Source organism: Romboutsia sp. (assembly GCF_051659545.1).
Classification (GTDB): Bacteria; Bacillota; Clostridia; order Peptostreptococcales; family Peptostreptococcaceae; genus JBOFOR01.
Map to the genome: position 1 here is coordinate 1 of NZ_JBOFOR010000312.1, position 57,671 is coordinate 57,671.

Here is a 57,671-nt window from a genome sequence, read left to right on the forward strand (position 1 = left end):
AGCCCTAGATCAAAAACTAGGGCTATTTTTATATATAATAAAATATGAAAATAAATATGTTATAATTTACGTAACAAACAATTTGTCAAAGGAGATGAATAGATTTTGTTAATAGAAATAATACCTATAATAGATTTGAATATAATAGTATTAATTTTTTTAAGCGTTATACTATTATTATATAAGTCAAAATTCAATATGAAAGATAAATTAAATAAAGTATACTGTATAGTTATTATTACAACGATGATAATAATTTTTTTAGAGATATTAGATAAGATAGTATCTTTAAGCTTAAGTTCTAAGATAGTACCTATAGCTAAATTAATTAACATATGTGGGTTTGCCTTATCTCCAGTTGTTCCTTGTTTTTGGTTAATTTATATATTAGAAAGTTTTGATATAAAAGCAGATGTTAAATTAATTTTTATACCTATATTGTTGAATATAATTTTATGCGCAGCATCATATAATTACGGATATATATTTTCTATAAGTAGCATGAATGAATATAAAAGAGGAACGTTATTTTATATACCCTTAACTATTACATATTATTACCTTATTATAAGTGTTATCGTAGTTTATAAGAATAAAACTAAAGTTGATAAGAAAGAATACATAAACCTTATTTTATTTGAACTAATAGCTTTATCAGCAGGAATAATTCAAATAGTATTTAGTCAAGTTTTAGTAATATGGAGCTCTGTAGGTGTATCAATAATAATATATTATATCTACCTTCAAGAAAAATTACTTCGACAGGATAGTTTAACAGGAATATGGAATAGGTTTACCTTTGAGAGCTATGTTAATAATCTTATAAATAAAAATAAAGCATTTTCTCTTATACTTATAGATTTAGATGATTTTAAGTCTATAAATGATAGATATGGCCATGATGAAGGGGATATTGCTATCAAAAATATAGCAACATTCTTAAAAAACTATTTTAAAAAAGAAGGAATAGTAGCCCGTATGGGTGGAGATGAATTTGTTGTTATTTTAGAGGATATAGATAAATATGAATTAAAGTCTTTGATTAGCAATATAAATGATAGTTTAAATAAATACAATGAAAGCTTGAATAAAAAATATAGTCTAAAATTCAGTATCGGTTATGATGAATTTAATGATAATTACGATGACCTAGACACATTAATGAAAAGTGTTGATATATTTATGTATAGGAATAAAAATAGTAAGAAAATATAAATAATGTAATAAAATATGTATATTAATAAATTTAATGGAGATAATTATAATGTAAAACTAAATAGAAACAAAAGAATTACTCAATCTCCCCCATTTTAAAGACCTCTATCCCCCATAGAGGTCTTTAGTTTTTTGAAAATATAATAATATTTAAATTAGGTTGAAATTATACTATCTTGGGTAAAATATGTAAAATAATATAGAGTAAATTTTTAAGTACAGATACAATAGTTATGATATAATTAAAAGTATTAAGGAACTAATGTTCGAAAAGGAGTGAGATTGATGGACTTTAATTTAAAATCAGACTTTAAACCTACAGGAGACCAACCTCAAGCTATAAAATCAATAGTAAGTGCTATAAATAATGATGAAAAATGTTCTACTTTATTAGGTGTTACAGGCTCAGGAAAAACTTTTACAATGGCAAATATTATACAAGAAGTAAAGAGGCCTACATTAATACTTGCTCATAATAAAACACTAGCAGCACAACTTTATAGTGAATTTAAAGCGTTTTTTCCAGATAATGCAGTAGAATACTTTGTAAGTTATTATGATTATTACCAACCGGAGGCATATGTTGCCCACAGTGATACATACATAGAAAAAGATTCAAGTATAAATGATGAAATAGATAAATTAAGGCACTCTGCAACAGCATCTATTTTAGAAAGAGAAGATGTTATAATAATATCTTCAGTTTCATGTATATACGGTTTAGGAGATCCAAAAGATTATAAGGAACTTATGCTATCTTTAAGACCAGGGATGGAAAGAGATAGAGATGATATTATTAAACGTTTAATTGAGATACAGTATGAAAGAAATGATATCAACTTTACAAGAGGAACTTTTAGAGTTAGAGGAGATATATTAGAAATATTTCCAGCAAACAATGATGAAAAAGCAATACGAATAGAGTTTTTTGGAGATGAAATAGATCGAATAACTGAAATAGATTATGTAACAGGAAAAATAGCTGGAGTAAGAAATCATATAGTTATCTTCCCTGCATCTCACTATGCAACTACTCCTGAAAGAATAGAAAAAGCTATTGTAGAAATAGAAAAAGAGATTAAAGATAGAGTAGACTATTTCAAAGAAAATGATAAGCTATTAGAAGCACAAAGAATAGATCAAAGAACGAGATACGATATAGAAATGTTAAAGGAGATAGGTTTCTGTCAAGGAATAGAGAATTACTCAAGACATATAACAGGCAGAGAACCAGGAGAAAAACCATATACATTAATGGACTTCTTTCCTAAAGATTATTTAATAATAGTAGACGAATCTCATGTTACGATACCTCAAGTTAGAGGAATGTATGGTGGAGATAGATCGAGAAAAACATCTCTTATAGAAAATGGTTTTAGATTACCTTCTGCATATGACAATAGACCTTTAAACTTCCAAGAGTTTGAAGAAAATATAAACCAAATATTATTTGTAACAGCTACACCAGGTCCGTATGAAATAGAGCACTCTACAACAATAGCAGAGCAAATAATAAGACCTACAGGATTACTAGATCCAGTGGTGGAAGTTAGACCTATAAATAATCAAATAGATAATTTAGTAGGAGAAATAAATAAAGTTATAGAAAAAGGGGAAAGAGTATTAATAACGACTCTTACTAAAAAGATGAGTGAGGATTTAACTAATTACTTAAAAGAAATAGATATTAAAGTAAAATATCTGCACTCAGATATAGATACTCTAGAAAGAGTAGAAATAATAAGAGATTTACGATTAGGTAAAGTTGATGTATTAGTAGGTATAAACTTACTTAGAGAAGGATTAGATATACCTGAAGTTTCATTAGTGGCAATTTTAGATGCTGATAAGGAAGGTTTCCTACGTTCTGAAACAGCGTTAATACAGACTACAGGACGTGCAGCTAGAAACTCAGAAGGTAAGGTAATAATGTATGCTGATAAAATAACTAAATCTATGGAAAAAGCGATAGAAGAAACAAAAAGAAGAAGAGAAATACAAGATTTATATAATAAGGAAAATAATATAACTCCAACAACTATAAAGAAAAGTATTAGAGATGGTATAGAAGCTACTAAGGTAGCAGACGAAGAAGCTATTTATGGGATAAAAGATACCGATAATATAGAAGAAATAAAATCTAATATAGTAAGTTTACAATCAGAAATGATGGAAGCAGCACAAAACTTACAATTTGAAAGAGCTGCAGAACTTAGAGATAAGATAAAACAATTAGAAGAAAGGATAAATAATTAGATGGAAGATAAAATCATAATAAAAGGCGCCAAAGAACATAATTTGAAAAATATAGATATAGAACTTCCTAGAAATAAATTTATAGTATTTACAGGATTATCAGGTTCAGGAAAATCTTCTTTAGCTTTTGATACTATTTATGCAGAAGGACAAAGACGATACGTAGAAAGTCTATCGGCCTATGCGAGACAATTTTTAGGTCAAATGGAAAAACCAAACGTTGAGTATATCGAAGGATTATCTCCAGCAATATCTATAGATCAAAAAACAACTTCAAAAAATCCTCGTTCTACAGTGGGAACTGTAACAGAAATATATGATTATTTAAGATTATTATTTGCAAGAGCAGGAGAGGTATATTGCCCAACTTGCGGTAAAAAGATAAGTCAAATGACTATTCAAGAAATAGTAGATAAAATGATGGACTTTGAAGAACGTACAAAATTACAAATACTTTCACCTGTAGTTAGAGGTCAAAAAGGAACTCATAAAAAATTATTAGATAACATAAAAAAAGAAGGTTTTGTAAGAATTAGAGTAGATGGAGAAAATTATGAAGTTACTGATGATATAGATCTAAACAAAAATCAAAAACACAATATAGAAGTGGTAGTAGATAGAATTGTAATTAAAGATGGAATAGAAGGAAGACTAGCAGACTCTATAGAGACCGCAGTTAAACTATCGGATGGATTAGTTATAGCTCAAATAATTGATGCAGAAGAAATACTTTATTCTACTAAATTTGCTTGTCCAGAACATGGTATAGGTATAGAAGAGTTGTCTCCTAGAATGTTCTCTTTTAATGCTCCATTTGGAGCTTGTAATGTATGTAATGGATTAGGGGAAAGCAAAGAAGTAGATCCGGATTTAATTATACCTAATCCCGAACTATCTATAAAACAAGGTGCAATAGCTGCTTGGGGTTCTTCTAGTGGAAATGATGATACATATTATAGTAAAATGATACAAAGTTTAGCAAATTATTTTAAAGTATCTTTAGATACACCATTCAAAGATTTACCAGAAGACTTTGTTCAAGAGTTACTTTATGGTGAAAATAATGTAATGGTTCAATTTGTGTACGAATCTAAATTTGGAGGAAAAAGAGAATACAAAGCTCCTTTCGAAGGTGTAATAATAAATTTAGAGAGAAGATATAGAGAAACAAATTCAGATTATTCCAGAGATAAAATAGAAGAATACATGGCAGAAAGACCATGTCCTAAATGTAAGGGAGCAAGACTTAAGAAAGAAGTTTTATCAGTATTAGTAGATGGAAGAAACATAATGGATGTAACTGATTTTTCAGTTATTGAATTAATAGACTTTATTGAAAATATAAATTTAACACAAAAGCAAAAATTTATAGCTCATGAAATATTAAAAGAAATAAAAGGTAGAGCAACTTTCTTGAAGGACGTTGGGTTAGATTATTTAAATCTATCAAGAAAAGCAGGAACTTTATCAGGGGGAGAAGCACAACGTATAAGGCTTGCTACTCAAATAGGCTCAGCTCTTGTAGGAGTATTATATGTACTAGATGAGCCAAGTATTGGATTACATCAAAGAGATAATGACAGGCTTATAGCAACATTAAGACACTTAACTGATATAGGTAATACTCTTATAGTAGTAGAACATGATGAGGACACTATGAGAGAGGCAGACTACGTAGTTGACATAGGTCCAGGTGCAGGAATTCACGGAGGAGAAATAGTAGGTAAGGGAACTTTAGATGAAATACTAGCAAATCCAGATTCAATTACAGGACTATATTTAAGTGGCAAAAAACAAATACCTATTCCTCATGCTTCTAGAGAAGGAAATGGAGATTTTATAGAAATAGTTAAAGCAACTGAAAATAACTTAAAAAATATAAGTGTGAAATTGCCATTAGGTAAATTTACTTGTATAACAGGAGTTTCAGGTTCAGGAAAGAGTACTTTAATAAATGATATTTTATATAAAGGAATAGCTAGCAAAATTAATAGATCAAGAGTAAGGGCTGGAAAACATAAAGAAATCAAAGGTATCGAAAATATAGATAAGATAATTAATATAGACCAAAGTCCAATAGGTAGAACTCCTCGTTCAAATCCTGCCACGTATACAGGCATGTTTGATATGATAAGAGATTTATTTGCAGCTACAAATGAAGCCAAAGCTAGAGGCTATAAAAAGGGTAGATTTAGTTTCAATGTAAAAGGTGGAAGATGTGAAGCTTGTAAGGGTGATGGTATAATAAAAATAGAAATGCACTTCTTACCAGATGTTTATGTACCATGTGAAATCTGTAAAGGAGAAAGATACAATAGAGAAACTTTACAGGTTAAGTACAAAGATAAGAGTATATCTGATATTCTTGATATGAATGTAGAAGAAGCTTCTAAATTCTTTGAAAATATACCGAATATAAGCAAAAAGCTAGAAACTTTAATAGATGTTGGTCTTGGATATATTAAACTAGGACAACCATCAACTCAATTATCAGGTGGAGAAGCTCAAAGAATAAAGCTTGCTACAGAACTTAGCAAGAGAGCAACAGGAAAGACATTGTATATACTAGATGAACCTACAACAGGCCTTCATATGGCCGACGTAGACAAGCTAATACATGTACTTCAAAGATTAGCTGATACAGGGAATAGTGTAGTAGTAATAGAGCATAACCTAGATGTTATAAAAACATGTGATTATATAATAGATTTAGGACCAGAAGGTGGAGACAAAGGTGGAGAAATAGTAGCTACAGGAACTCCTAGAGAAGTATCTCAAGTAGAAGGTTCTTATACAGGTATGTTTTTAAATAAATATTTTAAATAAGATAAAAATATTAGCCAATACTGTAATTTTAATTACAGTATTGGCATTTTAATGTACTATTATATAGTAATTTCTTTAGTTGTTAATTCAATTTCATATTGATCTAACTCAGATTTAGAACCGTATATAAAATGACCTGGTCTGATTTCAACCCACTGTGGAGTTTCCCTAGAGTAATCATGCATTTTTGAATCATATTTAATACGTGTTCTTCCTTTTTCATAATCAGGGTCTGGAAGAGGTATAGCTGATAATAATGATTTTGTATAAGGATGAAGAGGATTTTCATATAGTTCATCAGCAGTAGCTAACTCTACTAATTTACCCTTATTCATAACACCTATTCTATCACTTATATACTTAACCATTGAAAGATCATGAGCTATAAATAAATAAGTAAGACCATTTTCAGTTTGCAGCTTTCTAAGAAGATTAACAACTTGTGCCTGTATAGAAACATCTAGAGCAGATATAGGTTCATCAGCAATTATAAACTTTGGCTCTATAGCTAAAGCACGTGCTATACCTATACGTTGTCTTTGTCCACCAGAGAATTCATGAGGATATCTACTTGCATGTTGTTCATTAAGCCCGACAGTTCTTAAAAGCTCATAAACTCTTTGAGTTCTATCTTCTTTAGTTTTGCAAAGACCATGTATATCTAATCCTTCAGCTATTATATCACTAACAGTCATACGAGGATTTAGACAAGCCATAGGGTCTTGGAATATCATTTGCATATTTTTGTTAACATAAGCTCTGTCTTCTTTGGTAAGTTTTTTAGCTGAAATATTCTTTCCATCAAAGGTAACTTCTCCATCAGTAGGGTCATAAAGACGGATGATAGTTCTACCAGTAGTAGACTTACCTGAACCAGATTCACCAACTAATCCGAAAGTTTCTCCTTCATAGATTTCAAAAGATATATCATCAACAGCCTTAACAATAGTTTTTCTATCTATTCTAAAATGTTGTTTAACATTTTTTACTTCTAGTAATACTTTTTTACTCATCTATAGCCACCGTCCTTCTCTCAACCTTGACAGGTCTTTCTACTTTTTTAGCAAGTGGATGTAGAAGCCAAGTAGCAGCATAATGGGTATCACTAACTTTAAACATAGGTGGATCAACTAAGTGGTCTATTTTTAATGCAAAATCACTACGAAGAGCAAATGCGTCTCCTTTAGGTGGATGCATTAAATCTGGAGGTGTTCCAGGTATATTATACAAATCATTATCTCCTATATCTAGGGTAGGCATAGAGCCTAATAGTCCCCAAGTATAAGGGTGTTGAGGGTCATAGAATATATCAGATGAAGTGCCGTATTCTATGATTTTACCAGCATACATAACAGCAACTCTATCAGCCATATTTGCCACAACTCCAAGGTCATGAGTTATAAATATAACAGCAACACCAGTTTTCTTTTGTAAATCTTTTATTAATTCTAATATTTGAGCTTGTATAGTAACATCAAGAGCTGTAGTTGGTTCATCTGCAATAAGCACCTTAGGATTACACGCTAAAGATATAGCAACAACTATACGCTGTCTCATACCACCTGAGAATTGATGAGGATATTGCTTAAATCTTTTCTCAGGCTCAGATATACCAACTAAATCTATAAGTTCTATGGCTTTTTTATTTGCTTCATCTTTACTAAGACCTTGATGTTTTACAATTCCTTCCATTATTTGTGTTCCCACAGTCATAGTAGGGTTAAGAGAGGTCATAGGATCTTGGAATATCATTGCAATATCCTTACCTCTTAGTTTTTCCATTTCTCTTTCTTCAAGCTTAGTCAAATCTTTACCTTCAAATAATATTTCTCCGCCTTTTATAATAGCATTTGAAGCTAATATTCTCATTATAGTCTTACAAGCAACTGATTTACCAGAACCTGACTCTCCAACTATAGCTAATGTTTCACCTTTATGTAAATCAAATGTAACTCCTCTAACGGCTTGTACTTGCCCCCCGAAAGTTCCGAAGTTAACACATAAATCTTTTACTTCAAGTAACTTTTCCAATTTATCTCATCTCCCTTACTAATTATTGATTACGCATTTTAGGGTCAACAGCATCTCTTAAACCATCTGCTAATAAGTTAAGGCTAAGTATTAAAATACAAAGAATTGTAGCAGGTATAAACATCATATAAGGATAGTTTTGTAATGCTTGGAACCCTTCATTTATTAACACTCCCAGTGATGCCATTGGTGGTTGTAAACCTAATCCAATGAAACTTAAAAATGCTTCATAGAATATTGCACTTGGTAAAGAGAACATTATCATTACTACTATTGGTCCTATTATGTTAGGGAATAGATGTTTAACGATAAGTCTTATATCTGAGGCACCTAAAGTTCTAGATGCTAATACGAATTCTTGATCTTTAAGTCTTAGTACATGAGAACGTACAACCCTTGCCATGCCAGTCCATCCAGATACAGCCATAGCCATAGATATAGACATTATACCTGGTTTAAAGACCAGCATGAATAAAGTAACTACAACTATAGAAGGTATACCTGTAATAACTTCAATAATACGCTGCATAACTAAGTCAACTTTGCCACCATAGTAAGCTGAAACACCACCGTAAGTAACACCTATAACTAAGTCAAAGAATGCTGCTAGTAATGCTATAAATAAAGATACTCTAGCTCCTACCCAAATACGTGTCCATATATCACGTCCTAATGAGTCAGTACCAAACCAATAATCTTCATCTATGTCTTTTTCAGTATAAATATCAACTCCGCTAGAATCTTTGCCATCCATAATTCCTAATGTAGAAACAATAGGCATTTTGGGTGGAACTTTAGAATGTCTAATACTTTGTTGTTTATAAGTATAATTAGAAAGCATTGGAGCAAAGATTGCCATTAATACAATAACAAATAATATACATAAACCAGTTACAGCCGCAGGATTTTTAAATAATCTTTTTCTAGCATCTTGCCAGAATGTTAAACTTGGTCTGCTAATAGCTTCTTTATCATCAGCTTCAGCAGGCATAGGCTTAAATAAATCTGCTGTTAATTCTACTTCTTGACCATCAATCATTATTTTATCAACCATTTTACTTACCTCCTGCTAAACGTATTCTAGGGTCAATGACACCGTATAAAATGTCAACTAGTAGTATTACCGCTATGTAGAATGCACTATAAACTATAGCGACACCTGAGATTACAAATAAATCATTTGTATTTATTGCACTAACTAACAAATCACCCATACCTGGAACAGCAAATACTCTTTCAACAACTAGAGAACCAGTTAATAGTGCAGCAGCAAGTGGACCTAAAATTGTAATAACAGGTATTAAAGCATTTCTTAAAGCATGCTTCATTATAACAGTAGCTTTACTTAATCCTTTAGCTTTTGCTGTAACTATATAATCAGCATTTAATACTTCAACTAATTCTGTTCTAGTGAAACGAGCAACACTTGATATAGTCCATACAGACATTGCAAGTGAAGGTAAAATAGTCCATACATATCTAAAATCAGAACCAAGTGGAACACCCCATGTTATAGGGACAAATTTAAATCTCATACCTAAGTATAATTGTAAAAGAGCCGCAATTACAAAGGCGGGAACGGATACTCCTAAAACAGCTATAATGGTGCATAAATAATCCCAAATAGTATTTCGGTTTAGTGCTGCTACAATACCGAGAACTAATCCTACTATACTACCAAATACTAAAGATTGAATACCTAACATAGAAGAAGGTCCTATACGACCGCCTATAATGTCTTCAACTTTTTGATTAGCATTCTTAAAAGAAGTACCTAACTCACCCTTAAATACACCAGTAAGATATTTTGCATACTGAACTGGAATCGGTTTATCCAGACCATAAGTAGCCTCTAATCTAGCTATTGCTTTTGGACCAAGTTTTTGATCATTAAATGGAGTTCCTGGAAGAAGTCTTACCAGGAAGAAAGTAACTGAAATAACAACAAATAACGTGATAAACATATACATAATACGCTTCATTACATAGCGAAACACGCCAATCCCCCCCTTTTTTTTTATATAATAATTAAATAAATATATATTTATTTAAGAAAGTAAAACTTTATAGATACATAAAACTTACAATAATAGATACAAATGAGATGAATGCCCCACAACACAATAAACTATTTGTTAAATAAAAATGATTAGTTCTGCATATATAATCATCTAATGTAAGATTTGTATCTTCTGTTAATACACCTCTTTTCTTTTGGATTTGTTGATTAATTTTATTAAAGGAGAATATAGTAACATTAAAGAATCCTCTCTCCCAAACAAAGCATAATGCCCCAAATAACAAATAAATCATTCCTATAAAAAATACGGAATTTATAAAGGAATACTGGCTAAAATCTCGAATTATAGTATAAAAAAGACTAATAATAAAATCAAATGCAAGAAATGTAAAAAAATGCTTCAAAATGTCACCACCTTTAAAATATTTTATTATTTAATTGTAAACCTAAAATCATTTAAATTCAATAAAAAAACATTAATTTGTAAAAAAAAAATTTCTTAACAAAAAAATCAGAAAATTAAAAAAAACAAATGATTTTTAATTGAAAATGTTATATAATAATTCTTAAACGTATGAGTAAAGTTATTCAGTAAAAAAAATGAGGGGGGATTTTTATGTTTTTAAGAAGAAAATTAACAGTAATGGCAACTATGGCATTAGTAAGTGCTACTTTATTAGCAGGATGTAGTAGTACAGAATCAAAAGGTGGAGGAGAAGCTACTGCAGGAGATGTTTTAGGAAACAAAAATGCAAGAGTAGCTATATCACAAGCTATAGATAAGGAAGCAATATGTGATGTTATATTAAACAATGGATCATTCCCAACTAATATATGGACTGCTAAATCATTAGCATTTGATAACGGTAAAGACTATGCAGATTTACTAGAAGGTGCAGGATATTCATACAATGAAGAAGCTGCAAAAGAAGCTTGGGCAAAAGCTAAAGAAGAAGTTGGATTTGATACAGTAACAATGGAAATGATAACTTATGATAGTGACTCAGGTAAAAAACTAGCTGAATTTGTTCAAAATGAATTAGCAGATTTAGAAGGTTTAACAATAAATGTAACTAATTTACCATTTGAACAAAAATTAGATAGAGAGACTAAGGGTGATTTTGACTTATCATTTGCAGGATGGGGAGCAGATTATCCAGACCCATTAACTTTCTTAGCAACTATGGAAACAGGAAAACAATATGCTAAGCAAGTAGGATATGATAGTGCAGATTATAACAAATTAATTCAAGATGCGATGAAACTTCCAGTAGCTGAAGCGTATGCTAAATATGCAGAAGCTGAAAAGATGATGCTAGGAGAAGCATACTTAGCTCCATTATATCAAAAAGCAGTAGCATATTTAGAAAAAGAATATGTTTCAGGTATAGTAAGTAACTCTTGGGGAGCTGACTACACTTATACATATGCTGATGTAAATAAGCCTGAAAAAGTTCTTAACTTACAAGAAGCTTCAGACATACCTACATTAGATGTAAGTAAAGGCACAGACCAAGTTTCATTCCAAACTCTTAACAGTACTATGGAAGGTTTAACAAGAATAGATGCAAAAGGTGGGGTTCAACCTGGAGTAGCAGAATCTTGGGAAGCTTCTGAAGATGGATTAACATGGACTTTCAAATTAAGAAAAGACTCTGTATGGTCAAATGGAAATCCTGTAACAGCTAAAGACTTTGAATACTCTTGGAAGAGAACATTAACTCCAGAGACTGCAGCTGAATATTCATATATAATGTATGATTTAGCTGGAGCTGAAGATTATAACGCAAAAGGTGGAGATGCTAATACAGTAGGAGTTAAAGCAATAGATGAGTATACTTTAGAAGTTAAATTAGTTAGACCTATAGCTTATTTTGCAGAATTAATGTCATTCCAACCATTCTACCCACAAAACCAAGCATTTGTTGAATCTTGTGGAGACAGTTATGGTACTGCAGCAGACAAACAGTTATACAATGGACCATTCACACTAAGTACTTGGAAGAAGGAAGATATATTCTCTATAACTAAAAATGATAAGTACTGGGATGCTGCAAATGTTAAATTAAACACTATAAACTATAAGATAGTTAAGGACACTGGAGCAGCAGTTAACTTATATGAAGCTGGAGAAATAGATAAGGTTGCATTAAGTGCTGAATATGTTGATAAATACAAGAATGACAAGAACTATAAGACTAAAGATTCTGCATCTACATTTATGTTACAAGTAAATGGTGGAAATAGACCTGCTAAATAATAAACAAATAAATAATTAAAATAATAAGCGTATAAATTAGAGGATATAAAATTCTTTTAATTTATACGCTTTTATTAATTTAAGCCTATTAATAAATGATAAATCATGTGAGTAATTGATATTTTTAGGGTATAATTTTAATAAGAAAAACTTGCTTAGCTCAATGCTTAGAATTTGGAGGGATAGATTTGTTTGATATACAAGAACATTTAAAAAAACTTCCAGCTCAGCCTGGAGTATATTTAATGAAGGATAAACACGACAAAGTAATATATGTAGGAAAAGCTATATCGTTAAAGAATAGAGTAAGACAGTATTTTCAATCGTCAAAGAATCACTCTTCAAAAGTTGTATCAATGGTAAAGAATATTTACAAGTTTGAATATATAATAACTGATTCTGAGTTAGAAGCTTTGATTTTAGAGTGTAATTTAATCAAGCAGTATAGACCCAAATATAATGTTTTATTAAGAGATGATAAGACTTATCCATACATAAAAATAACTACAAACGAGGACTATCCAAGAGTATTAAAAGTTAGAAGAGTAAATAAAGATAAAGCTAAGTACTTTGGTCCCTATACAAACACAGCAGCTGTAAATGATACCTTAGAAATAATAAGAAATACTTACCCAATAAGAAGTTGCAATGTTGATATAGAAAAAGCAATTAAAACTAATATGAGACCTTGCTTAAATATGCATATAAATAAGTGTGTGGGACCTTGCACGGGAAAAGTAAATAAAGAAGACTACAACAAAATGGTAGAGGAGATAATATTATTCTTATCAGGAAAAGAAGAAACTCTTATAGAAATACTAAAAGAAAAAATGAATAAATGTGCTGTAGATTTTAACTTTGAAGATGCAGCAATGTATAGAGATAAAATAAAAAGCTTAGAAGAAATGATGCAAAAGCAAAAAATAGATGCAAGTTCTTCAGAGTTAAATCAAGATGTAATAGCTATGGCTAGAGCACATGATGAAGCTTGTGTTCAAATATTCTTTGTTAGAAGCGGTAAGATAGTAGGTAGAGAACATTTTATACTAGAAGGTGTTATGGACAGTGAGAGAGCTTCTATATTAGGATCTTTTGTTAAACAATTCTATATGGAGCAAGAATACATACCAAAAGAATTGATAATAGAAGATGAAATAGAAGATGGTTTTATACTTGAGGAATGGCTAAGCTCCAAAAAAGGTCAGAAAGTTACTATAAGAGTTCCTCAAAAAGGTGAAAAGAAAAATCTTGTAGAAATGGTTAGAAAAAATGCTGTTGAATACTTAGAGAAGTTTTCTGATATGAACAAAAGAAAGTATGAAAAGAGTATAGGAGCATTAGAAGAATTAAAACAAATTTTAGGATTAGATAAAATACCAAAGAAAATAGAATCCTTTGATATATCAAATATACAAGGCGTAGATTCTATAGGTTCTATGGTTGTATTTACAAATGGAAAAAAAGATAAAAAAGAATACCGTCGATATAAAATAAAGACAGTAATCGGACCAAATGATTATGATTCTATGGCAGAAATAGTTGAAAGAAGATTGAAATATGGAGACTTTCCAGATTTAATGCTTTTAGATGGAGGAAAAGGTCAGGTAAGTTCAGTAAAAAAAGTGCTGGAGAAAAATGGTGTAGAAATTCCATTGTGGGGAATGTATAAAGACGATAAACATAGAACCAAAGGGCTTATTTCCCGGGAAAAAGAAATAGAGCTAGATAAAACTTCTAATTTGTATAGATTTGTAGCAAGTATTCAAGAAGAAGTTCATAATTACGCCATAACCTACCATAGAAGCCTGAGAAACAAAACTTTGACAAAATCTATATTAGATGATATACAAGGAATAGGAGAAAAAAGAAAAAAATCATTATTAGCACATTTTAAAGATATAGAAGCTATAAAAAATGCAACCTTTGAAGAATTGCTAGCAACGGAGGGTATGAATAAAGCTTCAGCGCAAAGTGTATATGATTTTTTTACGAATAAGTAACTTGTATTACATAGGTCGCTCAAGGGTTGAGAATTTTTAGGAAGGGATAAGTAGAGTATGAGTTTAGAAGATAGAGTATCGATAAAGGAAATAATAGAGAAATTAAATTTAGAAGTAGTCCATATGCCTGAAAATAAGGACTATTATGTATATACTCAAGATATAAATAGGCCTGGATTACAGTTTGCAGGATATTTTGAATATTTTGCTCATGATAGAATACAAATAGTAGGAAAAAGTGAGTATAACTACTTTAGCAACATGAACGATGAAACAAGGAGTAAAGTTTTAGATGAATTTTTCTCTTACGAAGTGCCTGCATTAATAGTATCTAGAGCTTTAGAAGTAAAGCCAGATGTTATAAAATATGCAAAAAAACATGAAAGAGTAGTATTAAGTACTACTAGAAATACTACAAGATTAGTTAATACCTTATCTAACTATTTAGATACAAAATTAGCTCCACATACCACAATACATGGGGTGTTAGTAGATGTATATGGAATTGGGGTATTAATAAAGGGAGAGAGCAGTATAGGTAAATCAGAAACTGCATTAGAACTAGTTCAAAGAGGGCATAGACTAGTTGCAGATGATGCAGTAGAGATAAGAAAAATAGATGAAAGCATTCTAACAGGTCAATCTCCAGAGTTACTTAGACACTTCCTTGAAATAAGAGGAATAGGCATAATTGATGTTAGAAGTTTATATGGAGTAGGAGCAGTTAAAAACTCTAAAGGTATAGATATAGTTGTTCATCTAGAATCATGGGATGAAAATAAATACTACGATAGATTAGGATTAGACAAAGAATATGAGGAAATTTTAGAATTAAAAGTAGAAAAATTAGTAGTACCTGTTAAGCCAGGAAGAAATACTGCTATGGTAATTGAGGTTGCAGCTATGAACTTTAGACAAAAAGGAATGGGATACGATGCAGCTCAAGAATTTACTAAAAAACTAGCTAAATTAATAGATACTAAATAAATAATTCTGGTAGATATAAGGTAACATTAAAATAAGTCTATAAAATTATCAATTCAAAAAGGATAGATTTTTTTTAAAAATCTATCCTTTTATTTTATTAGATTAACTAATATTTTTTATATTATTGAGCTGTAACTTCTTTGCCGCAAGCACAATCTTCACAAGTTTCATAAACAGAACTCTTATCGAAATAATGAGTATGAAGATATTTGTGAGCAGTTTCTCCGTATGGTTGACCTAAGAACTCATCATATAGAGCAACTATAGCAGGGTTCTTATGAGACTTACGAAGTTCTTTATTGTTATCTATATTATATAATCCAGCAGCTCTTTTCTTAACTATATCGTAGTCACCTTTATGATAAGGTTGACCTCCACCAGCTACACATCCACCAGGGCAAGCCATGATTTCTATTATATGATATTTAGAGTTACCAGCAGCAACTTCATCCATAACTTTTCTAGCGTTACCTAAACTACTTGCTATGCAAGCGTTTATTATTGTTCCATCTATATCTATACTAGCTTCTTTAATTCCTTCCATACCTCTTACTTGAGTAAAGTTAACATCAGCTAAATCTTTGTCAGTTACCCACTCGTAAGCTGTACGAAGAGCAGCTTCTAGAACTCCACCTGTAGCACCAAATATATCAGCAGCACCAGTAGATTCTCCTAAAGGACTATCAAAAGACTCATCCTGAAGAATAGCTAAATCTATACCAGCTTCCTTAATCATCTTAGCAAGTTCTCTAGTAGTTATAGCTATATCAACATCAAGAACTTCTTCCTGACCTAATTCACTTCTAGCAGCTTCATACTTCTTAGCAACACAAGGCATTACTGAAACTACAAGCATATCCTTAGGCTCCACATTTATTACCTTAGGTCCAAAGTAGTTTTTAGCTATAGCACCAAACATTTCTTGAGGTGACTTACAACTTGATGGAAGATTTAATAGTTGAGGATAATTTCCTTCAACAAAGTTTACCCATGCAGGACAACAACTTGTTAATATTGGAAGATTATGTCCTTCTTTAAGTCTGTGTAAGAACTCAGAAGCTTCTTCTAATATTGTAAGGTCAGCTGCATAGTTTGTATCAAATACATATTTAAATCCAAGAGCTTTTAGAGCAGCTACCATTTTTCCAGTAGATATAGAACCCGCTTCTAAACCGAATTCTTCTCCTAGAGCAACTCTTACTGCTGGAGCAACTTGAACTACTACAGTTTTTTCTTTTTGACTTAAAGCGTCCCATACCACAGGTACATTATTAACTTCTGTTAAAGCACCAGTTGGGCAAACTGCTATACACTGTCCGCAGAAAGTACATTCTGTTTCACATAAGTCAGTATTAAAGAAAGTACCAACTTCAGTATTAAATCCACGGCCTACTCCAGATAAAACGCCTACAGTTTGAACATCATTACACATAGTTTCACATCTTCTACATAATATACACTTGTCATGATCTTTAACTATAGACTTAGTAGAATTATCTGTTGGAGCAGTAGATTGAGCTCCTTTATATCTTATATTTCTTATACCTAATTCAGTAGCTATATCTTGTAATTCGCATTCTCCGCTCTTTTCACAAAGTAAGCAGTCTTGCGGATGGTCAGATAATAATAGTTCAACAACATTTTTACGAGCTTTTAAAGCTTGAGCTGTGTTAGTTTGAACATCCATACCTTCCTTAACAAGAGTACCACAAGCAGGAACTAATCCTCTACCAGCGCTTACCATACATACACGGCAAGATGCACATTGGTTAACCATGTTTATCTCATCCATATGTAGGTGACAAAGATTAGGTATTTTAACATTTGCTTCTTTAGCTGCATTTAATATAGTAGTACCTTTAGGCACTGCTACAGATTTACCATTTATAGTTAAGTTAACTAAACTCATCAATATCCCCCCTAAACCAAATTATTGTTTGATTATAGCATTCAACTTACAAGCGTCCATACAAGCACCACATTTTAGACACGTAGAAACATCTATTGCATGTTTTTCTTTTAGAGTACCAGTTATACACCCAGCAGGGCATACTTTAGTACACTTAGTACATCCCTTACATGCATCAGTTATAACGTAATCTAATAGAGATTGACATTTACCAGCAGGACATTTTTTATCAACAACGTGAGCTAAATACTCATCATAGAAGTTATTAAGAGTACTTAAAACTGGGTTAGGAGCACATTTTCCAAGTCCGCATAGAGAAGTAGTTTTTATAGTTGTAGCTAATTCTTTTAAGTCTGCTAAGTCTTGTACAGTTCCTTTTCCTTCAGTTATTTTTTCAAGCATTTCTAATAGTCTCTTGTTTCCTATACGGCAAGGAGTACATTTACCACAAGATTCTTCAACAGTAAACTCAAGGAAGAATTTACATATATTTACCATACAATCAGAATCATCAAGAACAAGCATACCACCAGAACCCATCATAGATCCTACAGAAGCTAATGATTTGAAATCTATAGCAGTATCTAGATTATTAGAAGCTAAACATCCACCAGATGGTCCACCAGTTTGAACAGCTTTGAACTCTCTTCCTTCAGGTATACCCCCACCTATTTCAAATACTATTTCTCTTAAAGTAGTTCCCATTGGAACTTCAACAAGTCCAACGTTGTTTATTTTTCCACCAAGAGCAAAAACTTTAGTTCCTGGAGAATCTTCAGTACCATACTCAGTAAACCAAGAAGCACCCTCATTGATTATTGCTGGTATGTTAGCAAAAGTTTCAACGTTATTTAAACAAGTAGGAGAATCCCAAAGACCACGTTTAGAAGCACTGAAAGTCTTCATTCTAGGTTCTCCACGTTTACCTTCTATAGAGTTTATTAAGGCAGTACCTTCACCACAAACGAAAGCTCCAGCACCGTATTTTAATTCTATATCAAAGTTAAATCCAGTTCCCATTATATCATTTCCAAGTAATCCAACTTCTTTAGCTTGATTTATAGCAGTTTTTAATCTTTCTATAGCTAGAGGATATTCAGCTCTTATATAAATATATCCAGTATCAGCACCTATAGCGTATCCGCATAGAGCCATAGCTTCTAATACGCTGTGAGGATCACCTTCAAGTATAGATCTATCCATAAATGCACCTGGGTCACCTTCATCGGCATTACATACAACATACTTATTTCCAGGAGGAGTTTGAGCAGTAGATTCCCATTTGATACCTGTAGGGAAACCAGCTCCACCTCTACCTCTTAATCCAGAAGCTTTAATTTCTTCTATAACTTTTTCTGGAGATGATTCAGTTAAGCATGAACCCAAAGCAACATAACCTTTACAACCTATGTATTCATTTATATTTTCAGGATTGATGTGACCACAGTTTCTAAGAGCAACACGAGACTGTTTTTTGTAGAAAGACATATCATCATGCTTTTCTACTTTTTTGTGATCAAGAGCAGGTTCTTCGAATAATAATCTTTCAATAACTGTATTATTAACAAGGTGTGATTGAACTATTTCTTCTGCGTCATCAGGTGTAACCGTAACATAGAAAACGTTATCAGGAAAAACTTTAGCTATAGGTCCTTTTGCACAGAATCCGAAGCAACCAGTTAAGTGTACTTCAGCATCAACGCCAGCTTTCTCTATTTCAGTTCTTAAGTTTTCAATTATTAGTAAACTGTCTGCCGATGTACATCCAGTACCTCCACAAACTAGAATTTCTCTTTTAGTAAGGTTATCCTTGCTATGATTTTCTCTCATATCAAGAGCAGGTTTGTACTCTGCAACTAAACCTTTTAATTCATCAAATGACTTTATCTTACTCATTATTCATCCCCCCCTTTAGCAACTTAATTCTAATTCTCTGTAATTATCTAGTATTTTGCTAACTCCATCAAGTTTAACCTGACCGTAAACTTTACTATTTACAACAACAACTGGAGCAAGTCCACAAGCACCTACACATCTTAGACCTTCAAGAGTAAATCTAAGATCTTCAGTAGTTTCTCCAGCTTTAATTCCAAGTTCTTTTTCAAATTGAGCAAGTATTTTATCAGCACCCTTAACGAAGCATACAGTACCTAAGCACACACTGATTTTAAATTCTCCTCTTGGCTCAGTTGTAAAATAAGAATAGAAACTAACAACTCCATAAACCTTAGAAGGTGATAAATCCAACTTCTTAGATATGTGAAGTTGTACTTCCTTAGGTAGATAACCAAAGATTCCTTGAGCATGGTGAAGTACTTGAATTAAAGCACCATGTGTAGTTGGAAGAGAATCGATGAAATTATCTAATTCATCAAATAACTGCTTATTGCGTGAAACAAAATCGCACATACAAATCCCCCTTTTAAATTAAAGTTAATATTTAAAAAATTAACTGGCTATAAAAATCCTTTTATAATTATATAATGATAAGGATGATAGTGAAAAAGGATTAAAATAAGACACAATGAGTTTTTGAGAATAGACAAAAGTTGATTAAAATTGTAGATTGGATTTAAATTGAATGACTAATTATATTATAGTATAAAAAAATATAAAAAAGTTACTAAAATATTAAAAATATTAAAAAAACTCATATGATATTTTTATATTTTGAAAAAAAAATTTATAATAAAAAAACAACCCGTATAAATAAAATTATATTTATGCGGATTATTTTTTATTATAATATAGGTGAAAGAAGTCTTGAAATAGACTCTTTAATTTTTGTACTAGTTGATCTAGAGTTATACATTTCAAGAGTAATTTCTTTAGATTTAATCATATCTTTTTCAAAGATAATTCTTTGCTGTCTCGAAATATCTGAAGCATAGATGAAAGCATTAACTTCAAAATTAAGCTCAAAGCTTCTAATATCCATATTAGCTGTACCAATAGAACAAATAGAGTCATCTATGACTATAGTTTTTGCGTGTAAAAATCCATTTTCATCGTAGTTGTAAAGCTTAGCGCCATATTTTAGTAATTCTCCTGCATATGATGATGAAGCCCAATATACAAATGGATGATCTGGCTTAGAGGGTACCATAATTCTAACGTCTACACCTGAAAAACAAGCTATTTTCAATGTTTCAGTAAGAGTTTTATCTAAGATAAAGTAGGGACTTTGTATATACACGTATTTTTTAGCTTTTTGTATCATTTTAATGTATCCAAATTTTATTTCATCTAAGTCAGTAATGTCAGGACCGCTAGAGACTATTTGAATACCAGTATTCGAAGATGATGTTGAACCTTCAGATTTAGATAAGCAATTTTCATTAAAGTAAATACTAAAATCTAAATCTTCTTTGGTAGTGTATCTCCAGTCCAAAAGAAACACTATATTAAGGTCCATTACACTATCGCCAATAAGTTTTAAATGAGTATCTCTCCAATTTCCAAATTTAGAATTTTTACCTAAATATTCATCTCCAACATTATTACCACCGATAAAACCAGTTTTACCATCAATAACAACTATTTTACGATGATTTCTATAGTTTAAGTTAAAGTTTATTAATTTCATAAAAGAAGGGAAGAATGCACCTACTTTTACTCCACCTTTTTTTAACTTTAAGATAGATTTATCAGTTAGTAATCTACTACCTACAGCATCATATAAAAGTCGAACTTCAACACCCTCTCTAGCTTTTTCTAAAAGAACATCAATTATTTTATTTCCAATATCATCATCTTTAAAGATATAAAATTGTATATTTATATAATATTTAGCCTTTTTAAGCTCAGATAAAAGGTTGCTAAAAAATTCTTCACCATTATCATAAATTTTAATATCGTTATTAGTAGTAAGATTTGCAAAGTTAGAATTAGCTAAAGAATAAATCATATCTCTATGATCCATTAAGTTTGGATCAAAACTATCTTTACATTGCAATTTATTATAAGTGCTTAAGATGTTATCTTTTATTATTTTATCCTCGGTTTCTTTTATTTTAAACATATTATCTTTTGAGATTCCACGACCAAAGGCTATGTACATCACAAATCCTAATGGAGGAACCGTGCTAAGTATAAGAATCCATGCTACCGTAGTTTCTATATTTCGCTTTTCTCTAAATATTAGGTTGATGATTACCAAGAAGTTAAAAATATATATTAATGTAACTAAAATTTCATACCAAGACTCTTTAAGAAAATTCATATAACTCTAATACCTCCTCATCTATATACGTTAATTATTCTGTACAGATTAATATATATATTATACTATAAATTTACAATTATAAGTAAATGGAAACACTAGAAAAAGATTAAGTTGTAGAACAAGATAAAAAATAGTTAAATAATACCTAGAGTTAGTATAAGAATAAATATAAAAATCGTGCTTAAAATAAGTATAAGCACGATTTTTTATATTTTACTAATTAAGCAATTTTGTTTATATCTTCTGAGGTTTCGTCTTTATTAACGTATAAGAAGTAGTAAGCACCAGCAACGAATACTGCACCACCTATTATATTACCTATAGTAACAGGTATTAAATTATCTACAAATATACTTGGTATATTTATAGAAGCAGCATCTGCAGCAGTTTTGTGAGCAGCTTCTAAGAAAGCTGGATTAGTTTTATTGAATAAACCTGCAAATAAGTATGCCATATTTGCAACACTATGCTCGAATCCAGTACATACAAATAAGAATATACCGAAGAATCCAGCCAATAATTTACCAGTAACATCTTTTGCAGCATAAGTCATCCATACTGTAGCACAAACTATCCAGTTACATAATATACCAGAAGCTATTGCAGCAGTCCAAGTGAATCCTAGTTTACCTATAGCGTTTTTAACAATAACACCACCATATAATCCATTACTCCAGTCAAACACACCTGATAAACTAACTAACCATGCTACTAAAACAGCACCTATTAAATTTCCAGTCCAGACTAAAGCCCAGTTTTTAGCAGCCTGTCCCCAAGTTACCTTTTTCTTTAGTGCAGCTAAAGTAACAAGTATATTACCAGTGAATAAGTCAGCACCAGCTATTAAAACAAACATAAGTCCAGCAGGGAACATAAGTCCAGCAACCATTTTACCTAATCCATAAGTTTCTGGGTTTGCTAATAAGTTATAAGCTGCACCAACTGACCCTAAAGCACCGAATGCTATATAAGCACCAGCTAGGAATGCAGAAGCTAAAACTTTTTTACTTGGAGTTGTAGCTTTTTTGATACCAGTTTTAATCGTATACTCAGCTATTTCAGCTGGAGTAAGCATTTTTTTATCTGCCATTTTAAAATCCTCCTTAAAAATAAAAATTAATATAAACATAAAAAAATCATATTAAAGCACTAATATGATTTTAGTTTTCTAAATTTTCAACATTAGTAATTATACAATAAAAAAAAAAAAATGTATACATTAAACATAAAAGTTAAATTAAAGATATATAAGTAAAAAATACAAAAAGATAACAATGGACAGGAAAACGGTGCTATAATATTTTTGAAAAGTTATTTATATTTAATAGGGGGTGGCTTTATGGACAAAAGATTCTTGACACCCGGGGAAATAGCGAATGCTATAGTAAATGTAAATGCAAAAAGAGGAGATTTAGCAACAGTTCCTTGTATTTTGCTAGGAATAATGGCAGGTATATTTATAGGTTTAGGAGGATTAGGTAATATTTTAGTAACGCAAACTCTTGCCAATATAGACCCAGGTCTAGCTAAATTGGCAGGAGCAGCGGTATTCCCTGTTGGACTTATGTTAGTTGTGATGTGTGGAGCAGAACTATTTACAGGAAACAACTTAATGACGCTTGCAGTAGTAGAGAAAAAGACAACTATGGCAAAAATGTTTAAAAACTGGATATTTGTATACATAGCAAACTTTATAGGTTCTCTTTTGCTAGTTCTAGTTATTTATTATGGAGGGACCATAGCTGGAGACGCGGCTACTAAATCAATTGGTATTGCAGAAGCTAAAGTATCATTGACTTTTTCACAAGCTTTTTTAAGAGCAATACTTTGTAACTTTATAGTTGTACTTGCAGTGTGGATGGCAACAGGGGCACAAGATATTGTATCTAAAATATTTGCATGCTGGTTCCCTATAATGCTATTTGTTTTATGTGGATTTGAGCATAGTGTTGCAAACATGTTCTTTATACCAATGGGTATGGCTTTAGGAGCTAAAGTTACTATAGCTCAACTTATAGGTAACTTAATACCTGTAACACTAGGAAATATAGTTGGTGGAGGAATTATAGTACCATCTATGTATTACATGGCCTATTTGAAAAAAAGACCAGAAAAAAGCAAAGCATAAAAATTAAATAAAATATAAAAAAAGCGTTGATATTGTAATATTAACGCTTTTTTTTATATGTTTAAAGCCTTTATATATTGTTATTTTTTTTTTAATACATTATTATATTAATTATATAAAATTAATATAGTATAAATATGTGAATTATATATGTGTGAATAAATAATGTATTCGAGGAGGAAACTTAATGAATAAGCAATATATATATGAAAAATTATTAAATATAATAGATGAAGAAAATGTAAAATTAGATGAACCTATGAAAAAGCATATCTCTTTTAGAGTTGGAGGTCCTGCTGACATATTAGTTAAGCCTAAAACAGAAGAACAGTTAAAAGAAGTTATTAAGTTAGTTATAAATGAAAATGTTCCATATCTTGTAATAGGAAATGGTTCTAATATTTTAATTAAAGATGGTGGTATAAGAGGGGTAGTAATAGAAATATCAGACAACTTTAATGAATTTAAAATAGAAGGAAATAAAGTTAAGGTTCAGGCAGGAGCATTACTTTCAGTTGTAGGAAAAACAGTTTTAAGAGCAAATCTAAAAGGATTTGAATTTGCGGCAGGTATACCTGGAACTTTAGGTGGAGCATTAGCAATGAACGCAGGTGCCTATGGTGGCGAAATGAAAGATATAGTAAAAATGGTAAGGTTGATGGATACTAAAGGGAATATATTTGAATATACAAATGAACAAATGGAATTTGGATATAGAAAAAGTATACTTTCAAGAAATGACTATATAGTAATATCAACAGAAATAGAACTTGAAGAAGGTAATTATGATGAAATAAAAGCTACAATGGCAGATTTCACTCAAAGAAGAATTACAAAGCAACCATTAAGCTTACCTAGTGCAGGAAGTACATTTAAAAGACCAGTAGGTCAATTTGCTGGAAAATTAATAGAAGATAGCGGACTTAGAGGTTTAACTTTAAGAGGAGCGCAAGTGTCAGAAAAACACTGTGGATTTGTAGTTAATATAGGAAATGCTAAAGCTAAAGATCTTTTAGATTTAATGTATGTAGTAAAAAGTACTGTAAATGCTAAATTTGGGGTAATGCTTGAGGAAGAAGTTAAAATACTTGGAGAGGATTAATAAATGCAAATATTAGCTGACTATCATACTCACACTAAATACAGTCATGGAATAGGTACTATAGAAGAAAATGTAAAAGTAGCTATTTCTAAAGGTATAAAAACTATTGGAATATCTGATCATGGTTATAAACATATGTCATATGGTATAAAAATCAAAGATATTTATAAGATGAGAGAAGAAATTGATAAACTAAAGCTTAAGTATACTAATATAGACATTTTGTTAGGAATGGAATGCAATATATTAGATGATAATGGTAAAATAGATATAAATGAAGAAATTATTAAAGTAGTAGACTATGTTATGGCAGGTTATCATTTTGGGTCTACGCCAAACTCTATAAGGGGAGCCTTAAACCACTGTGATAACTATATAATAAAAAGTAGAAAATCTAAAGAATACAATACAAAAGCTATAATAAATGCAATGAATAAAAATAATATATTTATAATAACTCATCCTGGTGATAAAGGAGATGTTTATATAGAAGATATTGCAAAAGTAGCTAAAGAAACTAATACTAGGTTAGAAATAAATAGTAGTCATGGTTTTTTAAATGTAGAGCAACTAAACAAGATAAAGCATATTAAGAACACTTTTGTTATAGGTTCGGATGCACATAAACCTGAAAATGTAGGTAATTTTGCCTTAGCTATGAAAATCGTAAGAGAAGCTAATCTAGATTTATCATTGATAGAAAATATTAAAAATATAGATTAAGAGGGGGAGTTAACATGAAATTCGTAATAGTTACAGGTCTTTCGGGATCAGGAAAAAGTGAGACAATGAGAGCTTTAGAGGACATGGGTTTTTACTGTGTGGATAACTTACCTCCAGCCCTGATAACTAAGTTTGCAGAATTGTGTTATCAACCTAATTCTAGTATTGATAAAGTTGCATTAGGAATAGATATAAGAGGAAGAAAATTCTTTGAAGTTCTTCATGAAAGTTTAAATTATTTACAAAAAGAAAATTATAAGTATGAAATTTTATACTTAGACTGCTCGGATGATGTACTATTAAAAAGATACAAAATGACAAGAAGAAATCATCCTTTATCTAGAAACATACAAATACCAGAAGGTATAAAAATGGAAAGAGAGATAATGGAGCCTTTAAAGGACAGAGCAGATTGTATAATAGATACAACTAATATGAAGCCAAAAGATTTACAGGAAGAAATAGAAAAAATATACTCTGAGGGTGAGGAGAATTCTAAACTTACTATATCTATTGTTTCCTTTGGATTTAAACATGGAATACCGGCTGATTGCGACTTAGTCTTTGATGTAAGATTTTTACCAAATCCATATTATGCAGAAGAACTAAGACCAAAAACTGGTGATGATGAAGATGTAAGAACTTATGTAATGAATTCTAAAATTAGTGAAGAATTTTATGGTAAACTTAGTGATATGATACAATTTTTAATTCCTCAGTATATAGAAGAAGGAAAACAACACCTAGTAATAGGTATAGGATGTACAGGGGGAAGACACAGATCTGTAACTATATCTAACTTAATATATGATGAATTAACTAATAAAGGATATAGAGTAGTCAAAAAACATAGAGACTCTATGTTACGATAATTCCTATATTGAATAATATGGAGGAAAAAATGACAAATGCACTTATTATTATAGGGATGCTTGGATGGGTTTCATTAGCAATATCTCTATATTTATATAAGAAGATGGAAAAAGAAAAAAATCAATCATTACGTGCAAAAAGTAAAGAGTATTTAGGCCCTAAGGTAGTAGTAATTGGAGGGGGAACTGGTCAATCAGTTTTTCTTAGAGGGCTTAAGCATTTTTCAAGAAATATTACTGCTGTAGTAACTGTTGCAGATGATGGTGGAGGTTCAGGTATTTTAAGAGAAGATCTAGGAATGTTACCTCCAGGGGATATAAGAAACTGCCTACTAGCTCTTGCTAATATAGAACCTACGATGAGTGAAGTTATGCAGTATAGATTTACAGAAGGAGCATTAAAAGGCCAAAGCTTTGGAAATTTATTTTTAGCAGCAATGAATGGTTTATATGGAAATTTTGAGATTGCCGTATATAAGATGAGTGAAATATTTGCTATAACAGGGAGAGTTTTACCTGTAACATTAGAGGATATTAATTTAACTGCTCGATTAAATAATGGAAATATTGTAAAAGGTGAATCTAGAATACCAAAAGAAGTAAAAAAACAAAAAAGCCTTATAGATAGAGTATACTTAGACCCGATAGATGTAAAACCTTTGGATGAAGTAATAAACTCTATTAATGATGCAGATGTAATTATTATGGGACCAGGGAGTTTATACACTAGCATAATACCTAATTTATTGGTAGAAGGTGTAGTAGATGCAATAAAGAGCTCTAATGCTCCTAAAGTATACATAACTAATATAATGACCCAGCCAGGAGAAACAGATAATCACGATGTATTAGAACATGTTAATGCTATAGTTAAACATACTAATGAGAATTTAATAGACTATGTAATAGTTAACAATGAAGTTTTACCAGCAGAAATGCTTTCTAGATATGAAAAAGATGGTGCTAAGCAAGTCTTAATAGATAAGTATCAGAGAGAACAACTAAAAGAAATGGGGGCAAAAACTATAGAGCACAATTTAATTGAGGTAAAAAACAATTATATTAGACATGATGCAAAATGTATTTCTGATATAGTAGTTAATTTGGCACTAAGTCATAAAAATGACAAAAGTAAGTAAAAAAGGATTTTAAATATTTATGTAGAAATCCTTATTATTATGTTAGTTTTAAGGAGTGAACATCTATGAGAGAAGAGGTTAGTGCCGGTGGTGTAGTACTGTTTGGCAATGCTATACTTTTGCTAAGAAAATTCAATGGAGATTGGGTTTTACCAAAGGGAAAAGTAGAAGAAGGAGAGAATAGGCAAGAAGCTGCACTTAGAGAAGTGTTAGAGGAAACAGGAGTAAAGGCTGATATATTAAAATATTTGGGAGAAATACATTATACTTTTAAAGAGAACTGGGATGAAAACAGAGCAGTTCATAAAACTGTTTTTTGGTATTTAATGCAAGCGAGAAGCATGGATACTGTACCACAAAAAGAAGAAGGATTTATTGATGCTAAGTTTATACACTTAGATAGAGTTGTAGATTTAGCAAAGTATGATGACGAAAAAGAAATAATAAAAGTAGCTTTGCAAGAGATAAAAAAAAGGTTAAAAAAGAACTAGTTAATAGGTGATGAATATGTCTTTTTCAGCTGAAACAAAAAATGAAATGTCTAGAATAATGTCAGATAATCATTGTTGTAATGTAACTGAATTAGCAGCTTTAGTTAGATTAGCAGGAAGTATACAAATTGTAGGTTATAGGAAGCTAAACCTTAAGATAATAACAGAATTAAATTCTACTGCTCGTAAGATATTCAAGTTACTAAAACAAAATTTTGGAATTAATACAACTATTTCAGTAAACAAGAATCAAATGCTTAAAAGAAATAATAGCTATGTTCTTATGGTTACAAGTGAAATGGGCGCTGAAAAACTATTAAAGGATTTAGGCATATTAGCTCCAGGAGATGGATTTTACACTTTAAATAAAGTTCCAACTGAGCTTATACAACACGATGAATGTGTTAGAGCATTTATAAGAGGAGCATTTCTTGGAGGAGGGTCAATAAGTGATCCAGGCAAGAATTATCATTTAGAGTTTGTAACAAATAACGAAGATTTTGCAGAGTCTTTAAAAGATCTTATAAATTCGTTAGGTTTTAATTGTAAGATAGTAGCTAGAAAAAATAATTATGTGGTATATCTAAAGGAAAGTGAGCAAATATCAGACTTACTGAGTATAATAGGAGCTCATCAGGCTCTTCTAAGCTTACAAAATACTAAGATTGTAAAAGCAGTAAGAAATAATGTTAATCGTATAGTTAACTGTGAAACTGCCAATCTATCTAAAACTGTTAACGCTTCTGTCAGACAAGTTGAGAATATCAATTTTATACAAAGGACAGCAGGTATAAGTAGTTTACCGGAAAATTTACAAGAGATAGCAACCCTTAGGGTAGAGTATGAAGATTTAACATTAAAGGAACTTGGAGAAATGTTAAATCCACCTATAGGAAAATCAGGCGTAAATCACAGACTACGAAAAATAGAAGAAATAGCTAATAAATTAAAAGGAAATCAAACATAAATGGAGGGTATATTTTATATAGCCTCCTATTTATATACCCCGCGAGGGGAAAAGGATATATAAATAGGGAATTGTAGGATGTAAAATACTTTTGACATGTTGAAAATAGGCAATATCAAAGGCTTTTGATGGTGAGAATTGATTTGAGGTTATAGACTAATAGTGCAGGAGGTCGTTGTATGGAGATTGGAAAACAAATAAAAAAATATAGAAATGAAATGGAGCTTTCACAGGATGAGTTGGCTGGGAAGATATTTGTTTCTCGTCAAACTATTTCAAATTGGGAAAATAATAAAAACTACCCTGATGTGAAAAGCTTATTATTGTTAAGCTCTCTTTTTAATGTATCTCTTGACATATTAATTAAAGGAGACCTTGAAGAAATGAAAGAAAAAATCAAAATAGAAGATATTGATATGTTTAAATATGATAGCAATATCTTTAGTACGCTATTAATATGTACTATGGTACTACCTATTCCACTTAAACGATTTATGGGGGATATTGGGTTTGTAATTTGGGCTTTAATTTTTATAGCATCGGCATATTATGCCATTAGAGTTGAAAAACATAAAAAGAATTTTAATATTCAAACCTATCGAGAAATTATTGCATTTTTAGATGGTAAAAATATGGATGAAGTTGAAAAGAATCAGGAGTATGGGAAACGACCATATCAGAAGTTTTTGCTAGCAGTAGGTGCGGGTTTATTGACGATAGTAGTAACAGTAATTATGGGATGTATATTATTATAAAATCTTAGAATTGAAACTGTACATGAAATAGAGGTAATCTTTTCGTGTACAGTTTTTACTTTTATTAGTGATTTTTGTAAATAAGTTAAGTATTTTATAGTTAGAAATCTTATAAAAGTGAATTTTTGTTTATTATATATAATATGTGGTAAAATTAAAGATAAGATTGGAGGTGGAATGATGAGCAAAGATTTTGCACATCTACATGTTCATACAGAGTATAGTTTACTAGACGGTTTTTCAAGAGTAAAAAAACTAGTAGGACGAGCTAAAGAACTTAATATGAGTTCAATTGCTATAACAGACCATGGTTGTATGTTTGGTGTTATAGATTTTTATAAGACGGCTAAAAAAGAAGGTATAAAACCCATAATAGGATGTGAGGTTTATACTGCACCTAGAAGCTTAAGAGATAAAGACCCAAACTATGATAAAAATCAAGGTCACTTAGTATTGTTAGCTAAAAACATGGATGGATATAAAAATTTAATTAAAATAGTATCAACTTCATATGTAGAAGGGTTTTATTATAAACCTAGAGTAGATATGGAGGAGTTAAAAAAGTACAGTGAAGGTATAGTAGCTTTATCAGCTTGTTTAGCAGGTGATGTATCACGAGCTATAATGGATAGAAACTATGAAAAAGCTAAGAAAATTGCATTACAGTATAGAGAAATTTATGGAGAAGAAAACTTCTATTTAGAAATACAAGATCACAATTTACCAGAGCAAAGAGAAGTAAATGCAGGACTTGTAAAGTTGTCAAAAGAAACAGGTATTCCTTTAGTAGCAACTAATGATGTTCATTATGTAAATAAAGATGATTCCAAGATACACGATGTTTTAATGTGTATACAAATGGGAAAAACAGTAGACGATCCAAATAGAATGAGGTTTGGAAGTGATGAGTTTTATTTAAAATCTAGAGAAGAAATGGAAGAATTATTTCCATTTGCAGAGGAAGCAATTGATAACACAGTAAAGATTGCAGAAATGTGTAATGTTGAATTTGATTTTAATACAATTCACTTACCACAATATGATGTACCAGAAGGATATACTCCAGATACTTATCTTAGAGAACTGTGTTTTAAAGGTTTAAGTGAAAGATATGAGAATCCCAGTCAGGAAATTGTAGACAGACTTAATTACGAGCTGGATGTAATTGAAAGAATGGGATATGTGGAATATTTCTTGATAACCTGGGATTTTATAAATTTCTCAAAAGAAAATAATATTATGGTTGGTCCAGGAAGGGGTAGTGCGGCAGGTTCAATAGTTGCATATACACTAAAAATAACTGATATAGACCCTATAAAGTACTCATTGTTATTTGAGCGTGAACTAAAATGCGCTCATTAAACTGGGTGAATTGCTGGAAGGCTAAGGTGAAAACTATGCTAATCAGCAGCCAAGCTTGCGAATGGTATAAAAGTAGCAAGAAGGTTCAGAGACTAGGAAAATGAATAACCAAGTAATAATTTTTCCCAAGAGTGCCCAGATTAATAAATTTATCAGATGTAGGATACTATAATAAATAGATACCAGAGAAAGAGGTTTATATATTATGTATCCACATATATGCGAAAAATGTAATAAAAATTTTGAGTCAAGAAAAAAACAACAAAAATATTGTTCTAAAAGTTGTGCTAATAGTGTTAATACAAGTAAAAGAAAGATAGAAGATGAAAGTATTTATGTAAATGGATTGAATAGAGTTAACAGTTATATTTTAGGGTTGATATATTCTGATGGATGTGTAAGTTTTGATGAACATACTAAAAAGTATAGAATTACAATAGCTATGAATGATTTTGATATAATGGATAATATTCATACTATCATGACCCCTAATAAAAAGCTATACTCGTATACGCATCCGAATGGAAGATGTGAAACATATTCAGTAATAAGCACTAATAAAAATGATATTGATTTTTTATTTAATATAGGTATTAAGCCTAGAAAGAGTCTAGACATAACTTATCCCAAAATAGATAAAAAATTTGATTCAGATTTTATAAGAGGCTACTTTGATGGAGATGGAAGTGTTTATGAAAGTAGAACATACACATATTACAAAGGAATAAAAAAAGAGTATAAATACAAATACTTTAAAATTACTACTGGAAGTAAGGAATTTGCATATCAACTTTCGCAAAAACTTTTAGAATACAATATATGTAGTAATATAACACAAGATTCAAGAAGCAGTAACTCATCTTACTATGTATCTATATATAAAAAGGATTCAGTAATAAATTTTTTTAACCTTATATATGATGAAGCAGAGTTATTTATGAGTCGCAAATATGATAAATTTATTAATATGATATAGTCCAAACTGAACCAGAATTAACTGGTTGATGAAAATGAGGGAAACCTCCAGAGCGTAAGATAAAAAGCTTACGGTTAATAACTATTGTTTTTAAATCCAGAGCGTGTGTCGATGCCCGATATAGATATAGACTTCTGCTATGAAAGAAGAGAAGAAGTTATAGATTATGTAAAAAGAAAATACGGTGAAGACCATGTTGCACAGATAATTACCTTTGGAACAATGGGTGCCAAGGCAGCAATAAGAGACGTTGGAAGAGTATTAGATACACCTTATAATAAAGTAGATAAAATAGCCAAAGAAATACCTTTTGCACTTGGTATGACTATAGATAAAGCTTTAGAAACTAATCCAAACTTAAGAGAATTATATCAACAAGATAAAGAAACAAAAGAAATATTAGATATTTCAAAGCAAATTGAAGGAATGCTAAGACATGCATCTACCCATGCGGCAGGAGTTGTTATTTCTAAAAAATCAGTAGATGAGTATGTACCATTGTATAAACATCAAGAATCAATAACTACTCAGTTTACAATGACTACTTTGGAAGAACTTGGATTATTAAAGATGGATTTTTTAGGCCTAAGAACGTTAACGGTTATAAGAGATGCATTAGATTTAATAGAAAGAAATCACAATAGAAAAATAGATTTTTCAAAAATGGATTATGATGATTCGAAGGTATATGAGTTACTATCCTCAGGAAACACTGCTGGAGTATTCCAGTTAGAAAGTGCTGGAATGAAGTCTTTCATGAAACAACTAAGGCCAGATAATTTTGAAGACATAGTAGCAGGAATATCCTTATATAGACCAGGACCTATGGATTCTATACCTACGTATATAGCAAACAAAAATAATCCTCAAAATGTAAAGTATATGCATGAAAAACTAAAACCAATAATGGAAGTAACTTATGGATGTTTAGTTTATCAAGAACAAGTAATGCAGGTAGTTAGAGATTTAGGTGGATATAGCTATGGGCGTAGTGACTTAGTAAGAAGAGCCATGGGTAAAAAGAAAATGGACGTCATGGAAGAAGAAAGAAGATACTTTATACATGGTAAAGAAGATGAAAATGGAAATATAGAAATAACAGGATGTGTAAGAAATGGAGTGCCAGAAGATATAGCTGATAAAATATTTGATGATATGATAGACTTTGCAAAGTATGCGTTTAACAAAAGTCATGCGGCAGCGTATGGAGTGTTATCGTATCAAACAGCATATTTAAAGGCATATTATCCAGTAGAATTTATGGCTGCACTAATAACTAGTGTAATGGGTAATACAGATAAAGTAGTTGAATATATAAGAGAATGTAGTTCTCTAAAAATAGATGTATTAAAACCAGATATAAACAAAAGTTTTGCCAAATTCTCAGTGGAAGGAACCAATATAAGATTTGGATTAGCTGCTGTCAAAAATGTTGGAGTAAATATAATAAACAACATAATAAACGAAAGAGAAACTAACGGGAAGTTCTTGGACTTTAATGATTTAGCAAAAAGGTTAGATACCAAAGATACAAACAAAAGAGTTATAGAGAGTTTAATAAAATGTGGTGCATTTGATGAACTAAGTGAAAATAGAGCTAGTTTAATGGCTGGATACGAAGGTATAGTAGAAAGTATATCAACAGACCGAAAGAAAAATATTCAAGGACAAATATCATTGTTTGATGCATTTGGAAGCGATGATAGTAATACACAATTAAATGAAGTTAGCTCTATACTTAAAATTAAAGAATTCGAAGAAAGAGAAAAATTAAGTCTAGAAAAAGAAGTTTTAGGAATGTATGTAAGTGGACACCCACTATCACAATTTGAAGAACAGTTACAAAAAAGTACATCCATAGATATAGGGAAGATAAATGCTTTAAAAGAGGATGAAGAAGCATATTTAAGATTAGATGGAAAAGATGTAATAATGGGTGGAATGATAGTATCTAAAAATATAAAAACAACAAAAAGAAATGAAATAATGGCCTTTTTAGAATTAGAAGACTTGTATGGAAACATGGAAGTTATAGTATTTCCACAAATTCTAAAAAAGTATAATGATATTTTAAATGAAGATAATATTATATATATAAAAGGAGTATTAAACATAAAAGAAGATGAAAATGCAAAAATTATAGCTAGAGATATAGCAGATATTAATCATAAAAATAATTTTGTAGAAAATAAATTAAATAGTAGAAATAACTCGAAAAATGGGTTATATTTAAAGATAGATACGTTTAACAATAAAAAAACAATAGACAAACTAATGGATATTATAAAATTATATCCAGGAGACGAGAATATATTTTTATATGCACATGAAACTAAACAGCTATGTAAATGGAATGGATTAAGTGTAAAAATATCTGATGACTTAATTAAAAATATAGAAAAAATACTTACAAAAGAAAGTGTTAAGATTAAAAACTAAATTAAACAAAATAAAAAAACTAAATTAGATAAAATAAAAACAAATAGAATATTAAAATAAAAATTATATTATATAATAATATAATGAAAAATTGTTTCAAATTATGATATAATATCATAAAATGAATATTTAGCAAGAGATAATTTTTTTAACTAACATGGGATGAAAAAACACTATAGGGACTTGAAATGTCCCTATAGTGTTGAAATATATATTTAGGAGGTAAAGAGCCATGAAGACTATAGGAATATTGACTAGTGGAGGAGACGCTCCAGGAATGAATGCAGCAGTAAGAGCTGTTGTGAGATCTGCAATATATTATGGATGTAAGGTATATGGAATCAGCAGAGGATACAAAGGTTTAATAGAAGAAGATATACAAGAAATGAATTTATCATCTGTTGGAGATATTATACATAGAGGTGGAACAATATTAAAATCTTCAAGATGTGAAGAGTTTAAAACAGAAGAAGGTAGATTAATCGGAGTAGAAGTATTAAAAAAATACGGAATTGATTGTTTAGTTGTTATAGGTGGAGATGGATCATTCAATGGTGCTCAGAAGTTAAGTAACTTAGGATTCCCAGCAATAGGAATACCAGGTACTATTGATAATGATTTAGCATACACTGATTATACAATCGGTTTTGATACAACAATGAATACTATAATCGATGCTATAGGAAAAATAAGAGATACCTCTTCTTCTCATGAAAGGGTTAACATAGTAGAAGTTATGGGAAGACACTGTGGTGATTTAGCTTTATATTCAGGTCTTGCAGGTGGAGCAGAAACTATAATAGTTCCAGAAGTTGACTTTAGAGTGGAAGATGTTTGCAATAAATTAAAAACTACTCAAAAAAGAGGTAAAAGACATAGTATAATAGTGCTTGCTGAAGGTGTAGGAAATGCTCAAGATTTAGGAAAAGAAATAGTAAAAGAAACTGGAGCAGACTTAAGAGTGACAGTGCTTGGTCATGTACAAAGAGGTGGAAGTCCAACCGCATTTGATAGAATACTAGCAAGTAGATTGGGAGTAAAAGCTGTAGAGTTACTATTAGATGGAAAATCAGCTAGAGTAGTAGGTATAAAAGATAATAAGATAATTGATATGGAAATACATGAAGCTTTAGCAATGACTAGACCATTTGACAAAGCTACTTTTGAAATGGCAAAAATACTATCAATATAGATTTAGGAGGAATATACATATGTTAAAAAATACAAAGAGGACAAAAATAGTTTGTACACTAGGTCCAGCAACAGAAAAAGAAGAGGTTTTAACTCAACTTGTTGAAAATGGGTTAAACGTATGCAGATTCAACTTCTCTCATGGTTCTCATGAAGAGCACAAGGGAAGATTAGACATGGCTAAAAAAGTAAGTAAAAAATTAAATAAGCCAGTTGCTTTATTATTAGATACAAAAGGACCTGAAATAAGAACAGGAAACTTTGCAGATCCAGAGGTTCTTTTAGAAGAAGGTACAAAATTTACTATAACAATGAAAGATGTTGTAGGAACAAAAGAAATGTGTACTGTAAGCTACAAGGGACTTGCTAATGACGTTGTACCGGGAGATACTATATTAATAGATGATGGTCTAGTAGGACTTAAAGTACAAGAAATAAATGGTGACGATATAGTATGTGTAGTTGAAAACTCAGGAATAGTTAAAAATCATAAAGGGGTAAACGTTCCAGGCGTAAAAATAAACTTACCAGCTATAACTCCTAAAGATGAAAGTGATATAGAGTTTGGAATAAGCCAAGGTATAGACTATATAGCTGCGTCATTCGTAAGAAAAGCTGCAGATGTATTAGCTATAAGAGAAATATTAGAAAAAAACAATGCCACAGATATACAAATAATATCTAAGATAGAAAACCAAGAAGGTGTAGATAACATAGATGAAATACTACAAGTTTCTGATGGTATAATGGTAGCTAGAGGAGATTTAGGGGTTGAAATACCGACTGAAGAAATGCCAATAGTTCAAAAAATGATGATAAAGAAATGTAATGAATTAGCTAAGCCAGTTATAACTGCTACTCAAATGCTTGATTCTATGATGAGAAATCCAAGACCAACAAGAGCAGAAGTTACTGACGTTGCAAATGCTATATACGATGGAACAGATGCAATCATGTTATCAGGAGAAACTGCTGCAGGGAAATATCCAGTAGAATCAGTAAAAATGATGGCTACAATAGCTAAGAGAACGGAAGAAACATTAGATTACGGAAAATTATTACAAGAAAACTCTTCAAATAACGTAACTGTAACTGATGCTATAAGTCATGCTACATGTACTACTGCAGTTGATTTAGATGCATCTGCAATAATAACTTCTACTTCATCAGGACATACAGCTAGAATGGTATCTAAGTTTAGACCGAAGGCTCCAATAATAGCTACTACAAATGATGAAAAAGTAATGAGAAGATTAGCTCTTACTTGGGGAGTATACCCAGTTAAATCTAACCAAGCTGGTAATACAGATGAGGTTATAGAAAATTCTATAGAAGCAGCAAGAAGTGCTAACTATATAAATAATGGAGAATTAGTAGTTATAACTGCTGGTGTACCAGTTGGAGTAAGCGGAACTACTAATTTAATAAAAGTTCATGTGATAAGTGAAGAAATAGTAAAAGGAATAGGTGTAGGAAGCAAGACTGTAGATGGTAAAGTTCGTATAATCAAAAGTGGGGAAGAATGTAAGGACTTTAACGAAGGTGATGTATTAGTTACTACAATGACTGACATAGAAATGAATTCTTATATAGAAAAAGCTGCAGCTATAATAACTGAAGAAGGCGGAATGACTTCTCATGCTGCTATAGTTGGATTAAACTTAAATAAACCTGTTATAGTATCTGCAACTAACATGATGAGCTTAGTTAAAGATGGAGAAACAGTAACTGTAGATGCAGCTAGAGGTGTAGTATACAGAGGGTCAACTAGAGTTTTATAATAAAGAAATAATATGTAAATAAAACAACATATAAATAAAATGAAATAAGCATCAAAAAAAGTTTTTAGAAAATTTCGAAAATAGTTGTAAATACTATTTGATGATGCTACTATTATTTTAGGTTACTCAATAACCACTAAGTTTAATCAGAAAACTTAGTGGTTATTTTATAAAAAAAAATATCAGAATATTTAGAAATAACAGAAAATGAGTAACTGTAATATTTATTTTTATACTATATATATTCTAAGAATAATTCTACATCATTATATACTATTATTATTGAAGATAATATTCAATCAATAAGATTAACTTAGTTTAAATGATGTAATATTTTAGTTAGAAGATATATATATATAAAGAAAAGGGAGGGGGATTATATTATGGCAGAGAGTAGAGAAAACTGGGGTTCGAAAATTGGTCTTATACTAGCAATGGCAGGTAATGCCGTAGGATTGGGGAATTTCTGGAGATTCCCGTACGTAGCTGCTTCAAATGGTGGAGGAGCATTTATGATTCCTTACTTCTTCGCACTAATCGTTATAGGTATACCTTTAATGTTAGTAGAATGGAGTATAGGTAGATATGGTGGTAAGTTCGGTCATGGAACTATGGGTCCAATAATGTATGTACAGGCTAAACAAGCGATGGCACCTAAAAAAGCACTTATAGTAGGCTCTTTAGCTGGAATGATAGCATTTGGAGTTACTTTATTAGTTAACTCATATTACAACCACTTAATAGGTTGGTCATTGGGATATGCATTTAATTCATTAACCGGTGGTTATATGGATATGAATGTCTCGACAGGAGATTTTTTTGTAAAATATATTACGAGTCCAGTAAACTTAATATTTTGGATAATAACACTTTTATTATTAGCAAGAGCAGTTACTAAAGGTTTAGAAAAAGGTATAGAGTCTTGGGCTAAGTTAATGATGCCTACTTTATATGTATTTGGTATTATATTAGCAATTAGAGCTGTAACATTAGGTTCGCCAGTAAATCCTGATTGGAGCGCTATGGCTGGACTAAACTTTATCTGGAATCCAGACTTTAGTTCACTTTCATGGAAATCAGCAATAGCGGCAGCGGGTCAAATATTCTTCACATTATCATTAGGTATGGGTATAGTAGTAAATTATGCTTCATACTTAAAACCTGAAGAAGATATAATAACATCTTCGGTTTCTATGATATCATTAAATGAGTTTGCAGAAGTTATTTTAGGTGGTACAGCAGTTATACCGATTGCGTATGCATTCTTAGGTCCAGAAGGAATAACAAAGAGTATAGGTCTTGCATATATAGCATTACCAAATGTATTTAGAACTATGGCTGGTGGAGGAATATTTGGAGCGATTTGGTTCTTGTTATTATTCTTCGCTGGAATAACATCTGCTATAGCAATGTACAATTACTTGGTTGCTCTTCTTCAAGAAGATGCAGGTATGGATAGAAAGAAAGCTTCTTTGGTAGTGCTTATAGGTTACTTAATAGTTGGTATACCAGTTTGTGCAGAGCCAATACTTACGAAAACAGCAGATTTGATGTATTTCTCAGAAGTTGATAACTGGATAGGAAATTATTTGTTGATAGTACTTGGATTAATAGAAATAGTTGTAGTTGGATGGTGTGTTAAAGACTCAGCTCTTGAGGAGATGAACAAAGGTGGATTATGGAAGGTTCCTAAGTGGTATTTTAGGTTATTCCATCAATTCTTAACACCAATTACAATAATAACGTTCTTATTATTCTTTACTATAGATTACGCTAAAGCAGGGAACTTTAATTTAATACCTGCATATGCTGTTGGAACCGGATTAGAAATGTGGGCTCTTGCAGGTAGAATGGTTGTAATTGGAGTATTAATATGTGGATTTATACAATCATATAAATCTATAAAGAAAAAATATGCTAAGGATTTAGATGGCAAAGTACCAGTTTAAAAGGGGGATATAACTATGACAAGTCTAGCGTGGGTATTTTTAGGATGTGTATGGACCGCTATATTTATTACTACTGTATTATCATTAAGAACAATAATTAATAACCAATAAAAATAAAAACCCTACTTTTAGTAGGGTTTTTATAACAAATAGAAAAATAATTGAAATTTATTTGGTAAGAATTAAAAGGTGATTTTATATATAATGTATAATATTGTGTATAAAGAGAGATTAGTATAACTATAGGGGGGCGATAAAATGAAGGGAAGTATGGCTGCAAATAATATTAATCAAATAATATTAGAGTTAAAAAAATCAAAGAAAGTAAATGAAAAAAGAAAAAAAAAATATATTAGAATACTAGAAGAATTACATAAAAGGTACACTGATATAGAAATTAGCGAAAAGTTTAAAACACAGTATAATCAATTAAACACAAAAGGTACAGAATCAATAAAAGAATTAAGAAATCTAAAAGATGCTAAAGATATAGAATCAGTAATAGAAATTTACATTAGATATCTTAAAGCATCCATTGGAGATTTTGAAGGTAAAACTATAAATATAAGAAAGTATATTACTAGTTTTTTATTTTGTGCCATGCTATTTTTAGCTTTAACTCCTCAATTCTATGGATTTTTCCTACCTATATTATTTTTTCTACCTATATATATAGGGCTAAGAGGTGTGAAGCAAAGAACAATGACTGGTTTTTATATGACAATGAGTGTTGTACCAGTAGCTTTGATGACGTCTATGACATGGATAAGATACGGGATAAATGTTAGAAATGATTATGGATCAGCGTTACAAAATATAATTAGTAGCGGAATGTCTAAAAATTTAGCTGAAGTCCTAATAGTAGTAGGACCTATACTAGGATGTGCTTTATTTGTATTTGCATTAATGCAATTATACCGAGGGATTAAAAGTAAAGATTTATTTATATAGGGGCTTTATAAGCTCTTATTTTTTTGGTAAAATAAATGCTTAAAGAATTTTTAAAATTACATGGACGGAGGACAAACCTATGCTATCAAAAAATAAAGAGTACATTGTAGATATAGTTGATATAGGTCAAGGTGGAGTTGGAATAGGTAAATATGAAGGTTTTACTGTTTTTGTCGAGGGCGGATTAATACAAGACAAAGTTAAAGTTAAAATAAACAAATCTAAAAAGAGTTATGCAGTAGGTGAAATGGTTGAAATAATAGAAAAGTCACCTTTTAGAGTGGAGAGATTATGTAGTGATAAACTTAAGGATTGTGGTGGATGCCAGATACAAGAGTTAGATTATAAAAAGCAACTAGAAACAAAAACGAATGAAGTTAAGCAAGTTATAAGTAGAATCGGTAAATTAGAAAATGTAACTATACATGATACAATGGGAATGGAAGAACCTTGTAGATATAGAAATAAGGCTCAATTTCCTATTCAAAAGATAGGTGGTTCGCCAGCTATTGGTTTTTATAAAAAGAAAAGTCATGATATTATACCAATGGATAAGTGTATGATACAACATGATGTAAATGATAAAATCATTCAAATAATAAAAACATACATAAATGCTTACAATGTAAGTATTTACGATGAAAAAAGTCATACAGGTGTATTAAGACATTTAGTAACAAAAGTAGGATTTACTACTAATGAAGTAATGGTAGTATTAGTTGCAAATGGTAAGAAACTACCGTATCTAAATGAATTAGCATCTGTACTTGAAGAAAATGTACAAGGATTTAAAACATTAGTTGTTAATGTAAATAGAGAAAAAACTAATGTAATCTTAGGAAAAGAAAACAGGATAATATCTGGAGAAGGAAAAATAAATGATTATATAGGAAATTTAGTTTTTGAAATATCTCCGTTATCATTCTTCCAAGTTAATCCTACTCAAACAGAAGTATTATATAATAAAGCTTTAGAGTATGCGCAGTTAAAAGAAAATGATACTGTATTTGATATATATTGTGGAATAGGAACTATATCTTTATTCTTAGCTCAAAAGGCAACTAAAGTATACGGTATAGAAATAGTTGAAGAAGCTATAGAAGATGCAAAAGTAAATGCTAAATTAAATAATTTAAACAATGTAGAGTTTTATGCAGGTAAGGCTGAAGAAGTTGTACCTAGAATGTATAAGGAAGGCAAGACTGCTAACGTAGTAGTTGTAGATCCACCTAGAAAAGGTTGTGATGAGAAAGTATTAGATACTATAGTGTCTATGGAACCAGATAGAGTAGTTTACGTATCTTGTAATCCATCTACATTAGCAAGAGATTTAGCTTATTTAGATGAAAATGGATACAAGTGCGTAGAAATACAACCAGTAGATATGTTCCCTCACACTATGCACGTAGAATGTGTGGCTAAAATAGTTAAAAAATAATTTTCTAAAAATTAAAATTAATAATCTGAAATTATAAATAAAAAAGCATATGATGGTTAGAATAAGATTAAATAAATGTATCTTACACCTCAACTTTTATCATCATAGCAGTATACATTTATTTTAAAATAGATAAAGTCCTTCAGATTTTGAGGGACTTTTTGGTTTTTAAATACTATAATTATATTATTAATAATTTAAAGGGGGCGAATAGAATGAAAATTTTATTCACTATAAACTATGGGGAAAATAAGTTTCAAATGGTAAGAAACTTAGGATATGAAGTAATCTATTACAATGAAGAAACTATAAAAAATAATGAGGATATAAATAGTGCAGATATTTTAGTTACATATAATCCCTTCTCAACTCTAGACATAACACAAATGAAAAAATTAAAATATATACAAACTTCAAGTGTAGGAATAGATCAAATACCAAAAGTAGAAGTATTAAAAAGAAATATTACTATAGCAAATAACAAAGGTGGATATAGCATACCTATGGCAGAATGGATAGTAATGTCAATTTTAGAAATATACAAAAATAGTATGAAATTACACAAGCAACAACAAAACAAAGTATGGAAAATGAATATGGATACAACTGAATTAAGTGATAGAACAATAGGTTTCATAGGAACTGGAACAATAGCAACTGAGGCAGCAAAAAGATTAGAGCCTTTTGGTGTAAAAATATGGGGAGTAAATACAAATGGCTCGAATAAAGAACACTTTGATAAATGTTTTTCAACTGAAGAAATGCATGAGGTATTTAAAAACTGTGATGCAGTAATATGTACTATACCAGCGACAAAAGATACAATAGGACTTATAAATAAAGATAAGTTTAATCTAATGAAATCTGGTACAATATTTATGAATGTGGGAAGAGGAAACATAGTGAGAGAAAAAGATTTAATTGAGTGTATAGATAAATTTAGAGGGGTTGCTATAGATGTTTTTGAAGAAGAGCCTCTAAGTTATAATAGTCCACTATGGGAGCTTAAAAATGTAATAATTACTCCTCATAATTCTTGGGTATCAGATAAAAATAAAGAAAGAACCTTTAATATGATTTATAACAATTTAAAAAAATATATAGCTAACGAACCATTAAATAATATTGTAGATATAAATAAGGGATATTAAATAAGTAGAAAGCTACCATAAATTTAGGTGGCTTTTATTTATTAAAAAATTTAGCAACGATAAACTTATGATGATATACTAAAAAATGTATAAAAGTTATAAAGTGGCAATACTAAAAATACAAGCATATAAGAGGTGATATATATGAATATTGAAAATAAAATAAATGAGTTAATTGATAAAATAAATTATCATAATGAAAAGTATTACAATGAAGATTTACCAGAAATAGCAGATTATGAGTATGATAATTTAATGAAAGAATTAATAAAGCTAGAAGAAGAAAATCCAAATTTAAAAAGAATTGATTCTCCAACTCGCAGAGTAGGTGGAAAGCCTCTTGAAAAATTTGACCAAATAGTTCATAAAATACCTATGTTAAGCTTATCTAATGCATATTCAAAAGAAGATTTAGAAGACTTCAATAGAAGAGTAAAAGATATGGTAAATAAAGATGTAGAGTATGTAGTTGAATTTAAAATAGATGGACTATCTATAGGAATTACATATACTAATGGACAATTTGAAAAAGGTGCCACTAGAGGTAATGGTTCTGTAGGTGAAGATGTTTCTCAAAACTTAATGACTGTTAAAAGTATTCCATTAAAAATAAAAGAAAAAAATGAAGTTGTTGTAAGAGGAGAAGTCTATATATCTAAAAATAACTTTAAAAAAGTTAATGACCAACAAGAAAATCAAGGATTACAATTATTTGCAAATCCTAGAAATCTTGCGGCAGGTTCGCTTAGACAATTAGACCCTAAATTAACAGCTAAAAGACCTTTAGATATATTTGTATTCAATTTAGAACATATAGACAATGTAGAATTTGAAAATCATAGCCAATCATTACAATATTTAAAAGACTTAGGGTTTACTGTAAGCCCCAATTATAAGGTATGCTCAAACATAGAACAAGTTATAGATCATATAGAATATTGGACAGAAAATAGAGATAAACTAGACTTTGAAATTGATGGTATGGTAATAAAGGTTAATAACCTAGAGCAAAGAGAAGTTATGGGATATACAGCTAAAAGTCCAAGATGGGCAATTGCATATAAATTTCCAGCAGAAAAGAAAAAGACTAAAATAATAGATATAATAGTAGAAGTTGGTAGAACAGGAACTATAACTCCAACAGCGGTACTTGAACCGGTTAGATTAGCAGGCACTAGTGTAAGCAGAGCTACATTACATAATGAAGATTATATAAGAGAAAAAGATATAAAAATAAATGATACAGTATTAGTACAAAAAGCAGGAGATATAATACCTCAAGTAGTAGAAGTAGTAAAAGAAGAACGTACAGGTGAAGAAATAGAATTTAATATGCCAGACAAATGCCCTGTGTGTAATGAAGCTACAGTAAGAATCGAAGGTGAGGCTGCAGTTAAATGTATAAATATATCTTGTCCAGCTCAAATAAGAAGGGGTATAATACACTTTGTATCTAGAGAAGCGATGAACATAGATGGCTTAGGAGAGTCTATTATAACATTACTACTAAACGAAAATATAATTAAGGATATATCAGATCTATACAACATAAAAAAAGAAAATGTTGTAAATCTAGAAAGAATGGGCGAAAAGTCTGCTAATAATTTAATAAGTGCAATCGATAAATCAAAAGAAAATGAATTATGGAGACTTATAAATGGATTAGGAATTAAATTTGTAGGTGTTAAAGGAGCTAAAATATTAGCAAGTAGCTTTAAAGATTTAGATAAAATAATAACTGCTACTAAAGATGAGTTAATAAATCTAGAAGAGTTTGGAGATATAATGGCTAATAGTGTAGTAGAATTCTTTAAGGAAGAAAAAAACCTTACAGTTATTGAAAAACTTAAAGAAGCAGGCATTAATACAATAGTAGACGAAGATTTAGGTACAGATATTCCAAAAATATTTGAAGGTATGAAAATTGTATTAACAGGAACTCTTCCTACTTTAAAAAGAAATGATGCAAAAGAAATGATAGAGCTAAGAGGTGGAAAAGCAACCTCAAGTGTTAGTAAGTCGACTACATTTGTATTAGCAGGAGAAGAAGCTGGGTCTAAGCTTACAAAAGCAAATGAATTAGGAGTAAAAGTTATTGATGAATCAAACTTTATAGAATTGACGAAATTATCCTCAAAAGAAGAGGTAATGGATAAATTATAAGAAGCAAGACTAAAACCTAATTAAAAGGAATAAGATTTATAAATAATAACTTTTAGAATGAAATAATGGGTTTTATAATAGAATGATAGATTTTGGATACATATATATATGTTTAAATATAGAAAACTAGATAAAATGTATGTTAAAATTATTATTATATAGATAGAATTTGAAATATTGTTAAATATGAGAGTAATATAGCAAGTAAATAGTTTTAAGAGAGGTATTTAAAATGGCTAGAATTGATAACAGAAATAATGATCAAATAAGAGATGTGAAAATTACAAGAAATTATACTAGATATGCGGAAGGTTCTGTACTTATAGAAATGGGAGAAACAAAAGTTATATGTACAGCATCAATTGAGGATAAAGTACCTCCATTTTTAAGACATACAGGCACAGGCTGGATAAATGCTGAGTACTCAATGTTGCCAAGATCTACTCACCAAAGGAAGATAAGAGAAGCTTCTAGAGGTAAAATTGATGGAAGAACTCAAGAAATACAAAGATTGATAGGTCGTGCTATAAGATCAGTAATAGATTTAAATAAAATAGGAGAAAGAACTATTTGGGTAGATTGTGATGTAATCCAAGCAGATGGAGGAACTAGAACAGCATCTATAACAGGAGCGTTTGTAGCTGTTGTTGATGCTTTAAATAAATTACATAAATCTAAAGTTATAAAAGAATTACCTATTAGAAACTTTATTTCGGCTATAAGTGTAGGTCTTGTTAATGGAGAACATATGCTAGATTTATGTTATGAAGAAGACTCTAATGCTCAAGTAGATATGAACGTAATTATGACAGATAAAGGCGAATTTGTTGAAGTTCAAGGAACTGGAGAAGAAAGACCTTTCTCAAGAGATGATTTAAATAAATTATTAGAGATTGGAGAAAAAGGTAACAAAGAACTATTAAAAGCACAAAGAGAAGTATTAGGAGAAATTGCAGATGAAATACTAGGAATGGAATATGGCGATGAAGTAGTAATTGCAACTAATAATACTCATAAATTAGAAGAAATAGGAGATATATTAGAAGATTTTGATTATAAAATCTACTCACTAAAGGATGTTGACTTAGGTGGAATAGAAATAGTAGAAGATGGAAAAACTTTTGAACATAATGCATTAATAAAAGCTAGAACTATAGCTAAGTTAACAAAGATGATAGCTATATCAGATGATTCAGGTTTAGAAGTTGATGCAATAAGTAAAAAACCAGGTATTTATTCAGCTAGATTTGCAGGAGAGAATGCAACAGATGAAGAAAATAGACAAAAATTAATGAAAGCATTAAAAAATATACCTATGAGCCAAAGAACTGCAAGATTCGTGTCGGCTATAGCGGTTGTATTCCCAGATGGGAAAGAATTTGTAGTAAGAGGGACTTGTGAAGGATATATAGGATTTGAAGAAAAAGGTAAGAATGGATTTGGATATGATTCTTTATTTATAGTAAATGGATACAATAAAACTTTTGGAGAAATACCAGCTACTATTAAAAATAGCATAAGCCATAGAGCAAATGCATTAAAACTTATGAAAACAGAGTTTAAAAAGAGGGTAATTAGATAATGAAAATAGGGGTAATAAGTGATACTCATGGAATTAAGGTGCACATTGACAAAGCTATACCGCATTTGAAAAACTGTGACTTAATAATTCATGCAGGAGATAACTTTTCTGATTCGAAGTATGTATATAACGAAACGAAAGTAAATATTATTGCCGTAAAAGGGAACTGTGATTTTGAACGTGATGTAGAAGATGAGTTAATCTTTGAAGCAGAAGATAAAAGTATATTTTTGTGTCATGGAGACAAATATGGGGTAAAATATGGAATAGAAGAAATTGAAATAAAAGCTAAAAGTATTAATGCAGATATAGTAATATTTGGGCATACTCATGTTCCTTTAAGTATAGAAAAGGATGGTATATTATATATAAATCCAGGTAGTGTATCTTTTCCTAGACGAGTAAGTTACAAGAGTATTGTAATGATGAGTATCGAGGATGGAAACATAAATATAGAAGAAATAAAAATATAGCAAAGTTTGCTTACAAGTAGAAATTAAGGCAACACTTGTAAATAAAAAAACTTATGTGATATAATTAAAGAGTTAAACTATCAAGTGCAATGGATTAAAATTCCATATGCTAATTATTACATAACAATATAGGAGGATTAAGTCAATGAAAGCAGAATTATTAAAAAGAGAAGGCAATAACGTGACTTTAAAAATAACTGTAGAAAATGATAAATTTGAAGCAGCAGTAACTAAAGCTTATAACAAGAACAAAGGGAAATACAATATACCAGGATTCAGAAAAGGTAAAGCTCCAAAGATGGTTATAGAAAGTCAATACGGGAAAGGTATATTCTACAATGATGCTATAGAAATATTATTCCCAGAAGTTTACCCAACTGCGATAGATGAATTAAACATAGATCCAATAGATAGACCAGACTTAGATGTTGAAGAAATAAGCAAGGACAATGGATTAGTAATGGTTGTAAATGTAGAAGTTAAGCCAGAAATACAATTAGGAGACTACAAAGGTATAGAAATATCTAAAGTAGATAATAATGTAAGTGAAGAAGCAGTAGAATCAAGCTTAAAAGAAATGGCTGACAAAAATGCTAGAGTATTAAGCGTAGAAGATAAAGCATTAGAAAATGGAGATACAGCTGTTATAGACTTCGAAGGATTCGAAAGTGGAGTAGCATTTGAAGGTGGAAAAGGTGAAAATCATAACTTAGTGATAGGATCAAACACATTCATACCAGGATTTGAAGAACAATTAGTAGGTAAAAAATCAGGAGAAGAAGTAGAAGTTAATGTTACTTTCCCTGAAGAATACCATGCAGAGAATTTAGCTGGAAAGCCAGTTGTATTCAAAGTAAAAGTAAATGATGTAAAAGTAAAAGAAGTACCAGAATTAGATGATGAATTTGCTAAAGATACTAGTGAATTTGATACTTTAGCAGAGTTAAGAGCTGACGTAAAAGCTAAATTAGAAGCAGAATCTCAAAATAGAGCAGATGCTGAAATGAGAAATGCTATAGTTGAAAAAGTTTCGGCTAATACAGAAGTAGAAGTTCCAAATGCTATGGTACAAAATCAAATAGACAATATGTTAATGGAACTTAACTATCAATTACAAATGCAAGGATTAAACTTACAACAGTTATTAGAAATGACTGGAAGAAGTATAGAGGAGTTAAGAGAAGAAAGAAGAGAAGATGCTGAGAAATTAGTTAAATCTTCTTTAGTATTAGAAGCAGTAGCTAAATCAGAAAACATAGAAGTAAGCGAAGAAGAATTAGATGCTGAGTTAGATAAGATGGCATCTATGTACAATATGGAAGTAGATAAATTAAAAGCTTCTTTAAAAGAAACAGATACAGAAGATATAAAAGGTCAAGTTAAAATAAGAAAAACAATAGACCTATTAGTTGAAAATGCAAAAATAGCTTAATTTTTTACAGTAGCCTATAGGGCTACTGTAAATTATATATAGAAATATAAAGAGATAGAGGGGGTATGGTATATGGCATTAGTACCTTATGTAGTTGAGCAAACAGGAAGAGGAGAAAGATCTTATGATATATTTTCTAGACTGTTAAAGGATAGAATAATATTTTTAGGAGATGAAGTAAATGATGCTACCGCAGGCTTAATAGTAGCTCAATTATTATTCCTAGAAGCTGATGATCCAGATAAGGATATACATTTATATATAAACTCACCTGGAGGAAGTATAACAGCAGGAATGGCGATTTATGATACTATGCAATACATCAAGCCTGATGTAAGTACTATATGTATAGGAATGGCAGCATCTATGGGAGCATTCTTATTATCAGCAGGAGCAAAAGGCAAGAGACTTGCTTTACCAAATAGTGAAATAATGATACACCAACCGTTAGGAGGCACTAAAGGTCAAGCAACGGATATAGAAATACATGCAAAAAGAATACTAAAGATGAAAGATACTTTAAATAAAATACTATCAGAAAGAACAGGTCAGCCATTAGAAAAAATTCAAATGGATACTGAACGTGATAACTTCATGGATGCAATAGAAGCTAAAGAATATGGCTTAATTGACGAAGTAATTACTAGAAGACCGTAGATAGAAAGAGGTGTTAATATGTCGAAACAAGAAGAGAAGAGACAGTTAAAATGTTCATTCTGCGGTAAAACTCAAGAGCAAGTTAGAAGATTAATTGCAGGTCCAAATGTTTATATCTGTGACGAGTGTGTTGAACTTTGTGATGAAATCATACAAGAAGAGATAGAAGATACCGTAGAAGAGGATACTACATCTCTACCAAAGCCGAAGGAAATGATGGAGATATTAAATGATTATGTTATAGGTCAAGAAAGAGCTAAAAAAGCTTTATCAGTAGCTGTATATAATCACTACAAGAGAATTTACAGTAAAAAAGTAAATACTAAAGAAATAGAAATTCAAAAAAGTAATGTACTTTTATTAGGGCCTACAGGTTCAGGTAAAACATTATTAGCTCAAACTTTAGCAAGAACTCTTAATGTACCTTTTGCAATGGCAGATGCTACATCTTTAACTGAAGCAGGATATGTGGGAGAAGATGTTGAAAACATACTTTTAAAACTTATTCAAGCAGCTGATTTTGATATAGAAAAAGCTGAAAGAGGTATAATCTATATAGATGAAATAGATAAGATTGCTAGAAAATCAGAAAATCCATCTATAACTAGAGATGTCAGTGGAGAAGGTGTTCAGCAAGCACTTCTAAAAATATTAGAAGGTACTACTGCAAATGTTCCGCCACAAGGTGGACGAAAGCATCCTCATCAAGAATTCTTAAAAATAGATACTACTAATATATTATTCATATTAGGTGGAGCTTTCGATGGAATAGATAAAATTATCCAAAAACGTGGTGGAGATAAAACTCTTGGATTTGGAGCTAAAATAGAAAGTAAAAAAGAAATGGATTTAGGTAAAATATATGCTAGAGTCCTTCCTGAAGATTTACTAAAGTTTGGTATAATACCAGAATTTATAGGAAGAATACCTGTTGTAGCAACTTTAGAGTTATTAGATGAGAATGCTTTAATGAGTATATTAAAAGAGCCTAAAAATGCTTTAGTAAAACAATACAAAAAACTATTAGAGTTAGATAATGTTGTTTTAGAATTTGAAGAAGATGCACTTCGTGCTATAGCTAAAAAAGCAATAGAAAGAAATACAGGTGCTAGAGGACTTAGAAGTATAGTTGAAAATGTAATGATGGAATGTATGTATGAAGTTCCTTCTAGGGAAGATGTAAAAAAAGTTGTAGTTACAATAGGAGCAGTAAGTGGTGGAGAACAACCAATCTTAGTGCTTAAAGATAAAGAAGAAAGTGCATAGATTATATAGTTAAATTTCAATTAAAAAAGAAGTCAATTTGGCTTCTTTTTTAATTGAAAGCTAAAAATATGTTTGATAATTATTTTAATAGTGTAAAAACAATAGGTATAGTATAAAATATATATACATTACTGTTTGTATATTTTATAATAAAAAAGTGCTAAAATATACAAGAAGTTACTATTAATGTTGAAAATTAAGTTTCGTAAATATATAATATATAAAGCAAACCGATAAAATTTAGCACTTTAAGGAGTGATATTAGTGGAACAGAATTATACTAAAATAGAACATGAATTACCGTTAATTCCGCTTAGAGGATTGGCGATATTCCCATATATGATATTAAATTTTGATGTAGGTAGAGATATATCATTAAAAGCATTAGATGCAGCAATGTTAGATGATGAAATGGTATTTTTAACTTCTCAGAAAGCAGCAGAAACTGATGAGCCTACAGAAGAAGACTTTTATCATATAGGGACTATATGTAAAATTAAACAAATGATTAAATTACCTGGAGAGACAGTTAGAGTATTAGTAGAAGGTATATCTAGAGGTGAAGCAAAAGAAATCGAGATGTTAGAAGAAGAAGGCTACTTTAAAGCAAGAGTAGAAGAAGTAGTTTTTGATTCGGAAAATTCTGAAGATGATCCGGAAGTGGAAGCATTTGTAAGAACTGTATTTGACGCATTTGAAGAGTACATTAATATAGGAAATAGAGTTTCTCCTGAAATACTTATATCATTAGCAGATATAGATGATGTAGATCGTTTTATAGATACTATATCAGCTAACATATACTTGAAACCAGATCAAAAACAAAATATATTAGAAGAATTTGATATAAAGAAAAGATTAGAGCTTATATACACTATATTATTAGAAGAAATAGATATATTAAAAATAGAAAAGAAGATAACTCTAAGAGTAAAAAAACAAATGAATAAAGTTCAAAAAGAATACTACCTTAGAGAGCAGCTAAGAGCTATTCAAAAGGAATTAGGAGAAGAAGAAGATATAAACTCTGAAGCAGATAGCTATAGAGAAAAACTTAGCAAGCTAAAAATTCCAAAAGAGACAAGAGAAAAAATGTCTAAAGAAATAGATAAATTCTCAAAAATATCTCCGATGTCTCCTGATATATCAGTTAGTAGAAATTATTTAGACACTTTATTTTCTCTTCCTTGGAATAAGGAAACAAGAGACAAGCTTGATATAGTAAAAGCTGAAGAAATATTAAATGAACAGCATTATGGATTAGAAAAAGTAAAGGAAAGAATACTTGAATACTTAGCTATAAGAAAATTATCAAAAGCTCTGAAAGGACCAATAATTTGTTTAGTTGGACCTCCAGGGGTAGGTAAAACATCTATAGCTAAATCTATAGCAGAATCATTAGGAAGAAAATTTGTAAGAATATCTTTAGGTGGAGTAAGAGATGAAGCTGAAATAAGAGGTCATAGAAGAACTTACGTAGGTGCTCTTCCAGGAAGAATAGTAAATGGAATAAAAGAAGCTCAAACTAAAAATCCAGTATTCTTATTGGATGAAATAGATAAGATGTCTGCAGACTACAAAGGAGATCCATCTTCAGCTATGCTAGAAGTTCTTGATCCAGAACAAAATAAAGACTTTGTAGATCACTATTTAGAAGTTCCTTTTGATTTATCTAAGATACTATTTGTAACTACAGCAAATAGCTTGAGTACAATACCGAGACCATTACTAGATAGAATGGAAATAATAGAGGTATCAGGATATATAGAAGAGGAAAAATTAAATATAGCTCAGAAGTATTTACTTCCGAAGCAAATAAAAGAGCATGCTTTAAACGCTGATTTTATGAAAATGGATGAAGAAGCAATAAGAGATATAATAAACTCTTATACAAGAGAAGCAGGGGTAAGAACTCTTGAAAGAACAATAGGAAAAATATGTAGAAAAGTTGCTAAAAAATATGTTGAAAATCCATCAGTAGAAGAAGTTGTAATAACTAAAGAGGATTTAGAAGATTATTTAGGCAAAAATAGATACAGACATCAAATGGCTGGAGCTAAGCCTGAAGTAGGAGTAGTAACTGGACTTGCTTGGACTTCTGTAGGAGGAGAGACTCTTACAGTAGAAGTAAATGTGCTTAAAGGAAAAGGACAAATTGTTTTAACGGGTAAACTAGGAGATGTTATGAAGGAGTCAGCTCAGGCAGGAATATCTTATATAAGATCAATAGCTGATAGATTTAATATAGATTCAGAATTTTACAAGAACAATGATATCCATATCCATATACCCGAAGGTGCAGTACCAAAAGATGGTCCTTCAGCTGGTATAACTATGGCTTTAGCTGTTATTTCTGCTTTAACTAATATGCCTGTATTAAACAATGTAGCCATGACAGGAGAAATAACTCTTAGAGGGCGTGTTTTAGCTGTAGGTGGAGTTAAAGAGAAATTATTAGCAGCACATAGAGCAGGTATAACTAAAGTACTACTTCCAAAAGAATGTGAAGCAGACTTAGATGAAATACCTGAAAATGTAAAAGACAAAATGGAATTTGTGCTTGTTGAACATATGGACGAAGTTCTAGAGCATGCATTATTAAGGAATGGTGAAAAATAATGAAAATCAGAAGTGCTGAAATAACAATGAGTGCAGTAAATAAATCTCAATATCCAGATGAAGGTATACCAGAAATAGCTTTGGTAGGTAGATCAAATGTTGGGAAATCATCAATAGTAAATACATTGTTAAACAGAAGAAATTTTGCTAGAACTAGTCAGACTCCAGGTAAGACTAGAACTATAAATTTCTATCTTATAAATAAAGAATTCTTTTTTGTAGACCTTCCAGGATATGGCTATGCTAAAATAGCTAAATCTGAAAAAGAAAAATGGGGAAAGATCATGGAAAGATATTTAGCAGACAGAGAAGAACTATGTACTATTTTCTTACTTGTAGATATTAGACATGAACCTAGCAATGATGATGTTATTATGTACGACTGGATAAAACACTTTGGATATAACTGTGTTGTAATAGCTACAAAAGCAGATAAAATATCTAGAGGTCAATATCAAAAACATATAAACATAATCAGAAAGAAACTACAATTAGAACCAGATGAAAAAATAATACCAATATCTTCATTAAAGAAGACTGGTGTAGAAGAAGTATGGAATGAAATTGTGCATCAATATCATGAAAATGGTTATGATGTAACAGTTGATTAAAATATAAGAACAGCTAATATTAGCTGTTCTTTTTTTTTGTAAAAAAAGCTATATAGAGTAACAAATTCAAAGAATAATTAATATTCTAGAAAAGAGACTATAAATGTTTATAGGAGGTATTTATGGAAGGTAAAGCTAGAAAGTTATTTCCAGGTGCAAATACATCGAATGGACCATTTAATTATTTTGATAATATAATACCAGCTAATGTTAACAGAATTTTTTGTTTAAAAGGAGGTCCTGGAGTAGGGAAATCTTCAATGATGAAAAAAATAGGAAAAGAATTTGTAGAAATGGGTTACGATGTTGAATTACATTATTGTCCATCAGATCCTAACTCTTTGGATGGAGTAGTAATAAATGATTTAGGAATAGTGTTATTAGATGGAACAGCACCTCATATTGTAGATCCCAAAAACCCTGGTGCTATAGATGAAATAATAAATCTAGGTGAATATTGGGATGTAAAAAAACTAGAAGAAAATAGAACGGGAATTGTAGATTGTGGCAAAGACATAGGAGAATCCTTCAAAAGAACTTATAAATTTTTAAAAGCAGCAGAACCTATATATTATGATATAGAGGAAAAATACACACAATGTATGGATTTTGGTAAAGTAAATTTATTTACAGAAGGATTTATAGAAGAGTTATTTAAAGGTATTACAAGTACAGGAGAATATAAAAAAGAAAGACATCTATTTGGGACTGCAATAACTCCTATGGGTCATCTGGATTATACAGATAGCATCCTTAGTCAAGCTTCAAAGATTTATCATATAAAAGGTGAAATTGGAACTGGAAGAATGACTTTTATGAAAAAAGTATATAATAAAGCTTTAGAAAAAGGTATGGAAGTTGAGGTATATCATTACCCGTTAATAAAAGAAAAAATAGAAACTATATTTATAAAAGATTTAAAAATAGGAATAACAATTAGCGATATATTTGAAGGTAAAAATACAATTGATTTAAATGAATATATGGATAAAGAAAAGAGTATGAGATTTGAAGAAGAAATTAACTTTGATAAAAAAATACTGGATGAGTTAATAAATTATGCTATTTCAAATTTAAAGAAAGCTAAAGAAAAACATGATATTATAGAAGCATACTATGTGCCAAGTATGAAATTTGATGAAATAAATAAGTTTCAAGTAAGTTTAGTACAAAGAATATTAACATATAAGAAATAAATTCAATATAAGGAGGAGGTTTAATTAAATCTCCTTTTTATTTTATGTGTCAATTTATTTATAGTTCTTAAGGTAATAGAGCTCCTTAAGCGTAAAAAGTTGTAGTGTAGTAATTTTGCTTTATATAGATATTTATTAAAAATAAGATTAAAATAAATATAACAAATCATAAATTATAGGGAGTTAAATAGTATGAAAAAAAAATATATGTTGATAATACTAACTAGTGTAATGTTAGGTGTATTAATAGGGATTGCAATAAAAGATAGTGATATAAAAAGTGGAAATTACATAAGTAAGGACAGATTAGTAAAAGGTCAAATTAAAATTACAAACAAAAATATTAAAGTCTTAAATAAGGAAAAAAAGGGTTTAGACAAAGAAATAGAAAGCTTAAAAAAGAAACATGAAGATCAAGAAAGAATGACAGAAATAAATGACCTAAAAGAAGAATTATCTTACACAGACCTAAAAGAAAGTGGGATAAGTATAAAAGTAGATGCTCTAAATGATGAAATAGGCAATATAGCAAACTTTGTGGATTACAATAAAATATTAATAAACATAATAAACGAGGCAAAGGTTAAAGGTGGCAAATTTATAGCTATAAATGGAGAAAGAATAAATCAATATACAGAAATAGTTTTAGCAGGAAATCATATAAACATAAATTCTGTTCCAGTAGCACCTCCTTATGACATTAAGATTATAGGTGATATGGACAAGCTATCAAATTATGTAGACAAAGAAAGTGAATATCTAAAAAGCGTAGAAAGCAATTACCCTATAAAATTAGAGATGAAAGTCGAAAAAAATACACAGTTAAAAAAGATGAATTTACCTAACAAATTAAACCATATAGAGGGTGAGTAGTATTTTTTTAGAAGAGGATAAACTGAATGTAGCCACAGTTGAAAAAGGCTACATGGATAATATTAATAGAGAAGAAGACTATGCAAAAAACGTACTTGATAATATATTAGAAAAAGCGATAAAAGAAGATGCTAGTGATATACATTTAGAGCCACGCAGTAAAAAACTATCAATAAGAGCTAGGATAGATGGAGAACTAAGGCTAATTTTAAATTTAAAAATGGAAGAGTATCCACTAATATCTAGATTTATTAAATTAAGTGCAGGTATGAATATTACAGAAAAAAGATTACCGCAAGATGGAAGTATAGAAATTCAAGTTGAAAATATAGACATAGATATTAGGGTTTCAACCATTCCAACTATATATGGTGAAAAAATAGTATTAAGGCTATTAAATAGGAATACTTTTCTAAAAGACAAAAGAGAACTTGGATTTTCAGAAGAAGCAATAAATAAAATAAAAAATATAGTGAACAAAAAATCGGGAATGTTACTTATAACAGGAACTACAGGCAGTGGAAAAACCACTACTTTGTATTCTATATTAAATGATTTAAAGAATACAAAAACAAATATTATGACAATAGAAGATCCTATAGAGTATAGAATGGAAGGTATAAATCAAATACAAGTAAACTATAAAGTAGGACTAACCTTTGAGAAGGGATTAAGAGCTATATTAAGGCAAGATCCGGATATTATAGTAGTTGGAGAAATAAGAGATGAACAAACAGCTAAGATAGCAGTTAGAGCGGCTATAACAGGACATTTAGTAATAAGTACTATGCATACTAAGGATTCAATATCATCCATAGAAAGACTTCTTGAAATGGAAATACCTCCATATTTAATAAGTGGCTCTCTTATAGGTGTAATATCTCAAAAATTAATAAAAAAAGTATGCAATTATTGTAGTCATGATATTATCATAAAGGATGATATAGAAGAAGAAATAAATACAAAAGTAGCTGTAGGTTGTAATAAATGCAAAAACACAGGCTATCTAGGTAGAACAATTATATATGAAATACTAGAATTAGATGATGAAATTAAATCATGTATACAACGTAAAATAGATTCTAAACAAATTAAGGATTTGGCAAGTAAAAAAGGTATGATAACTTTTGAAGAAAGTTCAAAATTTTCACTAGAAAGCAACACCCTAGATTCTGAAGAATATATTTTAATAGAAAATATATAGTTAGGTAATAAATTATGAGTTTATCTACGAAATCAATTGATGAAAAAAAGAAAAAAGAAAAAGTTATCCAAACCAAATTAGAAGCCAAATTACAAAAATACAATAATAAATTAGAAAAATACAATAAAATAAAGCATAAAGAAATTAAACTAATTTGTAAAAAAATGAGTATATTATTATGCTCAGGACATGAAATTACAAAAATAATAGAGATATTAAGCCAAGAATCAAATAAAAAAATAAGTAAAATATTCCTACAAATAGCTAATCATATTCTAAAAGGAAATTCTATAACACAGTCCTTTAAAAACACTAATTTATTTTCAAAATTTTTCATAAGTATGTTGATGGCAGGAGAAGTAAGTGGAAATTTAGATAAAGTAATGGATGATTTAGGTGAGTATTATGACAAAGAAGATAAACTCAAGACAAAGGCTATGACAATATCTAT

At 30.3% G+C, this 57,671-nt stretch carries 43 protein-coding genes and 2 pseudogenes (1 of these 45 running past the window's edge); 35 read left to right on the top strand and 10 right to left on the bottom strand.

The window, feature by feature from the left end; all coding sequences use genetic code 11:
• The first annotated feature begins 105 nt into the window (after nucleotides 1-105).
• The 3 genes from ACRC03_RS18535 to uvrA all read left to right on the top strand — a co-directional run bounded on the left by ACRC03_RS18535 (nucleotide 106) and on the right by uvrA (nucleotide 6,297).
• The gene (locus ACRC03_RS18535; RefSeq protein ID WP_438654090.1) at nucleotides 106-1,215 is read left to right on the top strand and encodes a GGDEF domain-containing protein; all 1,110 of its coding nucleotides are present in this window, start codon (nucleotides 106-108) and stop codon (nucleotides 1,213-1,215) included.
• Between the two features lie 285 nt (nucleotides 1,216-1,500).
• Nucleotides 1,501-3,471 (top strand): excinuclease ABC subunit UvrB, encoded by a 1,971-nt coding sequence (gene uvrB / locus ACRC03_RS18540; protein WP_438654091.1) that lies wholly within the window; start codon nucleotides 1,501-1,503, stop codon nucleotides 3,469-3,471.
• Nucleotides 3,472-6,297: an excinuclease ABC subunit UvrA gene (uvrA, locus tag ACRC03_RS18545; protein WP_438654092.1), complete on the top strand. Its 2,826-nt coding sequence runs from the start codon at nucleotides 3,472-3,474 to the stop codon at nucleotides 6,295-6,297. It abuts the gene before it with no gap.
• A 59-nt stretch (nucleotides 6,298-6,356) separates the two neighbouring features.
• Here the strand turns inward: uvrA and ACRC03_RS18550 are convergent, their stop codons facing one another.
• From ACRC03_RS18550 to ACRC03_RS18570, 5 genes are all read right to left on the bottom strand, one after another.
• The gene (locus ACRC03_RS18550; RefSeq protein WP_438654093.1) at nucleotides 6,357-7,310 is read right to left on the bottom strand and encodes an ABC transporter ATP-binding protein; all 954 of its coding nucleotides are present in this window, start codon (nucleotides 7,308-7,310) and stop codon (nucleotides 6,357-6,359) included.
• Nucleotides 7,303-8,328: an ABC transporter ATP-binding protein gene (locus ACRC03_RS18555; RefSeq protein ID WP_438654094.1), complete on the bottom strand. Its 1,026-nt coding sequence runs from the start codon at nucleotides 8,326-8,328 to the stop codon at nucleotides 7,303-7,305. Before ACRC03_RS18555 ends, ACRC03_RS18550 begins: the two co-directional genes overlap by 8 nt.
• A 22-nt stretch (nucleotides 8,329-8,350) precedes the next feature.
• Complete coding sequence (opp3C, locus tag ACRC03_RS18560) at nucleotides 8,351-9,382, bottom strand: oligopeptide ABC transporter permease (RefSeq protein WP_438654095.1); 1,032 nt, start codon at nucleotides 9,380-9,382, stop codon at nucleotides 8,351-8,353.
• 1 nt (nucleotide 9,383) lies between these two features.
• A complete protein-coding gene (locus tag ACRC03_RS18565; protein WP_438654096.1) occupies nucleotides 9,384-10,325 on the bottom strand; it encodes an ABC transporter permease in 942 nt (313 codons plus the stop codon).
• Between the two features lie 67 nt (nucleotides 10,326-10,392).
• Nucleotides 10,393-10,752, bottom strand: coding sequence for a DUF3899 domain-containing protein (locus ACRC03_RS18570; protein WP_438654097.1), 360 nt, complete (start codon nucleotides 10,750-10,752; stop codon nucleotides 10,393-10,395).
• A gap of 212 nt (nucleotides 10,753-10,964) precedes the next feature.
• Between ACRC03_RS18570 and ACRC03_RS18575 the strand changes: the two genes are divergently transcribed.
• The 3 genes from ACRC03_RS18575 (at nucleotide 10,965) to hprK (ending at nucleotide 15,595) form a co-directional block, all read left to right on the top strand.
• Complete coding sequence (locus tag ACRC03_RS18575) at nucleotides 10,965-12,608, top strand: ABC transporter substrate-binding protein (RefSeq protein WP_438654098.1); 1,644 nt, start codon at nucleotides 10,965-10,967, stop codon at nucleotides 12,606-12,608.
• 188 nt (nucleotides 12,609-12,796) lie between these two features.
• Nucleotides 12,797-14,608, top strand: coding sequence for an excinuclease ABC subunit UvrC (gene uvrC, locus ACRC03_RS18580; RefSeq protein ID WP_438654099.1), 1,812 nt, complete (start codon nucleotides 12,797-12,799; stop codon nucleotides 14,606-14,608).
• 57 nt (nucleotides 14,609-14,665) lie between these two features.
• Nucleotides 14,666-15,595, top strand: a complete 930-nt coding sequence (gene hprK, locus ACRC03_RS18585) for an HPr(Ser) kinase/phosphatase (protein ID WP_438654100.1) — start codon at nucleotides 14,666-14,668, stop codon at nucleotides 15,593-15,595.
• Between the two features lie 121 nt (nucleotides 15,596-15,716).
• Here hprK and ACRC03_RS18590 read toward each other — a convergent pair whose 3' ends face one another.
• The 5 genes from ACRC03_RS18590 to ACRC03_RS18610 form a co-directional block, all read right to left on the bottom strand.
• Complete coding sequence (locus tag ACRC03_RS18590) at nucleotides 15,717-17,504, bottom strand: NADH-dependent [FeFe] hydrogenase, group A6 (protein WP_438654101.1); 1,788 nt, start codon at nucleotides 17,502-17,504, stop codon at nucleotides 15,717-15,719.
• A gap of 21 nt (nucleotides 17,505-17,525) precedes the next feature.
• A complete protein-coding gene (locus tag ACRC03_RS18595) occupies nucleotides 17,526-19,400 on the bottom strand; it encodes an NADH-ubiquinone oxidoreductase-F iron-sulfur binding region domain-containing protein (protein WP_438654102.1) in 1,875 nt (624 codons plus the stop codon).
• A 15-nt stretch (nucleotides 19,401-19,415) separates the two neighbouring features.
• Entirely contained in the window at nucleotides 19,416-19,913 is a 498-nt protein-coding gene (locus tag ACRC03_RS18600; RefSeq protein WP_438654103.1) for an NADH-quinone oxidoreductase subunit NuoE family protein, read from the bottom strand.
• Nucleotides 19,914-20,244: 331 nt separating this feature from the next.
• A complete protein-coding gene (cls, locus tag ACRC03_RS18605) occupies nucleotides 20,245-21,726 on the bottom strand; it encodes a cardiolipin synthase (protein ID WP_438654104.1) in 1,482 nt (493 codons plus the stop codon).
• A 223-nt stretch (nucleotides 21,727-21,949) separates the two neighbouring features.
• The gene (locus ACRC03_RS18610) at nucleotides 21,950-22,819 is read right to left on the bottom strand and encodes a formate/nitrite transporter family protein (RefSeq protein ID WP_438654105.1); all 870 of its coding nucleotides are present in this window, start codon (nucleotides 22,817-22,819) and stop codon (nucleotides 21,950-21,952) included.
• 249 nt (nucleotides 22,820-23,068) lie between these two features.
• On the opposite strand from ACRC03_RS18610, the gene ACRC03_RS18615 reads away from it, so the two are divergent.
• From ACRC03_RS18615 to ACRC03_RS18755, 29 genes and pseudogenes are all read left to right on the top strand, one after another.
• On the top strand, nucleotides 23,069-23,857 hold the full coding sequence (locus ACRC03_RS18615) for a formate/nitrite transporter family protein (protein ID WP_438654106.1): 789 nt from the start codon (nucleotides 23,069-23,071) through the stop codon (nucleotides 23,855-23,857).
• A gap of 187 nt (nucleotides 23,858-24,044) precedes the next feature.
• Complete coding sequence (gene murB, locus ACRC03_RS18620) at nucleotides 24,045-24,959, top strand: UDP-N-acetylmuramate dehydrogenase (RefSeq protein ID WP_438654107.1); 915 nt, start codon at nucleotides 24,045-24,047, stop codon at nucleotides 24,957-24,959.
• Between the two features lie 3 nt (nucleotides 24,960-24,962).
• Nucleotides 24,963-25,682 carry a PHP domain-containing protein gene (locus tag ACRC03_RS18625; protein WP_438654108.1) on the top strand — a complete coding sequence of 240 codons (720 nt, stop codon included), beginning with the start codon at nucleotides 24,963-24,965 and terminating at the stop codon, nucleotides 25,680-25,682.
• Nucleotides 25,683-25,696: 14 nt separating this feature from the next.
• Nucleotides 25,697-26,554 carry an RNase adapter RapZ gene (gene rapZ, locus ACRC03_RS18630; RefSeq protein WP_438654109.1) on the top strand — a complete coding sequence of 286 codons (858 nt, stop codon included), beginning with the start codon at nucleotides 25,697-25,699 and terminating at the stop codon, nucleotides 26,552-26,554.
• Between the two features lie 29 nt (nucleotides 26,555-26,583).
• Nucleotides 26,584-27,693: a gluconeogenesis factor YvcK family protein gene (locus ACRC03_RS18635; RefSeq protein ID WP_438654110.1), complete on the top strand. Its 1,110-nt coding sequence runs from the start codon at nucleotides 26,584-26,586 to the stop codon at nucleotides 27,691-27,693.
• A gap of 65 nt (nucleotides 27,694-27,758) precedes the next feature.
• Nucleotides 27,759-28,184: an NUDIX hydrolase gene (locus ACRC03_RS18640; RefSeq protein WP_438654111.1), complete on the top strand. Its 426-nt coding sequence runs from the start codon at nucleotides 27,759-27,761 to the stop codon at nucleotides 28,182-28,184.
• Nucleotides 28,185-28,200: 16 nt separating this feature from the next.
• Entirely contained in the window at nucleotides 28,201-29,151 is a 951-nt protein-coding gene (gene whiA / locus ACRC03_RS18645; protein WP_438654112.1) for a DNA-binding protein WhiA, read from the top strand.
• Between the two features lie 179 nt (nucleotides 29,152-29,330).
• Nucleotides 29,331-29,906 carry a helix-turn-helix domain-containing protein gene (locus tag ACRC03_RS18650; RefSeq protein WP_438654113.1) on the top strand — a complete coding sequence of 192 codons (576 nt, stop codon included), beginning with the start codon at nucleotides 29,331-29,333 and terminating at the stop codon, nucleotides 29,904-29,906.
• Between the two features lie 180 nt (nucleotides 29,907-30,086).
• Nucleotides 30,087-31,253 (top strand): annotated as a pseudogene (dnaE, locus tag ACRC03_RS18655) (DNA polymerase III subunit alpha); the annotation flags it as partial.
• Between the two features lie 220 nt (nucleotides 31,254-31,473).
• The gene (locus ACRC03_RS18660) at nucleotides 31,474-32,244 is read left to right on the top strand and encodes an LAGLIDADG family homing endonuclease (RefSeq protein WP_438654114.1); all 771 of its coding nucleotides are present in this window, start codon (nucleotides 31,474-31,476) and stop codon (nucleotides 32,242-32,244) included.
• Nucleotides 32,245-32,331: 87 nt separating this feature from the next.
• Nucleotides 32,332-34,683 (top strand): annotated as a pseudogene (gene dnaE / locus ACRC03_RS18665) (DNA polymerase III subunit alpha); the annotation flags it as partial.
• Nucleotides 34,684-34,915: 232 nt separating this feature from the next.
• On the top strand, nucleotides 34,916-35,875 hold the full coding sequence (gene pfkA / locus ACRC03_RS18670; protein ID WP_438654115.1) for a 6-phosphofructokinase: 960 nt from the start codon (nucleotides 34,916-34,918) through the stop codon (nucleotides 35,873-35,875).
• Between the two features lie 19 nt (nucleotides 35,876-35,894).
• Nucleotides 35,895-37,655, top strand: a complete 1,761-nt coding sequence (gene pyk / locus ACRC03_RS18675) for a pyruvate kinase (protein WP_438654116.1) — start codon at nucleotides 35,895-35,897, stop codon at nucleotides 37,653-37,655.
• 383 nt (nucleotides 37,656-38,038) lie between these two features.
• Complete coding sequence (locus ACRC03_RS18680; RefSeq protein ID WP_438654117.1) at nucleotides 38,039-39,604, top strand: sodium-dependent transporter; 1,566 nt, start codon at nucleotides 38,039-38,041, stop codon at nucleotides 39,602-39,604.
• Between the two features lie 258 nt (nucleotides 39,605-39,862).
• Entirely contained in the window at nucleotides 39,863-40,555 is a 693-nt protein-coding gene (locus ACRC03_RS18685) for a hypothetical protein (protein WP_438654118.1), read from the top strand.
• Between the two features lie 79 nt (nucleotides 40,556-40,634).
• Nucleotides 40,635-41,993, top strand: a complete 1,359-nt coding sequence (gene rlmD / locus ACRC03_RS18690; RefSeq protein ID WP_438654119.1) for a 23S rRNA (uracil(1939)-C(5))-methyltransferase RlmD — start codon at nucleotides 40,635-40,637, stop codon at nucleotides 41,991-41,993.
• Nucleotides 41,994-42,208: 215 nt separating this feature from the next.
• Nucleotides 42,209-43,144 (top strand): phosphoglycerate dehydrogenase, encoded by a 936-nt coding sequence (locus ACRC03_RS18695; RefSeq protein ID WP_438654120.1) that lies wholly within the window; start codon nucleotides 42,209-42,211, stop codon nucleotides 43,142-43,144.
• A 144-nt stretch (nucleotides 43,145-43,288) separates the two neighbouring features.
• The gene (gene ligA, locus ACRC03_RS18700; RefSeq protein ID WP_438654121.1) at nucleotides 43,289-45,307 is read left to right on the top strand and encodes an NAD-dependent DNA ligase LigA; all 2,019 of its coding nucleotides are present in this window, start codon (nucleotides 43,289-43,291) and stop codon (nucleotides 45,305-45,307) included.
• Between the two features lie 232 nt (nucleotides 45,308-45,539).
• Complete coding sequence (gene rph, locus ACRC03_RS18705; RefSeq protein ID WP_438654122.1) at nucleotides 45,540-46,889, top strand: ribonuclease PH; 1,350 nt, start codon at nucleotides 45,540-45,542, stop codon at nucleotides 46,887-46,889.
• Nucleotides 46,889-47,362 carry a metallophosphoesterase gene (locus ACRC03_RS18710; RefSeq protein WP_438654123.1) on the top strand — a complete coding sequence of 158 codons (474 nt, stop codon included), beginning with the start codon at nucleotides 46,889-46,891 and terminating at the stop codon, nucleotides 47,360-47,362. The genes rph and ACRC03_RS18710 overlap by 1 nt, the downstream gene beginning before the upstream one ends.
• Before the next feature lie 145 nt (nucleotides 47,363-47,507).
• Nucleotides 47,508-48,794, top strand: a complete 1,287-nt coding sequence (gene tig / locus ACRC03_RS18715; RefSeq protein WP_438654124.1) for a trigger factor — start codon at nucleotides 47,508-47,510, stop codon at nucleotides 48,792-48,794.
• 72 nt (nucleotides 48,795-48,866) lie between these two features.
• The gene (clpP, locus tag ACRC03_RS18720; protein WP_438654125.1) at nucleotides 48,867-49,451 is read left to right on the top strand and encodes an ATP-dependent Clp endopeptidase proteolytic subunit ClpP; all 585 of its coding nucleotides are present in this window, start codon (nucleotides 48,867-48,869) and stop codon (nucleotides 49,449-49,451) included.
• Nucleotides 49,452-49,469: 18 nt separating this feature from the next.
• Nucleotides 49,470-50,717 (top strand): ATP-dependent Clp protease ATP-binding subunit ClpX, encoded by a 1,248-nt coding sequence (clpX, locus tag ACRC03_RS18725; protein ID WP_438654126.1) that lies wholly within the window; start codon nucleotides 49,470-49,472, stop codon nucleotides 50,715-50,717.
• A 264-nt stretch (nucleotides 50,718-50,981) separates the two neighbouring features.
• Nucleotides 50,982-53,336, top strand: a complete 2,355-nt coding sequence (gene lon, locus ACRC03_RS18730; protein WP_438654127.1) for an endopeptidase La — start codon at nucleotides 50,982-50,984, stop codon at nucleotides 53,334-53,336.
• On the top strand, nucleotides 53,336-53,947 hold the full coding sequence (gene yihA / locus ACRC03_RS18735; RefSeq protein WP_438654128.1) for a ribosome biogenesis GTP-binding protein YihA/YsxC: 612 nt from the start codon (nucleotides 53,336-53,338) through the stop codon (nucleotides 53,945-53,947). Before lon ends, yihA begins: the two co-directional genes overlap by 1 nt.
• Nucleotides 53,948-54,069: 122 nt before the next feature.
• On the top strand, nucleotides 54,070-55,143 hold the full coding sequence (locus ACRC03_RS18740; RefSeq protein WP_438654129.1) for an ATP-binding protein: 1,074 nt from the start codon (nucleotides 54,070-54,072) through the stop codon (nucleotides 55,141-55,143).
• Between the two features lie 192 nt (nucleotides 55,144-55,335).
• Nucleotides 55,336-56,016 carry a DUF881 domain-containing protein gene (locus ACRC03_RS18745; RefSeq protein ID WP_438654130.1) on the top strand — a complete coding sequence of 227 codons (681 nt, stop codon included), beginning with the start codon at nucleotides 55,336-55,338 and terminating at the stop codon, nucleotides 56,014-56,016.
• On the top strand, nucleotides 56,009-57,220 hold the full coding sequence (locus ACRC03_RS18750; protein WP_438654131.1) for a GspE/PulE family protein: 1,212 nt from the start codon (nucleotides 56,009-56,011) through the stop codon (nucleotides 57,218-57,220). Before ACRC03_RS18745 ends, ACRC03_RS18750 begins: the two co-directional genes overlap by 8 nt.
• A gap of 14 nt (nucleotides 57,221-57,234) precedes the next feature.
• Nucleotides 57,235-57,671, top strand: the beginning of a protein-coding gene (locus ACRC03_RS18755) for a type II secretion system F family protein (protein ID WP_438654132.1). 703 nt of this gene lie beyond the right edge of the window; 437 of the gene's 1,140 nt are visible here — the first part of the coding sequence; it begins with the start codon at nucleotides 57,235-57,237; the stop codon falls past the right edge of the window.

Coding starts and splice junctions, on each gene's coding strand:
- pfkA (WP_438654115.1), top strand. CDS start 34,916: ATGAAGACTATAGGAATATTGACTAGTGGAGGAGACGCTCCAGGAATG.
- pyk (WP_438654116.1), top strand. CDS start 35,895: ATGTTAAAAAATACAAAGAGGACAAAAATAGTTTGTACACTAGGTCCA.
- ACRC03_RS18635 (WP_438654110.1), top strand. CDS start 26,584: ATGACAAATGCACTTATTATTATAGGGATGCTTGGATGGGTTTCATTA.
- ligA (WP_438654121.1), top strand. CDS start 43,289: ATGAATATTGAAAATAAAATAAATGAGTTAATTGATAAAATAAATTAT.
- ACRC03_RS18710 (WP_438654123.1), top strand. CDS start 46,889: ATGAAAATAGGGGTAATAAGTGATACTCATGGAATTAAGGTGCACATT.
- rapZ (WP_438654109.1), top strand. CDS start 25,697: ATGAAATTCGTAATAGTTACAGGTCTTTCGGGATCAGGAAAAAGTGAG.
- ACRC03_RS18590 (WP_438654101.1), bottom strand. CDS start 17,504: ATGAGTTTAGTTAACTTAACTATAAATGGTAAATCTGTAGCAGTGCCT.
- ACRC03_RS18625 (WP_438654108.1), top strand. CDS start 24,963: ATGCAAATATTAGCTGACTATCATACTCACACTAAATACAGTCATGGA.
- clpX (WP_438654126.1), top strand. CDS start 49,470: ATGTCGAAACAAGAAGAGAAGAGACAGTTAAAATGTTCATTCTGCGGT.
- ACRC03_RS18575 (WP_438654098.1), top strand. CDS start 10,965: ATGTTTTTAAGAAGAAAATTAACAGTAATGGCAACTATGGCATTAGTA.
- ACRC03_RS18680 (WP_438654117.1), top strand. CDS start 38,039: ATGGCAGAGAGTAGAGAAAACTGGGGTTCGAAAATTGGTCTTATACTA.
- whiA (WP_438654112.1), top strand. CDS start 28,201: ATGTCTTTTTCAGCTGAAACAAAAAATGAAATGTCTAGAATAATGTCA.
- uvrA (WP_438654092.1), top strand. CDS start 3,472: ATGGAAGATAAAATCATAATAAAAGGCGCCAAAGAACATAATTTGAAA.
- rlmD (WP_438654119.1), top strand. CDS start 40,635: ATGCTATCAAAAAATAAAGAGTACATTGTAGATATAGTTGATATAGGT.
- ACRC03_RS18640 (WP_438654111.1), top strand. CDS start 27,759: ATGAGAGAAGAGGTTAGTGCCGGTGGTGTAGTACTGTTTGGCAATGCT.
- ACRC03_RS18610 (WP_438654105.1), bottom strand. CDS start 22,819: ATGGCAGATAAAAAAATGCTTACTCCAGCTGAAATAGCTGAGTATACG.
- ACRC03_RS18740 (WP_438654129.1), top strand. CDS start 54,070: ATGGAAGGTAAAGCTAGAAAGTTATTTCCAGGTGCAAATACATCGAAT.
- ACRC03_RS18650 (WP_438654113.1), top strand. CDS start 29,331: ATGGAGATTGGAAAACAAATAAAAAAATATAGAAATGAAATGGAGCTT.
- ACRC03_RS18745 (WP_438654130.1), top strand. CDS start 55,336: ATGAAAAAAAAATATATGTTGATAATACTAACTAGTGTAATGTTAGGT.
- opp3C (WP_438654095.1), bottom strand. CDS start 9,382: ATGGTTGATAAAATAATGATTGATGGTCAAGAAGTAGAATTAACAGCA.
- ACRC03_RS18595 (WP_438654102.1), bottom strand. CDS start 19,400: ATGAGTAAGATAAAGTCATTTGATGAATTAAAAGGTTTAGTTGCAGAG.
- tig (WP_438654124.1), top strand. CDS start 47,508: ATGAAAGCAGAATTATTAAAAAGAGAAGGCAATAACGTGACTTTAAAA.
- rph (WP_438654122.1), top strand. CDS start 45,540: ATGGCTAGAATTGATAACAGAAATAATGATCAAATAAGAGATGTGAAA.
- murB (WP_438654107.1), top strand. CDS start 24,045: ATGAATAAGCAATATATATATGAAAAATTATTAAATATAATAGATGAA.
- clpP (WP_438654125.1), top strand. CDS start 48,867: ATGGCATTAGTACCTTATGTAGTTGAGCAAACAGGAAGAGGAGAAAGA.
- ACRC03_RS18695 (WP_438654120.1), top strand. CDS start 42,209: ATGAAAATTTTATTCACTATAAACTATGGGGAAAATAAGTTTCAAATG.
- ACRC03_RS18685 (WP_438654118.1), top strand. CDS start 39,863: ATGAAGGGAAGTATGGCTGCAAATAATATTAATCAAATAATATTAGAG.
- cls (WP_438654104.1), bottom strand. CDS start 21,726: ATGAATTTTCTTAAAGAGTCTTGGTATGAAATTTTAGTTACATTAATA.
- ACRC03_RS18660 (WP_438654114.1), top strand. CDS start 31,474: ATGTATCCACATATATGCGAAAAATGTAATAAAAATTTTGAGTCAAGA.
- ACRC03_RS18600 (WP_438654103.1), bottom strand. CDS start 19,913: ATGTGCGATTTTGTTTCACGCAATAAGCAGTTATTTGATGAATTAGAT.
- uvrB (WP_438654091.1), top strand. CDS start 1,501: ATGGACTTTAATTTAAAATCAGACTTTAAACCTACAGGAGACCAACCT.
- yihA (WP_438654128.1), top strand. CDS start 53,336: ATGAAAATCAGAAGTGCTGAAATAACAATGAGTGCAGTAAATAAATCT.
- ACRC03_RS18615 (WP_438654106.1), top strand. CDS start 23,069: ATGGACAAAAGATTCTTGACACCCGGGGAAATAGCGAATGCTATAGTA.
- hprK (WP_438654100.1), top strand. CDS start 14,666: ATGAGTTTAGAAGATAGAGTATCGATAAAGGAAATAATAGAGAAATTA.
- ACRC03_RS18550 (WP_438654093.1), bottom strand. CDS start 7,310: ATGAGTAAAAAAGTATTACTAGAAGTAAAAAATGTTAAACAACATTTT.